Genomic DNA, 56,271 nt, shown 5'->3' on the forward strand with positions numbered 1-56,271 from the left:
TTATACTTTTCCGTTTGTTCAACGAGATACTGCATGGCGATCCAGGCGCCGGGTTCATCGGTATCCGCAAACAGCACCGCGAACTCATCTCCCCCGAAACGTACCAGCAGATCGGCCTCGCGGAACGAGGAACGCATCAGGGCGGCCATCGCTTTCAGAGCTTTGTCCCCCTCCTGATGTCCGAAGCGATCGTTAATGGTTTTGAAATGGTCCAGATCCAGCCAGCCAAGGGTTAAGGGTTCTGCCCGACGCTGCGAAACCGACAGTGCAAACTGCGCAAACTGGTTAAACCCGCGACGGTTAAACAGCCCCGTGAGTTCATCGGTTGTGGCCGCGCTAACGGCCGCAAATTCATCCTCTGCCAGCGCGCTGAGATCGGCCAGTACGGCGGCATCCGCCGCGGTAAACTCACGAGGCGCGTAATCAATGAGACACAACGATCCCACGCACGCCCCGTCACGTAAACGCAGCGGGAAACCGGCGTAAAAGCGCACGCCCGGATCTCCCACCACCTGCGGATTATCCGCAAAGCGTTCGTCCAGCAGCGTGTCACTCACCACCAGCGGCGCGTCACCCAGGATCGTATGACCACAAAACGAGAGATCGCGAGGCTGGGTGGCAGGTACCTGGCCGTCGGCAGACTTCACGATCGCGGCGTGGTCATCCACCAGCGTAATCATCGCCAGCGGCACCCTGAAAAAGCGTGTTGCCAGCCGCGTAAGACGATCAAACGCGGGGTAATTGTCGATCTCAAGCAGACCGGACTCGCGCAGAGCATTCATGCGCTCCGCTTCATTCACGGGAATTTGAGGTGCCTTCATAACGTCTCCTGACGCTGAGCATTAGTAAAAGCGTAGCTTAAACAGAGACATTGTCAGTTCAGGAGGCACGATTTACCTCTATGACCAGCCAATGATGGATTACGTTGACGATATACTGTTGTTGCTGCGCACTCAGCGGCACGCCCTGCGGGATAGCGTGCCACTTAGCCAGACAGCCCCGACAGCAGGTTGCCGTGGCATGCTGGGCGATAAAAACCGGATGGCCGCGCATTGGCGTCTGCTTACCGTCATTCACTGGGTGCGCAGGCGCCAGCCGCGCGGCGACAAAATCAGCAGCATGCTTATCGATAGTCTCCGCGCCCTTATCCCAGCAGTATTGCCGCTCTTTCGTCCCTAAATGAAATCGTGAACGGAACGTGGAGCGAGCCAGGCGCGCGAACAGAGGATCTAACGTGGACATCAGTATACGGACCGTCCAAGGCGTTTGGTCAGCTGTTCCAGCGCCGCCACGCCCGCCAGTGAATTTCCGGTCTCGTCCAGTTCCGGGCTCCAGACGGCAATCGCCATCTCGTGAGGGACAATCGCCACGACCCCACCGCCAACGCCGGATTTAGCCGGCAGCCCCACGCGCCAGGCAAACTCCCCGGCATTCTGATACATTCCGCTGGTTGCCATTAAGGCGTTGATCTGCCGGGCCTGCATCGGGGAGACAACGTCCTCGCCCAGATGCGGGGCATGGCCCTGATGCGCCAGAAACAGAAAAGTCTGCGCCAGTTCGACGCAGTTCATCTTCAGCGCGCAGTAATGAAAATAGTTTTGCAGCACCGTGGCGACGTCATTATGAAAGTTGCCGAAGGACTTCATCAGCCAGGCGATGGCGGCGTTACGTGCAGAGTGTTCAAACTCAGAGCGCGCTACCACCGGATCGTAGGCGATGTCCTGCACGCCGGAAAGCTGCCGCACAATCTGGAGCATCCGCTGGCGCGGCGCGCTCAGCCGGCTTTGCAGCATATCGCACACCACCAGCGCCCCGGCGTTAATAAACGGGTTACGCGGCTTACCCTGTTCGATTTCCAGCTGGAGAAGGGAGTTGAACGGCTGACCGGACGGATCTTTGCCCACCCGCTGCCAGATCTCCTGCTCGTCATACTGGCGCATGGCGGCAACGAGGCTAAGCACTTTTGAGATCGACTGAATCGAAAAGCGCTCAAGCGCGTCTCCCGCCTGAAAACGCTGACCGTCGACAGTACAAATGGCGATACCGAGCTTATTACCGCTGATCGAAGCCAGCGCGGGAATGTAATCGGCAACCTTACCCTGCCCCAGTAACGGACGAACCTGCGCCAGAATCTCGTCCAGCATCTCATTATGGATGACCGCAGCCACACTTTGCTCCTTGCCCTCAGGCTAAAACGGGCTGCGAGTATAACAGAGGCTGATACGTCACGTCAGGCAGGGAGACGAAAACGCGAGACGGCCTGCAACAAAAGATCGGACTGCTGATGCAGGCGCTCAGAGGCATTTGACGCTTCGCTAACCAGCATATCTGTCCGACGCGATACCTGATTCAGCGCCTGAAGCTGACGGGTCATCTGATGAATGCTGTCCCCCTGATTCAGGGTAGCCAGCGAAATATCATTCAGCAGGCTGCTCAGATTCGCCACCAGCCCGGTGACCTGTTGCAAATTCTCTTCCAGACGGTTTACCACCTGAGAACCTTCTTCAATGCCCTGTAGCGAGTGGTTAATCAGCGCCTGGATGGTTTGCGTAGAGTGACTGCTTTTTCTGGCCAACAGTCCCACTTCCCGGGCAACCACCGCAAATCCGCGCCCCTGCTCTCCTGCATGGGCGGCTTCAATGGCAGCATTGAGGGCCAGAATGTTGGTCTGAAACGCCACGCTGTCGATCATCGCGACGATCCCGCGCATCTCTGAGGATCGGTCGACGATCGTCTGCATCGAGCCATTCACCGCTGACATCATTTGCTCCCCACCAGCGGCAGCCTGTCGGGCTTCATCCGCGCGCGAGCGGGCGAGTTTAGCATAACCCGTGTTCCCCTCAACGTGGGTTTCGAGATCGGCGATGTGTGCGGTCACCTCCTCCAGCTCTTTGGCCTGTCGCGTAGACTGCTGATAAAGCTTCTGATTCCCCTGCGCAAGCGATCCGATATTTTCAACCATGGAGGTAGTGGCCTCGCTGACCTGGGTCACCAGTTGCTGGAGCCCGCGCTGCATGGCGGTAATACTGCCGCTGAGCTGGCTGATTTCACGGTTAAAGCGCACAACGTCAGGCGGCGTGCCTGACAAATCCCCTGCCGCAAGCTGGTTAATATGGATAATCAGACGGCGTAGCGGGGATATCACCCACTTCGCCATTCCGAACCAGACGGCAATGGCAATGGTCAGCAGCACCAGTGGCGCAAACAGGAACAGCCGTTGCAGACCTGAGAGTTGTTCCATGAGCGACTGACGCCCCTGTATCGTCTGCTTCTCACTCCGTTGCTGATAGCGTGCGAAATTGTCATTAAAATCGGTCTGAAACGCCTGGGCGGGTACGGCGAAAAAGAGGTCGATGCTGTTGGTTTTCACCAGCCCCTCCGCCTGCTCTCGGATGGCGTCGAAAAACAGCTGATAGCTGTTAACCAACCCCTCGTCTTTCGGCGGATTAAGCGCGAGCCAGGCCTGCCATGCCTGCTGTGACGCCGCCAGGGATTTTTGCGCCTCGTCCATCAGGCTATGCCAGCTTCCTTCCGAGCCGGTCTCCTTGTCCTGCATAAAGTACACGCCGGAGCGGTTGAGCAGATCGCTGGCCGCCAGCAGAGAAATACGGGCCTGATCCAGCCTGCTCTGCTGCTGCCAGGCCAGCTGATTGCGCTGTTCGTTACGCTGGGCTTCATTCAGGGAGGCGGTCAGCAGGAAGGAGGAAGAGAGTTGCAGGGCGGAGAAAAGGCCAATAATACAAAAGATGCCGGTCAGCAGGCCAAACTGACGAGGGATAAAGCGCGGCGCAAGACGACTAAAAATTTGCGTTAGGTTCATAATTTTCTTCTGTAACAATACGTTAGACGCGAGCGAGTCTACGAAACGAAAATGACAGAACCATTACGCAAAAATGACAGGAAACGTGAATTGCCGGGTAGCGGCCTGGCCTTACCCGGCAACAAGACTAGACGCGATCCTTCCACACCGTCTGCACATTACAGAACTCATGCAGGCCGAAATGAGAAAGCTCTCGCCCGAAGCCGCTCTTCTTCACCCCGCCAAACGCGACGCGCGCATCGCTGGCGCTGTAGCCGTTGATAAAGATCCCGCCGCACTCCAGCTCGCGCGCAAAGGTTTCAGCCAGCGCATCGTTCTCGGTAAAGACCGTCGCCGATAAGCCAAAATCGCTGTCGTTAGCCAGCTGCAATGCGTGCGCCGCATCGTTCGCAATGGTAATTGCCGCCACCGGACCAAACAGCTCCTGACGAAAGGCCGTCATCTGTGGGGTGACGCCGCCGAGTACGGTTGGGGCATAATAGTTACCGGTCCCGGACATCTTCTCTCCGCCCAGCAGCAGGGTCGCCCCTTCCGCCAGCGTAGCCTGCACCTGCTGATGCAGTTCATCGCGAAGATCAAATCGCGCCATCGGGCCAATATAGTTATCTTCCTCATCCGGTGCGCCCATCTCCAGCGCCTTGACCGCGTCAACAAAGCGTTGGGTAAAGGCGTCCGCCACGCCCGCTTCCACAATAAAGCGTTTTGCCGCCGCACAAACCTGCCCGGTATTCTGATAACGTCCGGCCACCGCCGCGTTGACGGCCAGATCCAGATCGGCATCGTTCAGAACGATAAACGGATCGGAACCGCCCAGCTCCAGCACGCATTTCTTCAGCGCCGCGCCCGCCTGCGCGCCAATTGCCGCACCAGCCCGAACGCTGCCGGTTACGGTCACCGCCGCGATACGACGATCGTTAATCGCCTGGCTGACGCCGTCATTCGTCGCGTTCACCCAGCCAAAGACCCCCTCCGGGAAACCGGCATCCGCGAATACCTTCCCGATCAGCTCCGCCGAGCCGAGCACATTAGGCGCATGTTTAAGCAGATAGCTGTTCCCTGCCAGCAGGATCGGCACCGCACCGCGCAGCACCTGCCAGAGCGGGAAGTTCCACGGCATCACCGCCAGAACGGGCCCAAGCGGACGGTACTCAATCACCGCATTTTCGACCTGGGTAGATTCCGGGTGCAGCATCGCCGGGCCGTGTTCAGCGTACCAGTCGCAAAGGCTGGCGGACTTAGCCACCTCCGCACGCGCCTGCATAATGGGCTTGCCCATCTCCCGGGAGATAGTCTGCGCCATCTCTTCCGCACGACTACGCAGCGCCGCACCCAGATCGCGAAGTTTTTGCGCCCGGTGCGCCACGCTTTCGCGTCGCCACTGACGAAAACCGGTATCCGCCTGCGCAATGGCACGCTCAACGTCATGGGACGTTGCCCACGGGTAAGCAGCCAGCGTTTCGCCGGTAGCCGGGTTGACAGAGTGGGCATGGGTAGCAGATGAATAGGTCATGATGTTCTCCACGTAATAACAGTTGATTGATTGTGGCCTACTCTGCTATTTCTTAAAAATGAATAATACTCACCACCTTATTCACAATACGAGAACGGTATGGACTTAACTCAGCTTGAGATGTTTAACGCCGTCGCACTGACCGGCAGCATTACCCAGGCGGCGCAGAAGGTACACCGGGTGCCGTCAAACCTCACCACCCGCATCCGACAGCTAGAAGCGGATCTCGGCGTGGAACTGTTTATTCGCGAGAATCAACGCCTGCGGCTTTCCCCCGCCGGGCACAATTTTTTGCGCTACAGCAAGCAGATCCTGGCGCTGGTTGACGAAGCGCGAATGGTCGTCGCCGGGGATGAACCGCAGGGATTATTCTCGCTCGGCGCGCTGGAAAGTACCGCCGCCGTACGCATTCCGGAAAGTCTGGCGCGGTTTAACCAGCGCTATCCGCGCATTCAGTTTGCGTTGTCCACCGGACCTTCCGGTACGATGATTGACGGCGTGCTTGAGGGGACGCTCAGCGCCGCCTTTGTCGACGGGCCGCTCTCGCACCCGGAACTAGAAGGGATGCCGGTTTACCGGGAAGAGATGATGCTGGTCACCCCTGCGGGTCACGCAGAAGTATCAAAAGCCACGCAGGTGAGCGGCAGCGACGTGTATGCCTTTCGCGCCAACTGTTCTTACCGGCGTCATCTGGAGAGCTGGTTCCATGCCGACCGCGTCACGCCGGGAAGGATCCATGAGATGGAGTCCTATCACGGGATGCTCGCCTGCGTGATTGCCGGGGCAGGCATTGCGCTGATGCCCCGCTCCATGCTGGAGAGCATGCCGGGCCATCATCAGGTGGCGGCGTGGCCGCTGGCGGAAAACTGGCGCTGGCTCACCACCTGGCTGGTGTGGCGACGCGGGGCGATGACCCGCCAGCTTGAGGCGTTTATCGCGCTGCTGAACGAGCGTCAGCCACCAGCGCCCAGTTGTTAATGATGAACGTAGTCCTGGAGTCGAAGGAAAATTTTTCCCTTCATATACAGCGTGGCCTGCCCGCCAATCAGCACGCGGTCGCCTTTCAGCTCGCAGCGCAGATCCCCGCCGCGCAAGGAGACCTGGCGGGCCGACATCTGCGTTTTACCAAGCTTTTCGCTCCAGTACGGGATCAGCATGCTGTGAGCTGATCCCGTCACCGGATCTTCCGGCACCCCTTCCCCCGGGCAGAAGAAGCGGCTGACGAAATCATACTCATCCCCCGGCGCCGTAACGCAGACCATTTTCCCGAGCGGGAGCATGGCCGCAATATCCGGCGTCAGCGCTTCCACCTGCCGCTGGCTGTCGAGCACCACCATGTAGTCACGCCCCACACGCACCTCGTCTGCTGCGTTAATGCCCAGCGCGCTGAACAGCACTGCGGGTGGAGTATCGACAACCTCGGTTGACCACGCCGGGAAATTAAGCGTCAGCCAGTCGCCGCTGCGTTGTACCGTCAGATCGCCGACAAAGCGCGTGGTGAAGGTGATTTCCGTATGCGGATAATCCAGGTATTCGAAAATAACGTGAGAAGCCGCGAGGGTTGCGTGGCCGCACAGGTTAATTTCATCCTGCGTGGTAAACCAGCGCAGTTCAAACCCGTTATCCGTTCGGACAAAGAACGCCGTCTCTGACTGATTATGCTGCTTCGCCATCTTCAGCAGCGTCTCATCCGGCAGCCACGCTTCCAGCGGACACACCGCCGCCGCATTGCCGCCGAACGCCCTGTCGCTGAAGGCATCTACCAGATAAAAATCAATTTCCTGCATCGTTGGTTCCTCTTAGATTTGTTCAGCGCAGAAATACTGTGCCCTTCAGATACAGTGCCGCCTGCCCGCCCATCCGCACGCGGTCGCCCTTGAGTTCGCAGCGTACGTCGCCACCACGGGCAGAAACCTGGCGGGCAAACATCTGTGTTTTGCCAAGCCGTTCACTCCAGTACGGGATCAGCATGGTGTGCGCGGAGCCGGTGACAGGATCTTCCGGCACGGCCACGCCTGGCGAGAAGAAACGGCTGACAAAGTCGTATTCCCCCTCGTCCCGGGCAGTGACGGCCACTTTATGCTCGCCCGGCGTCATGGCGGAGAAATCCGGATTAAGGGCTTCAACCTGCTCGCGGCTTTCCAGTACCAGCACCCAGGCGCGGCCTTTTCGCGCCTCGACGTAGTGGCTGATACCGAGTGCGGTGAGCATCTCCGGTGGCGGCGTCTGTGCCTGCGTCGGGCAGGCCGGGAAGTCCAGCGTCATCCAGTCACCTTCACGACTGACGGTCAGGCGACCAGAGGCGGTGTCAAAATGAAGGCGTGAGTCCGGATAATCCAGTTCGTGAAACAGTACATACGCCGCGGCAAGCGTCGCGTGACCACAGAGATTAACCTCGGTGAGCGTGGTGAACCAGCGCAACTCGATCCCCCCTTTGGTACACACAAAAAACGCGGTTTCTGACTGGTTATGCTGTTGTGCCATCCGCAGTAACGTCTCATCCGGTAGCCATGCGTCGAGCGGGCACACCACCGCCGGGTTGCCGCCAAAGGAGGACGCGCTGAACGCATCTACCAGATAAAAATCAATCTCCTGCATCGTGTTACCGCCTGTTTTTGTTGTGTTGTTCTTTATCTTCGATGAAAACAACCCCGTTCGCTACCGCTGCATGAAGGTAAATTTTGTGATTCACATCACATAACGGTTGAGTTTTCGCCGTTTAAGGCTTTAAGATCGTCTCCTCATCTTTCAGGCAACGAATCCCAGATATCTTTATGACAACACACACGGTTTCCCGCAGAGTCGCGTGGCTACGCGTGGTCACGCTCGCCATCGCCGCGTTTATTTTCAACACCACGGAATTTGTTCCGGTTGGGCTGTTGTCCGACATCGCCGCCAGCTTCCATATGGAAACGGCACAGGTTGGCATTATGCTGACCATCTATGCATGGGTGGTGGCGCTGATGTCGCTGCCGTTTATGCTGCTGACCAGCCAGATGGAACGTCGTAAGCTGCTGATTGGGCTGTTTGTGGTGTTCATTGCCAGCCATGTGCTGTCATTTATGGCATGGAACTTTACCGTGCTGGTCATCAGCCGCGTCGGCATCGCGTTTGCCCATGCCGTTTTCTGGTCGATCACCGCGTCCCTCGCCATTCGTCTGGCTCCGGCGGGAAAACGCGCCCAGGCGCTGAGCCTGATTGCCACCGGAACGGCGCTGGCGATGGTGTTAGGCCTGCCGATCGGGCGCATTGTGGGACAATACTTCGGCTGGCGCACCACCTTCTTTGCCATCGGCATGGGGGCGCTGATCACCCTGGTGTGTCTGATCAAACTGCTGCCAAAACTGCCCAGCGAACACTCCGGCTCGCTGAAAAGTCTGCCGCTGCTGATGCGTCGACCGGCGCTGATGAGCATCTATCTGCTGACCGTGATTGTGGTGACCGCCCATTACACGGCCTACAGCTATATTGAGCCGTTTGTTCAGGTTGTGGCGGGCTTTAGCGCTAACTTTGCCACCGTTCTGCTGCTGATCCTGGGCGGCGCGGGGATTATCGGCAGCATCCTGTTCGGGAAGCTGGGCAATAAGCACGCGTCTGCGCTGGTAAGCAGTGCGATTGGTCTGCTGCTGGCATGCCTGCTGTTACTGATGCCTGCGGCAGGCAGCGAGAGTCATCTGGCGATCCTCAGTCTGTTCTGGGGCGTGGCAATCATGATTATTGGTCTGGGAATGCAGGTCAAAGTGCTGGCGCTGGCCCCGGACGCCACGGACGTAGCGATGTCGCTCTTCTCCGGGATTTTTAATCTGGGGATTGGAGCCGGTGCGCTGGTGGGAAATCAGATCAGCCTGCATGTATCGATGTCGTCCATTGGTTATCTCGGGGCGATTCCGGCGCTGATCGCGCTGATCTGGTCGGTGCTTATCTTCCGTAAATGGCCGGTCGCGATGGAAGAACAGTCCAGCCACGGTTGACGTTTGTTATGCCGGGTGGCGGCTTCGCCTTACCCGGCCTACGAAGCATTAATATCCGTGTTCTTCATCACCGCCAAGATAACGGAATCTTTCATCTGTCATTTTGGTCTGACAATCATAGATACCGATTCTCGTTGCCAGAGGAGTGGTTGCAGAAGACGCATCGCTTATTTTGCCGCATTTTTTAGCTTTTTCATTGATCCACATGTTCTGCTCCTTTTTCATCGAAGCTTTGACGGAATCAGGAAGATACTTCCATAGTTCGTTTAACTGGCGATCGCTATCAGAATAATTACGCGCGGCAATATTTAATTTATTATTGAGTTCAGCCTTTTGAAGTTCATCTTTATTCATGGCGAGGGTAGCCATCGCCGCTATTGATTCAGAGATATAATCTTTATTATTGTATTCATATGAAACTGAAATATCTTTCCCATTATCCGCCATCGATAACGAGTAGGTAAACTTGTCCCATTGAACGCTATTGTTAAGCACCTTTCCACCATCGTTAATTATACGTCTCAGTCTGTCAGGGTAGGATGCAATGTAACCCATGATTTCAGAAGGCACAGTGAGCGTGACAGTCGCGCTACAGCTCCGCGCCTGCGCTTCGTCATCAGACGATTTTGTTGTGACATTTGCCATTACAATTGCGATTTCATTAGCTTTTGCAATGTAGTCCTTGAGCGGTTTACCGTAGAAATCCGAGGGGTTAGCGAGATAAGCTACCTGTAACTTACTGACTGCATCATCTCTTATTTTTGACTGAGCAGCAGAGATGGCATCATCGCGACCGCATTTGAAATCTGGCGTGGAATCAAACAACCCAGCATAGGCATTTAATGAAAAAAGCAGTGTACTCACTGCGATAAATGAATATTTTGCTCGCATGTCTATAACCCGAAAAGAAATGAATGCTGAACGTTACTTTAAGCGGTAATACACAGCAAGGCAGTGGATTATATTAATGCAGAAAAAATTCGATTTTCAGAATGTATTTATATTCATAAGAATTATATCCATTGCGAGTAGGCCGGGTAAGGCGAAGCCGCCACCCGGCAACGTTCTCAATGATACGTCTTAACAATCTCCAGCACGCCGTTAATAATAAACTGCACGCCCATACAGACCAGCAGGAAGCCCATCAGACGGGAGATAGCCTCAATCCCCCCCTTGCCCACCCAGCGCATAATCGCCCCGGAGCTGCGCAATGATCCCCAGACGATAATGGCGATAAGCGCAAAAATGATGGGCGGCGCAACGGTGATAACCCAGTGCGGAAATGTCGACCCATCACGCACCGTTGAGGCGGAACTGATGATCATCGCAATCGTCCCCGGCCCCGCCGTGCTCGGCATGGCTAACGGCACAAACGCGATGTTGGCGCTCGGTTCGCTTTCAAGCTCCTCCGATTTGCTTTTGGCTTCCGGGGATTCGTGCGCTTTGTGCGCCGGGAACAGCATCCGGAAACCAATAAAGGCCACAATCAGCCCGCCAGCAATACGCAGACCGGGAATCGAAATACCAAAGGTATTCATCACCAGTTGCCCGGCGTAATAAGCCACCATCATTATGGCAAAGACATAGACAGAGGCCATCATCGACTGCTGATTGCGCTCTGCGCTGTTCATGTTCCCCGCCAGCCCCAGAAAAAGCGCCACCGTCGTTAACGGGTTCGCCAGCGGCAGCAACACCACCAGTCCAAGCCCCACTGCTTTAATCAAATCCAACATAATGCACCGCAGTCCTTATCCTTATTCAACATCGCAATTATAGGGGCAAATCCTCGTCCGGAGCCATCCGACAGCGTAACCATAATTGTCTCGCGTAATTCATAACCCCAGATTATCTGTATGATTTAAAAGCGTACAGAATAAGTTCCTGAAGCGTTTTAGCATTTCGTGGCATCGGCCGATTCATTCAGTTGACTTATACTTGCCTGAGCAATAATATCTGCCGTGACTAAACTACTTGCCAGGGCAACCATTGTGAAAAGCACCAGTGACCTCTTTAACGACATAATCCCACTGGGTCGTCTTATTCATATGGTTAACCAGAAAAAAGATCGCCTGCTCAATGACTATCTGTCACCGCTGGATATCACCGCAACACAGTTCAAAGTGCTGTGTTCCATTCGCTGCGAAGTGTGTATCACGCCGGTTGAGCTGAAAAAGGTGCTCTCTGTCGATCTGGGTGCGTTAACCCGCATGCTGGATCGTCTCGTCTGTAAAGGATGGATAGAACGAAGCCCTAACCCGAATGACAAACGTGGCGTACTGGTGAAACTGACCAGCGATGGCGCGGCCATGTGTGAGCAATGTCATCAATTAGTAGGACAAACACTGCACCAGGAACTGACAAAAAACTTATCGGCAGATGAAGTGGCAACGCTTGAGCTCTTACTCAAGAAAATCCTGCCGTAAACAGAAAAAGAGGTATGACGATGTCCAGACGCAATACTGACGCTATCACCATTCATAGCATTTTGGACTGGATCGAAGATAACCTGGAATCTCCACTCTCTCTTGAGAAAGTGTCTGAGCGTTCAGGTTACTCAAAATGGCACCTGCAACGGATGTTTAAAAAAGAGACCGGCCATTCATTAGGACAATATATTCGCAGCCGCAAGCTGACGGAGATTGCCCAAAAACTGAAAGAAAGCAATGAGCCGATCCTCTATCTGGCGGAACGCTACGGATTTGAATCGCAACAGACCCTGACGCGTACGTTCAAGAACTACTTTGACGTGCCGCCTCATAAGTACCGTATTACCAGTATGCCGGGTGAATCCCGTTATCTGTATCCGCTAAAACATTGCAGTTAATCATCGCCTGTTAAGACGTAACCGAGGAAATCATGAAATTTATCGCCTCCGCCGCCCTCACCTTGCTGGTGCTGGTTTCCGGCCAGAGCTTCGCGGAGCAAACCCCCAATGCGGGGCAGCAAAATAATCGTGACACCATGATTATGCCGTCCACGCAAAACCAGTCGCCCTGGGACTTCAATCACATGGGCGCTGGCAGCGACAAATCCGACGAATTAGGCGTGCCGTATTACAACCACGACCTGTAATTCGTTTTTGCCCCGCTAATGCGGGGCTTTTTTCTGCCTTAACCCCGCACCTGCGTTGCCCGACGCACCCGCAAGCCAAAGACGTTGATATACAGCCCGGCCATAATCAGCCCTGCGCCACACAGTTGCAGCACGCTGAGCGTTTCATCCAGCAACAGTGCGGCGCTGGCAAGCCCGACCACCGGTACCAGCAGCGATAACGGCGCCACACGCCAGGTTTCATAGCGTCCGAGCAGCGATCCCCAGATACCATAGCCAATGATTGAGGCGACTAACGCCAGGTAGATCAGCGACAAAATGGTCGTCAGGTCGATCTCCACCAGGCTTTTCAACATCGCCTGCGGACCATCCAGAATAAACGACGCGGCCATAAACGGCACGATTGGGATCAATGCGCTCCAGACCACCAGCGATAAGACCGGCGGACGCGTCTCGTGCTGCATTATCAGTTTGTTAAAGATATTGCCGCACGCCCAGCTCAGCCCCGCCGCCAGGGTGAGCATAAAGCCTAGCAGCGCGACATGCTGACCGTTGAGGCTGCCTTCAATCAGCACCAGCACGCCAAAGACCGCAAGGCTAATGCCCGCCAGCTGCTTGCCCTGCAAGCGTTCGCCGAAGACAAATGCGCCGAGAATGATGGTAAAGAACGCCTGCACCTGAAGCACCAGCGAAGCCAGGCCCGCAGGCATACCGAATTTGATGGCGCAAAAAAGAAACGCAAACTGACCAAAGCTGATGGTAAGGCCGTAGCCCAGCAGCAGCTTAAGGGGAATTTTCGGGCGGGCAACGAACAGCAGCGCCGGGAAGGCCACCAGCAGGAAGCGCAACCCCGCCAGCATCAGTGGAGGCATGTTGTGCAACCCCATTTTGATAACCACAAAATTGAGTCCCCACACCACGACAACCAGCAACGCTAACAGCCCGTCTTTCCGCGTCATTTTCCGCCCCTGAATTATTAAAATTTTGTAAACACTTCAAGGTAACAGAAAAAATAGCCCCGCGAGAAGATCATTAATTCTGGTACTGGAGAGAAGCACCTGCGGATAAATTGGGTGCTATACAAGCTGCCGATCCCATGATAATCCTGTAATAACACAACAAAAAAAGCATAAGCATTTGTCGGGCAGGAAAATGAAACCATCAATCAGGCGCTCAACCGCAGCGCTGCTGGCATCGTCATTGTTATTAACAATTGGCCGCGGGGCAACGCTGCCCTTTATGACCATATATCTCACACGCGTGTACGATATGAGCGTGGAGAATATTGGCTATGCCCTTACCGTGGCGTTGACCATCGGCGTGGTGTTTAGCCTGGGGTTTGGCATCCTGGCGGATAAGTTCGACAAAAAACGCTATATGCTGATCGCTATCGTAGCCTTTATCGCCGGGTTTGTGGTGATTCCGCTGGTGAATAACGTGACGCTGGTGGTGCTGTTCTTTGCCCTGATTAACTGCGCCTATTCCGTCTTCTCAACGGTGCTGAAAGCATGGTTTGCCGACGTGCTGACCTCCAGCGAAAAGGCGCGCGTTTTCTCACTCAACTACAGTTTCCTGAACATTGGCTGGACGATCGGGCCGCCGATCGGCACCCTGCTGGTGATGTACAGCCTGCAACTGCCGTTCTGGCTGGCCGCCTTCTGCGCCGCACTGCCGCTCGGGTTTATCCATTTCTTTGTGCAGAAAAGCATAGCCTCAGACAGCCCTGAGGAGAAAATGCCGTGGCAGCCCTCGGTGCTGCTGAAAGACCGGGCGCTGTTCTGGTACACGCTCTCCGGCCTGCTGGCGTCGTATGTGGGTGGATCGTTCGCCACCTGCATTTCCCAGTATGTCCTCGCCGCACATGCGGACAGTGATTTCGCAGAAAAGGTGGTGGCCGTTGTGCTGCCCGTCAACGCGGCGGTGGTCGTCACCCTGCAATACGCGCTTGGACGTAAGATCACCGCCAGCAATATCCGTCCGCTAATGACCGCCGCGACGCTTTTTTTCATCCTCGGGCTGGGCGGGTTTATGCTTTCCGGCGAGAACCTGATTTACTGGGGGATCGCGGCGGCGATTTTCACCCTGGGTGAAATTATTTATGCACCGGGTGAATACATGCTGATCGACAATATCGCCCCGCCGGGCATGAAGGCGAGCTATTTCTCCGCCCAGGCGCTGGGCTGGCTCGGCGCGGCGGCGAACCCGATGATCACCGGGCTCATCCTGACCCATCTGCCGCACTGGTCATTATTTATCATTATGATGGCCGCCATCATTGCGGCCTGGCTGATGATATTGCGCGGGATGCGCGTGAAAAGTGAAGATAGCGTGTCGGGTGGCGCTGCGCTTACCCGACCGACAAAACCCTAATCGTAAGCCGGGTAAGGCGAAGCCGTCACCCGGCAAAACCAACACCCTAGTGGTGCAACATCTCCTCCACCACCTGCTCTTTGTACATCTCATTCGGGTAGTAGGTCGGCCAGTTATCCATCTCTTTCAGCAGCGCCTCGTGGGAGGTGTTGCCCATAAAGATATGGAAGTGTGAAGAGGCTTTCGGCCCGATGATATGGTCGCTGAACTGCACAAACTTAGGCGCCTGGCTCGCGTTATCCTTGCACTCAAACAGGTAGCGCACGCCTTTTTTTCCCGACGCATAGGTCAGAATTTTGTAGCCGCTGTAGTCGTAGCGGCAGCTGCTCACCGTTTTGCCGCGGTGGAATTCCATCACGTTGTTTTCAATGCCGATGGCGTCCACATCCGTCGCGTACCCCTTGCGGTAGTAGGCCTTCACCTCGGCAGCGGATTTTTCTCCCTTCTGCGCTTTCTTTTCGAAAACCGGATCCAGCGAACCATCAAGCAGGAACGGATAAACGGACTGCCAGGTCCCGTCCCAGTCAGACAGCGTCCTGTCCCTGACGTCTTTATCCTCAAAGACGCCGTTTGCCGCCTTCTGTTCCGCCTCTGTCATCTGATGACCGTGCGAATGGGCAAAAAGCGAGCCGCTTACCAGCAGCGTTCCCAGAGTCAGCGCAATTTTTGCAAGTTGTGCAGCCACAGCAAAATCCTCATTCCGTTTTATAAGAATGAGGATGTTATATTATAACATTTCAGATCGCAACCAGCCCGCGAACGCCCTCCTGCTCCATGTTCTCCCCGCGCCCCTGCTGGATGATGCTGCCGCGCGACATCACCAGATAGCTGTCGGCCAGCTCTGCCGCAAAATCATAAAACTGCTCCACCAGCAGGATGGCCATATCCCCCCGGTTCGCCAGGCTGCGGATCACCTGCCCAATCTCTTTAATCACCGACGGCTGAATACCTTCCGTGGGTTCATCCAGAATCAGTAACCGTGGACGGCTCGCCAGCGCGCGACCTATCGCCAGCTGCTGCTGCTGACCACCGGAAAGATCGCCTCCGCGTCGGTGCTTCATCTCCTTCAGCACCGGGAAAAGCTGCCAAATCTCCTCCGGTACGCTCCTTGCGTTTCCCGCGGAGAAGCGTGACAGCCCCATCAGCAGGTTTTCTTCTACGGTCAGACGCGGAAAAATCTCCCGCCCCTGCGGAACATAGGCCACGCCGGACTGCACCCGCTGGTGCGGTTTACTGTGAGTGATGCTCTTTCCCTCCCAGACGACCTCCCCGGCTTTCACCGGGATCAGCCCCATCAGGCACCTCAGCAGCGTGGTTTTGCCCACCCCGTTGCGCCCCAGCAGGCAGGTAACTTCCCCGACGACCGCCTCAAAGCTCACCCCGCGCAGAATATGACTTCCGCCGTAGTACTGATTCAGTTCGCTAACCTGTAACATCACCTCTCCTTAACGTCCCAGATAGACGTCAATTACCTGTTCATTGGCCTGTACCTCGCGAAGCGAACCTTCCGCCAGTACCCGCCCCTGATGCAGCACCGTGACGTGGTCGGCGATGGTCTCGACGAAACCCATATCGTGCTCAACCACCATCAGCGAATGCTTGCCTGCCAGGGTTCGGAATAGCTCGGCAGTGTATTCCGTCTCTGCGTCGGTCATACCGGCAGCGGGTTCGTCCAGCAGTAACAGATGCGGGTCCTGCACCAGCAGCATGCCGATCTCCAGAAACTGCTTCTGTCCGTGGGAAAGCAGCCCGGCACGGCGATCGCGCTCGCTGCCAAGCCGCAGCAAAACCAGCATCTCATCAATGCGGTCGCGCTGCTCGCCGCTGAGCGTGGCCCGCAGGCTCGCCCAGACGGACCTGTCGGCTTTCATGGCGATTTCGAGGTTTTCCCCTACGGTCAGCGCTTCAAACACGGTCGGCTTCTGGAACTTACGGCCAATGCCCTGACGGGCGATGGCCGCCGGTTCCAGGGCAGTCAGATCGATGGACTGATCGTAAATAGCTTTCCCGCTTTTTGGCCGGGTTTTGCCGGTAATCACGTCCATCAGCGTGGTTTTACCGGCGCCATTAGGGCCAATGATGCAGCGCAATTCTCCGACGCCGATGTTCAGCGAGAGATCGGTCAACGCCTGAAAACCGTCGAAACTGACGTTAATGGCCTCGAGCTGCAACACCGGATCGGTCTGCTCGCGGTAACGGTCGCCCGGTAGCTGGCGGGTAAAGAGTCCTTCAGAGGGCTGCATTAATTCTCTCCCTTACGAAACAGACCGAACACGCCGCGCGGTAAAAACAGCGTCACGGCGATGAAAATCAGCCCCAGAAACAGCTGCCAGTACTCCGGCATCGCCACGGTGAAAAAGCTCTTCGCACCGTTGACCAGCGCCGCGCCAATCACCGGGCCCACCAGAGTGCCGCGTCCACCCAGCGCTACCCAGATGGCCGCTTCAATCGAGTTGGTCGGCGACATTTCACCCGGGTTGATAATGCCCACCTGCGGAACGTACAGCGCTCCCGCCAGGCCACACAGCACGGCGGAAAGCGTCCAGACCAGCAGCTTGAAACCGCGCGGATCGTAGCCGCAGAACGTGAGACGGTTTTCCGCATCGCGCACCGCCGTTAAAATGCGGCCAAATTTACTCTTCGCCAGCGCGTAGCCTGTGCCCAGGGCCAGAAGCAGCAGCACGACCGTTGCGAGAAACAGCGCGATCCGCGTGGTGGTCGCCGTGACGGAAAACCCGAGCAGCGTGGTAAAGCCGGTAAAGCCGTTATTGCCGCCAAAGCCGGTTTCGTTGCGAAAGAACAGCAGCATGCCCGCGTAGGTCAGCGCCTGGGTCATGATGGAGAAATAGACCCCTTTGATCTTCGAGCGAAAAGCAAACCAGCCGAAGACCAGCGCCAGCAGGCCGGGGATCGTCACAATTAACACCAGAGCCCATGCAAAATGCTGCGTTCCCCACCAGAACCAGGGCAGCTCGCTCCACGAGAGAAACGACATAAACGCGGGCAGCCCGTCCCCGGCCGCCTGGCGCATCAGGTACATGCCCATCGCATAGCCGCCCAGGGCGAAGAATATTCCGTGCCCCAGTGAGAGCATACCGGCATAGCCCCAGACCAGATCGAGGGCCACGGCGACAACTGCGTAGCAGAGGATCTTGCCGATGAGCGTCAACATCCACGTAGAAACGGCCAGCGGATGCGTTGCGGGCAACAGCGCGAGAAAAGGCAGCACCAGCAGCGCCGCAACCAGCAGACTGCCGAAGATTTGCGTGGAGCGCGGTGCCCTGCGCGCCAGTGTTAAGGTCAATGGCTGGCTCATCAGTCTGTCACCCTCCCTTTAAGTGCGAATAACCCCTGCGGACGTTTCTGAATAAACAGAATGATCGCCACCAGAATCAGGATTTTGCCCAGCACGGCGCCCATCTGCGGTTCAAGAATTTTATTGAAGATCCCCAGACCAAAGGCCGCCGCGACGCTACCGGCCAGCTGGCCGACGCCGCCGAGCACCACCACCAGGAACGAATCAATGATGTATCCCTGGCCCAGCTCCGGTCCCACGTTCCCCAGTTGGGACAATGCCACGCCGCCCAGCCCGGCAATGCCGGACCCGAGGCCAAACGCCAGCATATCTACCCGTCCGGTGGGGACGCCGCAGCAGGCCGCCATGCTGCGGTTTTGCGTCACCGCCCGCACGTTCAGCCCCAGACGCGTTTTATTCAGAATGAGCCAGGTGAAGAACAGCACCATCAGCACAAACCCGAGCACCACAATGCGGTTCCACGGTAGCGTCAGGTTGGCGAAAACCTGCACCCCGCCGGACAGCCAGGCCGGGTTTGCGACCTCAAGGTTCTGGGCGCCAAAGGTCATGCGCACCAGCTGGATAAGCATCAGGCTGATCCCCCAGGTGGCGAGCAGGGTTTCCAGCGGGCGGCCATACAGATGGCGGATCACCGTGCGCTCCAGCACCATCCCGATACCTGCCGTCAGGCAAAACGCCACCGGCAGCGCCACCACCGGATAAAGCGCCAGCCACTGAGGCATCCACTGCGCCATAACCTGCTGCACCATCCAGGTGGCATACGCCCCGAGCATCAGCATTTCGCCGTGGGCCATGTTAATCACCCCCAGCAGACCATAGGTGATAGCCAGCCCGAGCGCGGCCAGCAAGAGTACCGATCCCAACGACAAGCCCATGAAGGCCTGCCCCAGCAGTTCGCCCCACATCAGCCGGTGCTGAATACCCTCCAGGCTCTCAGCGGCGGCGGCACGTACCCGTGCGTCCGGCTCGGTTTGCGCCCGGGTGAACGGCGTCAGCGTGGCCTGAACGTCCGGATCGTCAGACTGTCCCAACAGTTCAACCGCGTTGAGGCGCGTTTCCGCCTGCGGACTCGCCAGCTGAAGATTTGCCAGCGCCAGCCTCAGCGACTGCCGGGTGACGTCATCCGTTTCGCGGTTAGCCCGCTGTTGCAGAAACCCGAGCATATCCGGCTGGGCGTCACGCTGAAGTTGCCGCGCGGCATGACGCCTTTCGGTGACACTGTCACTGACAAGCTGATGCGTCGCCAGCGCCGTGACGGTTAACACGCGCAGCCGGTTGGTCAGCCGCACGGCTTTGGTCGTTCCTTCGGCGCTCTTTGCCGCGCCCAGGGCAACCATTTCGCCGTCGATGCGGGTAAAAGCCTTCTTCTGGCTGTCGGTGTAGAGGTTCTCCTGTTGCAGCGCTTTAAGCAGCGGCAAACGTGCAGGTTCCGGCGTGGCTGCCCAGCGGGTCAGCATAGCGATCTGCTGGCTGCGGCTAGCGGCAACGAAATCATCGGCATCCGATGCCTGCACCATCCCTGGCAGCAGTCCGGTAAGCCACACAATCGCAATAATTATGCGCATGGCGTTCATGACGTCTCTCCCTGGTGGTGGCTTAGTTGCTGGCGGTTTTCATCGGCTGGTCAGGTTTTTTGTCATTCCCGGCGATAAACGGGCTCCACGGCTGAGCGCGTACCGGCTGTTCGGTTTGCCAGACGACATTGAACTGGCCGTTGCCTTCGATTTCACCAATCATGACGGGCTTATGCAGGTGGTGGTTGGTGGCATCCATGGTCAGCGTAAAGCCGGACGGCGCGTTGAACGACTGGCTCGCCATTGCCGCGCGCACTTTGTCCACGTCGGTTGTCCCCGCTTTTTCAACCGCCTGCGCCCACATATGCAGGCCGACATAGGTCGCTTCCATCGGATCGTTGGTGACGACGGTATCGGCATTCGGCAGCTTATGGGCTTTCGCGTAGGCTTTGTAGGCCGCGACAAAGGTCTGGTTGGTCGGGTTATCGACGGATTCAAAGTAGTTCCACGCCGCCAGGTTACCCACCAGCGGTTTGGTATCAATGCCGCGCAGTTCCTCCTCGCCCACCGAGAACGCCACCACCGGCACGTCCGTGGCTTTCAGCCCCTGGTTCGCCAGCTCTTTATAGAAAGGCACGTTGGAATCACCGTTGATGGTGGAGACCACTGCCGTTTTACCGCCCGCGGAGAATTTCTTGATACTGGCGACGATGGTCTGGTAATCGCTATGACCAAACGGGGTGTAGACCTCTTCAATATCTTTATCTTCCACGCCTTTCGAGTGCAGGAAGGCGCGCAGGATCTTGTTCGTGGTGCGCGGGTAAACGTAGTCCGTTCCCAGCAGGAAGAAGCGTTTCGCGCTGCCGCCGTCCTCGCTCATCAGGTACTCCACCGCCGGGATCGCCTGCTGGTTAGGCGCCGCGCCGGTATAGAAGACGTTAGGTGACATCTCTTCACCTTCATACTGCACCGGATAGAACAGCAAACCGTTCAGCTCCTCAAAAACCGGCAGAACTGATTTACGCGATACGGAGGTCCAGCAGCCAAACACCACGGCGACCTTATCCTGGCTCAGAAGCTGGCGGGCCTTTTCGGCAAACAGCGGCCAGTTGGATGCCGGGTCAACCACCACCGGCTCCAGCTTTTTCCCGAGCACGCCGCCTTTGGCGTTGATTTCGTCGATGGTCATCAGGGCGACATCTTTCAGGGGCGTTTCTGAAATGGCCATCGTGCCGGAGAGTGAGTGCATGATCCCGACTTTAATGGTCTCTGCGGCCTGGACGCCAAAACTGACCCCCATGGCGACCACGGAGGCGGACAAGGCGAACGCTTTTATAAAGGTACGACGGTGCATATTTTCACTCCTGAAAAAGAAAGCTGTGCGAAGACGTCCGTTACCGCCCGGACGCAGAAAAAGTAACGTCAGTTTCAGGAGAGCAAAAAGGGTGCCAGGTTGCAGAGGCAGGATTTAAACGGGTTCGAAGAGAGGATCAACGGGAAACGACTCAGAATGGTACAGCGCTGCACTGTAATAATGCAGCGCTGTGAACGATGTTACCAGACGTCGCTGGCGATTTGCGTCACCAGGCGAACTTTATCCCACTGCTGGGCTTCGCTCAGGCTGTTACCCTCTTCCGTGGAGGCAAATCCGCACTGTGGGCTGAGGCAAATCTGCTCTTTCGCCACGTAGCGCGCGGCCTCTTCCAGACGCGCTTTCACCCCTTCCGGGTTCTCCAGTTCACCGTGCTTGGTGGTGATTAGCCCCAGAACCACCTGCTGTTTACCCGGGCGCACAAAACGCAGTGGCGCAAAGTCGCCGCTACGGTCGTTGTCGTACTCCAGGAAGAACGCGTCGACGTTCACCGTACCGAACAGCACCTCCGCCACCGGCTCATAGCCGCCTTCGGAAATCCAGGTTGAGCGGAAGTTGCCGCGGCAGACGTGTAGCCCAATGGTCAGATCGTCCGGTTTGCCCTCCAGCGCCTTATTCAGCACCCGGGCATAGGTTCGGGCAAGTTCGTCTGCATCATCACCGCGCTCGCGGATCTGCCGGCGCTGGTCTTCTGAACAAAGGTAGGCCCAGACGGTGTCATCCAGTTGCAGATAGCGGCAGCCTGCATCGTAAAAGGCCCGAATGGCATCGCGCCAGGTGGTCGCCAGATCGTCAAAGTAATCTTTCAGATCCGGGTAGACCGTGGCATCAATATCCTTGCGGCCACCGCGGAAGTGCAGCACGCTCGGGCTCGGAATAGTCATCTTCGGCTGTGCGTTACCGCTGATGCTTTTGAGGTAGCGGAAATCTTCCAGCATAGGATGATCGCCGAAGCCCAGTTTGCCCGTTACGCGCACGCCATGGGCTTTGGTCTGCACCCCGTTGAACTGAATGCCCTGCTGCGAATCATAACGCTCTACGCCCTGTAGCCCGTCAAAGAAGTCAAAGTGCCACCAGGCGCGGCGGAATTCACCGTCCGTTACCACATGCAGACCGCAGGCGCACTGCTGCTCGACAACATGGCGAATGGCCTCGTCCTCAACCGCGCGAAGCTGACCGGCATCGATCTCACCGCTGGCAAATTGCAGACGGGCCTGTTTAACAGAATCCGGGCGTAAAAAACTGCCGACTACATCGGCGCGGTACGGGGCATGGTGTCGCTGCATGGAAATCTCCTCTGTCTGTCGGCGTTAATTGCCCACAGTGATAATTCATCTCTTGAATCTTTAGACTTCTGGATGTCTAAACGTCCTGAAAAGATGTCATACCGGCTCTCCGCCGACAAACGAGAAAATTTCATCTGTGTTGAAATAAATTCATGTTCACAGGGCGGGTGATGAAGATCCTGCAAACGCGAACCGCTCATCTTCCCAGCCGGTCATGCCCCCGAGCATAATCTTGACCGGCAGACCCAGACGCGCCAGCTTCAGCGCCGCCCTGTCCGCCCCGTTGCAGTGCGGGCCTGCACAATAGACGACAAACAGCGTGCCCTCTGGCCACGCTTTCATCCGCTCGGCGGTGATCTGGCTCCAGGGTAAATGCAGCGCGCCGGGCAGATGCCGCCGGGCAAAATGTTCAGGTTTTCCGACAACGTGCAGCAGAACAAAGTCCTGCTCACCGCTGGATACCGCGTGATGGACATCGGCGCAGTCCGTCTCGACGCTCAGACGACGCAGGAAATGCCCCACGGCTTCCTGCGGCTCAGCAGCCGGAAATTCAGTAACATAGCTCATGAATCTTCCTCATTTGTGGTGTTTGTGTTAACACTACTTTATCCCTTAATTCAGCCCATGAATGCGTCCGCCTATGCCAGAAAACAGCAAAAAGATGACAAACTTAAGACATTCCTCGCCGCGCGCGGTCGTGCTGGCATATGACGGTTTATGTACCTTTGAGTTTGGCGTGGCGGTAGAGATCTTTGGCTTGCCGCGCCCGGAGATGGGCGAGGACTGGTATCAGTTCGCCGTGGCGAGCGTGGATGACGGCGAGCTCCGGGCAACGGGCGGGATCCGTATTCTGGCCGATGGCGATCTGCGTCTGCTGGAGACGGCGGATCTGGTTGTCGTACCCGGCTGGCGAGGGCTGGACGAACCCGTACCCGACGCGCTCTGCCAGGCGCTCCGCGCGGCGCATGCCCGCGGCTGCCAGCTACTCTCAATCTGTTCTGGCGTTTTCGTTCTGGCAGCCTCAGGCCTGCTTGACGGGCGGAAGGCAACCACCCACTGGCGCTATACGCAAGCTCTGAAAGCACGCTATCCCGCTATCACCGTGGTTGAGGATGTGCTGTACCAGGACGAAGGCGATATTCTCACTTCCGCAGGCAGCGCCGCGGGGATTGATCTGTGCCTGCACGTGGTGCGTCGGAATTACGGTATTGAAGCGGCAAACCGCGTGGCGCGTCGGCTGGTGATCCCGCCCCATCGGGACGGCTCGCAAACCCAGCAACTTAGCCGACCGGTGGCTCAGTTGCGGGAGAGCCAGCGCCTGGGCCAGCTGTTTGATTATCTTCACCAGCATCTGGCCGTTTCCCATACCGTCGAATCGCTGGCCCTGCGGGTGGGTATGAGTCAGCGCACTTTTCTGCGCCGTTTCCAGGACGCAACCGGAACAACGCCCGCGCGCTGGTTATTAACTGCGCGATTGCAGCGGGCAAAAGATTATCTCGAAAACAGTCGACTCAGCATCGACAATATTGCGGAACAAACCGGATTTGGACAAAGCGCCACGCTGCGCCACCATTTCCGGCAGCAATTTGCGCTTTCGCCCGCGCAATATCGCAAACAATTTTCACAGCCGGTACGATAAACGGGCAAAAAAAAACCGCCATAATCTGGCGGTAAATGCTTGCATGGATAGATTTGTATTTTGGTATCTACGCTCCGGTATTCCATACCGGGATGTGGATCATCTGCAATCTACCACTGTGAGCCTCAACGAAGCATAAACGAATCGATTAACCCGCTTTGGTATTAATTTGCAGATAACGCATCAGCCCCTGCTCTGCACTCTGGCGGGCATCATCATTAATCGCTTCGAGATAAAACGCACGAGAGACCCCATACGGCGCCTGCTCGGATGGATAAACGGCGAACTGGAAGGTTTTGCCCCTCGCCTTATTGGTACAGCCCAGCTCCCAGCGATCTTCACTTACCTGGGTGCTATTACATTCGACACGTCCGTAATCGCTGGTTAAATACGATCCGACACGGCTTTTTGCTGACTGAATATATTCTGGTTCTTCATTTGAATAGATGCTGGCCGCAGCACCCACCGCAACCACTACGCCCAGAAGTGATAGCACGATTATTTTTTTCATTTATTCGATCCAATCCTTAGCCAGAAAAATCTTATTGTAAATGATTTCCCAATAAATCTAGCTTCTCTTTGCATACCAGAAATGGGAGTTTACAACGGCGATATTGCTTTTAAGAATAGTCTTAAGTGAGTTTTATTGCGACCACAATTTTTGACAGTCTATTTTCTCAAATTTAAACAGTCGAATAATTACTCTATGAAATTATCCCTACGATGACCGTAGCGTATTTTCAGGGGATAAAGGATGTTCAGAAAAGAATTTTCGCTACTGCTGGTGATTAGCGCCCTGTTCTCAGGGCAGATTATGGCGGAGCACAAAGGGCATGAATTTGTGTATGTGAAAAACGCCGACCATCAGCTTCGTCATGAAGCTGACAGCGACGAGTTACGCAGCGCGGCTGAGGAGTCTGCGGAGGGGTTGCGCGAGCACCATGCCTGGCAGAAATCGCGCAAACCGGATACCCACTCTGCGGGTTAGCTGCCTTTACGCTTCGGCAGGGTCTTCATCAAATCGTCAGGGCTGACGGAGGCCACAATGCTTCCCGGAGGCGGCATTTTGAAGATGTGATTCTTCATCTTGCCGATAACGTGCATTTCACACGGACGGCAGTCAAACTTCAGCGTCAGCACTTCATCGCCATTCACCAGCTGCATCGGCGTCGCTTTCCAGCTTTTAATATTGCCTTTCGCCTGTTTCGGACAAAGGTTAAAGGCAAACCGCAGGCAGTGTTTGGTGATCATCACCGGCACATCGCCCTTCTCTTCATGCGCTTCATACGCGGCGTCAATCAGCTGCACGCCGTGACGATGGTAAAACGCACGCGCTTTGTGGTTGTAAACGTTCGCGAGGAACGAGAGATGCGTGTCCGGGTAGACCGGCGCAGGCACCGTTTCGGCCTTACGGCTGCCGCGCGGATAGTTTGCCAGCCGTGCTTCATCCAGCATCTCTGCCGTTTCACGGCGGAACTGGTTCAGCAGGCTGTTCGGCACGAACAGCGCGTCCGGCAGATTCACCTCAATATTGCGCGCGTAATAAATGGTCTGCCCCAGCTTCGCCACGCCATCCTTGAGGTTGCTAAGCGCTTTCTCCGCATTGTTCGCCACCTCGAACAGGCCGTCGAGCGTATGCGTCACGCTGATACCGTCTTCGCAGGTCATGGTCAGGATCAGCTGCTCTTCCCAGCCCCCCAGCGCGATATCCACCGCAATGCGGCGCTCGCTGGAGGTCTTGAGCAAGGCCTGCTGCCAGTTGTGATCCAGGTTACGGTTAAGCGCTGCATTAGGACGGGCTTTGTAGAGATCGGCAGGCATTTCGTTCGGCCAGACGCGATAGCGATTTTCGCCGGTTTTCTCCACCGTATTGGCGCGGAAACCCACTACTTCACGTTTGATCATCACGTTGAGACCATCGCCGTTCGCCAGCGGCTCTGTAACCTGAACGTCAAGATGATCTTTCGCCACTTTCAGCACTTCACCCACCGGTAAACCGATAAACTTCGGTGAATCGAACGCGCCAATATCCCCTTTACGGGCATTCACGAAATAGTCCGTGCTGCCGCGGTGGAAGGTCTTGTCCGTCGACGGAATAAAGAAATGCTCTGTACGACCGGCGGACGCGCGCGCCAGGTCACCGCGATCGTCGATGATGGCATCCAGCATCTGACGATAATGGGCGGTGATATTTTTCACGTAGCTCATGTCCTTGTAGCGCCCTTCAATTTTGAAGGAGCGTACACCGGCATCGATCAGCGCGCCGAGGTTGGCCGTCTGATCGTTATCTTTCATCGACAGCAGGTGTTTTTCGAATGCCACCACGCGGCCCTGATCGTCTTTCAGGGTATAAGGCAGACGGCAGGCCTGAGAGCAGTCGCCCCGGTTAGCGCTGCGCCCCGTCTGGGCGTGAGAGATATTACACTGCCCGGAATACGCCACACACAGCGCACCGTGGATAAAGAATTCAATGGTCGCGTCGGTCGCCTGGTGGATATCGCGGATCTGGTTCAGGTTCAGCTCGCGCGCCAGAACAATCTGCGTAAACCCGACGTCCGAAAGAAACTTCGCCTTCTCAACAGTGCGGATATCGCACTGGGTGCTGGCATGCAGCTCAATCGGCGGGATATCCAGTTCCATAACGCCCATATCCTGAACGATCAGGGCGTCAACGCCGGTCTGGTAGAGATCGGTAATAAGACGCTGCGCGGGCTCAAGCTCATCATCATGAAGAATGGTGTTCAGGGTCACGAACACCTTCGCCCCGAAACGGTGGGCGAACGGGACCAGCTCGGCAATGTCGCGCAGGCTGTTGCTGGCGTTATGACGGGCACCGAAGCCAGGGCCGCCAATGTAGACGGCATCTGCTCCGTGAAGAATGGCTTCACGGGCAATGGCGGCGTCGCGGGCCGGGCTTAGCAGTTCAAGATGATGGGAGTGCAGGCGCATACTTCGTCGTTATCCGTTATGGTCAAAATGGCGGCTATTGTAGTCAGAAGTCTGTGCCAGTGAAACCGTTTTGCGACGCTTTAGCGGGGATAATGGATCAGAGAGTGAAAATGCACCGTCCGGGCGCTGCTGTTGCGGTACGCGTGCGGTTTATCGCCGGCAAAACGCACGCCGGAATCAGCGTATAGCGTGCGCCAGACACCGTCAATCTGCATGTCCAGCTCACCGCTTATCACCACCACGTGCTCGATCACCCCGGCTTCGTGCGGCGTGGACTCACTCAGCGCGCCGGGCGAGAGAGTAATGGAGAAATGGTCGAACTTAAGCTGCTCATCCCAGGGGAAAAGCGGTTTCACCACCATCGCCTGCTGCTGCGGATCGAACACCGCCTGCGGTTCGCTTTCTGGAGTGATAAACGCCGAAAAAGGTACGTTCAGCCCGGTGGCAATTTTCCACAAGGTAGAGACCGTCGGGCTGGACTCATTGCGTTCGATTTGCCCAAGCATCGCTTTCGACACGCCCGTCTCTTCCGCCAGTTTCGACAGGCTCCAGCCCCGCGCCTGACGCAGCGCTTTCAGTGTGGTTGCCAGGTGTTGAGTGATATCCATAGTTCCTCCCGTTGCGGCAAAGCATACCACTTGTACGCTATAGCGCACAGTGATACCTTATCCCGGACGTTATAACGCACAACGGAGTTTCCATGCGATCGACTGCCTCTCTCTTTCCTGCCGTGCTGGCCGGTTTTGTTGCCGTGCTGGTGGGCTATGCCAGCTCTGCCGCCATTATCTGGCAGGCGGCTGCGGCGGCTGGCGCCAGTACACAGCAAATCGCCGGATGGATGACCGCGCTGGGGCTCGGGATGGGGATCAGCACGCTGGCATTGTCGTGGTGGTATAAAGCCCCGGTGCTGACCGCCTGGTCGACGCCCGGCGCGGCGCTGCTCGCCACCAGCCTGCAAGGCGTGACGCTGGCGGAAACCATCGGGGTATTTATATTCGCGAATGCGCTGATTCTGCTGTGCGGTGTCACCGGCCTGTTTGCCCGGTTGATGAAACTGATCCCGCACTCGCTTGCCGCCGCTATGCTGGCGGGCGTGCTGTTACAGTTTGGCCTGAAGGCATTTAGCAATCTTGAGGGACATATTTTTCTTTGCGGCAGTATGCTGGCCGCCTGGCTGGTGGCCAAAGCCGTCGCGCCCCGCTACGCCATTGTCGCCACGCTGCTGGTGGGCGTGTTCGTGGCCTGGGCCGGAGGTGACGTTGTCACGGACAGGATGACGTTATCGGTCATCATGCCGGAATTCATTGCCCCTGCGTTCACCATCACCAGCCTGATCAGTATCGGCTTACCCTTCTTCCTGGTGACCATGGCGTCGCAGAATGCGCCCGGCTTCGCCACCATGCAGGCATCGGGCTATCCGCTGGCGGTCTCACCGCTGATCGTTGCCACCGGCGGGCTGGCGCTGCTGTTATCCCCCTTCGGCGTTTATTCTATATGCATCGCCGCCATCACTGCCGCCATCTGCCAGAGCCCGGACGCCCATCCGGATGCCAGTAAACGCTGGCTGGCCGCGGCGGCGGCAGGCGGGTTTTATCTGCTGGCGGGGGTGTTCGGCGGGTCGATTTCCGGGCTGATGGCCGCCCTGCCGCTGAGCGGCATCCAGACGCTGGCCGGGCTGGCCCTGCTCGGCACTATCAGCGGCAGCTTGTATCAGGCACTGAACCATGAAGCAGAGCGCGACGCGGCGATCGTTACCTTCCTGATGACCGCCAGCGGCGTCACGCTCCTGGGAATTGGCTCCGCCTTCTGGGGCCTGGTGCTGGGTGGGATCTGTTACGCCGTCTTCTCACGCCTTCGCCGCGCGTAGCTGTGACGGCGTGATGCCGGTCATACTGCGAAAACGGTTACTGAAATGGCTGGCGGAGTTAAATCCGCAGGCCAGCGCGATGTCGGTGAGCGGCGTGGTCGTGTGCTGCACCAGCGCTTTGGCCTTCTCCATGCGGCGCTGCATGACATACTGATGCGGCGCCAGCCCCATCGACTGGCGGAACATCCGCGCAAAGTGATACTCACTGAGTGCGGCCTGGCCCGCCAGTTCCGCCAGCGTTAAGGGTTGCGCCAGGTTTTCCTCGATAAAGGCCAGCACGTTGCGCAGTACAAACGGCGATAACCCGCCGGTCACCACCGGCAGCTTCCACTGTACGCTGGAATAGTGCTGGACCAAATGCGTCAGCAATAAGGTCGACGCGGTGCTCAGGGTGAGCTGATTGGCGTTTTGCTGCCAGTCGCAGCCGAGCAAAAACTGGCGATAAAGGGCGGTGATTTTCGGATCGCTGCCGAAGATTTTTTCCTCGAGCGTCAGCGATAGCGGTCGTTTATCCCAGATTTTCTCCCCCACATCCCGCAGGTGTTCATCGGTGCAGTAAAGGTGCACGAACGACAGGTCGTCACGAATATCCCATGTGGATTCGCTCTCTTCCGGCATCAGACAAAAACGGTCCGGCCCGCCGCCATTTTTCCAGCCACCCGGCGTTTTTTGATAGCTTTCATAACCATCCGCCACGTACAGGCTAAGGGTGTGATGGTTGCTTTTCACGGTGATCGTGTCGTGCTTGTTGTACCACGCCGCCAGTTGAATGCCAGTATTGAGCGCGACGGTTTCCCGCAGCACTGCATTTTGTTGGCGTAACGTTTCAAAGGTGTCGTAAACGAGAGACATGGCCGTAAACAGGTGATTAATCAGACTGTCAGTCTAAGAAGTGTTGCAGCCTGTTACCAGCCATCGCGCGAGAAAAAAGCGCAAGAATTTGCAAGTCCGGCGCAAGACGATGAAAGCCGGGCCCCCCTTCTTTCGCCACACTGTTGTTTTTCGCGGTATGAGAAGAGAGACACCATGAACGCATTACTCTATGGGCTGGTCGTTGTGATCTGGGGCACGACCTGGATCGCCATTTTTTTGCAACAGGGGCCGGTTGCAGCGCCGGTCTCCATTTTCTGGCGCTTCGCCGTGGCCAGCGCCACGATGATGATCGTCCTGGTCGCCCTTCGCCGCCTGCGCAGGCTGGCGCTGCGGGATCATCTCTACTGCATGCTTCAGGGCTGCTGCGTTTTCTGTTTCAACTTCTGGTGCTTTTACACCGCCGCCGCCCATATCAATACCGGCCTTGAGTCGGTGATTTTCTCGATGGCCGTGCTGTATAACGCCATCAACAGCTTTATCTTCTTCGGCCAGCGCCCACCCGCACGCTTCTGGACGGCGGCAGCGCTGGGGCTTATCGGGATCATTACCCTTTTCTGGAACGATCTGCTCGCCAGCGGCTGGAGCGCGTCGTTGCTTACGGGCATCGGGCTTTCCGCCCTCGGCACCTACGGCTTCTCGCTGGGGAATATGATCAGCATGCGTCATCAGCGAAACGGGCTGGAAACTATGACCACCAACGCCTGGGCGATGCTGTATGGCACCGTCGTGATGGGCTTTATCGCCCTCTTCAGGGGCGATAGCTTTATGCCGGAATGGACGGTGAGCTATATGGGGGCGCTGCTCTATCTTGCGCTGTTTGGCTCGGTGATTGCCTTCGGCGCCTACTTTACGCTGGTAGGCCGCATTGGTCCCGGTAAAGCCGCGTACAGCACCCTGCTGTTCCCGCTGGTGGCGCTGTCGATTTCAACGGTGTACGAGGGTTACGTGTGGCATCTCAACGGGATCGTCGGCCTGCTGTTGATACTGGGGGGAAATATGGTGATGTTTACGAAGCCGGAAACCTGGTTCCGCCGCCTCCGGACGGCATAAAAAAACGGCCTGCGAAAATGCAGGCCGTTTTTATTATTTTGTTGTCTGATGGACATCAAACATGGTGGCATCCGTCGCCATGTCATCCACAACCTGCTTCAGGGTGCCGAAGCCCATCGGCGTATTCTCGTTCGCCAGCTCTTTCCCTTCACCCTTACGAACAACCTTAATCACCGGTTTGTTCGTGGCCGCATCGATTAACTCACCTTCGAAGAACAGATGCGTATCCATGGTGCGATGGCCCGTTGCCATCTGCGTACCCGCCACCAGCAGCGCCACAGGCACCACTTCATAGAACTGCAAACCTTCTTTGTCTGAGCTCACACCGGTAATGGCGCCGCGGAAGATCAGGCTATGTTTGCCCGGCGTCGTCACAATCGGCTTACGCTGACCAATCGCGGTTTTCAGTTTGGTATTGGTATAATTCAACAGCTCATCAAGCGTTTTTTGCCCAAGCTGAGTGGTCGGTTTTGGCGTCGGATAATAGGTTATCGGGGTCCAGATAATGCTGTCGTAATTCGCCTCATTATAGGACGGGTCAACCCAACGCAGGGTTGGCTTCCCGGTTGCAGATTTCATCTCCTGCAAGCCTGAGTAATCTTTTAAAAAGCCTGAATATTGATCGGGGGCTGCGACTTTGGACGCACAGCCTGAAAGGGCCAACAGACCAGAAAGCACTGCAACTTTAAAAAAAGTGTGAGTACGCATGATGGTATTCCATGTTATCTGCAAGTATGCACTTGAAGTTATAACAAAAAACCGGGCGATGTGTTGTGGCAAAAAATGACGAAGACAGCACAAATAGCGAAAAAACTGCCCGACCGAAACCGGGCAGTGAAATATTACTCCTTCAGGTCCACTTGCCAGAACAGGTGTTTGCCGAAGGGATCGATTTCATAGCCCGTGACCTCTTTACGGACTGGCTCAAAAATCGTCGAGTGGGCAATCATTACCGCCGGCATTTGATCGTGCATCATCTGCTGCGCCTGCTTGTACAGCGCCACGCGTTTATCGCGATCGGTTATCGATTTGGCTTCGGCAATCAGGTTATCAAACGGCTTATAGCACCATTTGGCCGAGTTCGACCCGCCGTTGGCGGACGTACAGGTAAACAGCGGGCCGAAGAAGTTATCCGGATCTCCCGTCGCCGTTGTCCAGCCCATCAGCGCGGCCTGATGCTCCCCGCCCTTCACGCGCTTCAGGTATTCGCCCCATTCGTAGGTCACGATTTTGGTCTGCACGCCCACTTTCGCCCAGTCCGCCTGGATCATCTCCGCCATACGCTTTGCGTTCGGGTTATACGGCCGCTGCACGGGCATGGCCCATAGATCGATGCTTACGCCGTTGGCAAATCCCGCCTCCTTTAGCAGCGCTTTCGCTTTTTCTGGATCGTAATCGTAGTCTTTCAGCTCGCTGTCGGCACTCCAGACGCCAGGCGGCAGCAGGTTTTTCGCCGCCGTGCCGGTGCCGTGGAACACCGCCTCAATGATGGCCGGTTTGTTAATCGCCATCGCCAGCGCCTGGCGCACTTTTACGTTATCCAGCGGCGGCTTTTGCGTGTTAAACGCCAGGAAACCGGTATTCAGACCGGCCTTGCTCATCAGGTTGATGTCTTTGTTAGCCTTCATACGCGGCAGGTCCGCCGGATTCGGGAACGGCATCACCTGGCACTCATTCTTCTCGACTTTGGCAAAACGCACCGAGGCGTCCGGCGTGATGGTGAACACCAGACGATCCAGCTTCGATTTTCCCTGCCAGTAGTCAGGGAAAGCGGTGAAGAGGATGCGGGAATCCTTCTGATATTGCGCCAGCTTAAACGGCCCGGTGCCAATCGGCTGCATATCGACCTTTTCTGGCGTGCCCGCTTTCAGCATGGCATCGGCATACTCCGCCGACAGAATGGAGGCAAAGTACCACGCCAGATCAGCGACAAACGGCGCTTCCGGATGCGCCAGGGTGAAGCGCACGGTGCGATCGTCAACTTTATCAATGGCGGTAATCAGGCTGCCGAACTCCAGACTTTCGAAGTTGGAATAACTGCCGTTGGAGACGTTATGGTAGGGATGATTCACATCTTTCTGGCGCATAAACGAGAAAATCACGTCGTCCGCGTTGAAGTCGCGCGTCGGCGTGAACAGCTTATTACTGTGGAATTTCACCCCTTTGCGCAGGTGGAAGGTGTAGATCTTGCCATCCTCGCTGACCTCCCAGCTTTCCGCCAGACTCGGCACCAGTTCGGTAGTGCCCGGTTTGAAATCGACCAGACGGTTATAAACCGGTACGGCGCTGGCGTCCACGCTGGTCCCCGACGTATAGAGCTGAGGATTGAAATTTTCCGGCGATCCTTCGGAGCAATACACCAGCGTTTTTGCCGCGACGGTGGAACTGACCGTCAGTGCAGCAAGCGCCAGCGTTATCATTGTGAATGTGCTTTTCATCATTTATTCCTGTCTTTTTAATTCGACGGCTAATTACTTCTTTTGCCATTTCATAAATAACATTAAAGTGATGGCGCAAACACATGAAAAATAAATACAGAAGGAAACACTATGGGCTCAGAACTCTCCAGACAATTAACCCAACGCTTTTTCCGCTATCTCGCCATCACCAGCCAGAGCGACCCGAAAGTCAAAACCCTGCCCTCCACCCCGGGTCAGCACGACATGGCGCGGGAGCTGGCGAAGGAGCTGAAAACGCTGGGGTTAGATGATATTGTGATAGATGAGTTCGCCACCGTTACCGCCGTGAAAAAAGGCAATGTTCCCGGCGCGCCGCGGATTGGTTTTATTACCCATATCGACACCGTCGACGTCGGTTTATCCCCGGATATTCATCCACAAATATTAACGTTTACGGGGAATGATCTCTGCCTGAATAAAGAGAAAGATATTTGGCTGCGCGTAAATGAGCACCCGGAAATTCTGGCTTATCCCGATGAGGAGATTATTTTCAGCGACGGAACCAGCGTATTAGGCGCAGATAATAAAGCGGCCGTCACCGTGGTCATGACGGTGCTGGAAAACCTCACCGCTGAACATAAGCATGGCGATATTGTGGTGGCGTTTGTACCCGATGAAGAGATTGGCCTGTGTGGCGCGAAAGCGCTGGATTTAAAGCGCTTCGACGTCGATTTTGCCTGGACCATCGACTGCTGCGAGCTGGGGGAGATTGTTTACGAGAACTTTAACGCGGCGGCGGCTGAAATTCGCTTTACCGGCGTCACGGCTCACCCGATGTCCGCCAAAGGGGTGCTGGTCAATCCGCTGCTGATGGCAACGGATTTCATCAGCCATTTCGATCGCCGGCAAACCCCGGAATGCACCGAGGGGCGCGAAGGTTATATCTGGTTTAACGGCATCCAGGCCGGGCAGAACGAAGCGATACTGAAAGCCAATATTCGTGATTTTGACAAAGATGGTTTCGCCGCCCGCAAGCAGCACATTGCCGATGTGGCGGCGCAAATAGCCGCGCAGCATCCCACGGCAAACGTGGAATACCGCATTGAGGATACCTACAGCAATATCAGCAATGCGATTGGCGAAGACCGCCGCGCGATCGACCTGATGTTCGAGGCGATGGAGTCGCTCGGCATCACCCCAAAACCGATCCCCATGCGCGGTGGCACGGACGGGGCGGCCCTGTCAGCCAAAGGCCTGCTCACCCCGAACTTCTTCACCGGCGCCCATAACTTCCACTCGAAGTTTGAGTTTTTACCGCTGTCGTCGTTCGAGGCCTCCTGTCGCACTGCCCTGCAACTCTGTCTGCTGGCCGCGCGTTAAGCGGGCTTGCGTGCGAGCAGAGTGGCGAAGCGTAGCTTGATACGGTTCCCGTTGGCATCGGTACGGTGGAGTTCCCCCACCTCTTCGTTGTACTTGATCAGCTCCCAGCCTTCGTAGTAGTTGCTCAGTTCACCGGTTTTGAAGGCAAACGGGAAGCCGACTGTGCACGGATAATCCTCCGTATCCATGGCAGCAACGATCAGGTTATAGCCGCCTGCTCTGGTGCAACGCTGCATATTGGCGATAAGACCAGGGATGGTATTCGCTTCGAGGAACATCAACACGACGGTGGAAAGAATAAAGTCGTATTCGCCGTCAAAGGTCAGGTTGTTCAGATCCTTAATCGCCGTTTCAAGATTCGCGATCCCTTCCGCCGCCTTAATGCGCTCGATGTTATCGATGCTCATCGGGTTTTTATCCCACGCCGTCACGTCATAGCCGTTGGCCGCGAGGTAGAGGCTGTTGCGGCCATTTCCGCAACCCAGATCGAGCGTTTTACCCGGCTTAACAATGTCCGCGCTGAGCAGCACCTCTGAGTGCGTGCGGGTCAGCCCATATTTCTCAGTAAAGTAGTTTTCATCGACAGTCATTATTTTTCCTCAGATTGCATAAGCAGTGCCTTATCAGCGCGCACCAGAAGTTTGCCCTGCATCAGCAAGATAAAAGTACGGACCAGCAGCATCGCGATGATGACGTTGGTGAAAATAAACAGGGGAACCGCGAGGGCATGAAAGAACCCTGACGGACTGCTCTGCCCCAGATGTAAACCGGTGGTCGCCAGCGCCGACACCCCGAACGAGAAGCTCCAGAACGACGCGTTGAACGGCTGCGACAGATACCACGGCATCAGACGCAGCATAAACAGGAGTTGCAACAGGCCATAGCCGAAAAGCATTTTGGCGAAGGTGTCCGCTTCGCCGCCGTTGACGCTAAACCAGGCGCTACAGGCCACCAGGGCAGGCGCAAGCTGGATACCGAGCGAGGTACGAAGGGCAGCGGGCAGTTCGCCCGCGCTGCGCAGGCGTTGCAAAATGACCGGCTCCAGGCTCAGCCAGGAAAAGACCCCGGCACCAAGGAACACCAGCCCCGCGTCGTGGAAGCCTAGCGCACCGCAGGCCATCGCGCTGATAAAATTGTTCGCTACCGTCGGCAGATACAGTCCCGGCGTCGTGGCTTCTTCCGGATGCTTGCCGCGCCACAGCCCGGCGCTTTGCCAGGCGGCATACGCAAGCTGGATCACCACGCCCACGCTAAACAACCCCAGCGCCAGCGGGCGATACCACGGCACAAAGCCGATGGCCACCAGCAGCGTTGTGGCAGGAAACAGGCTGACAAAACTGCTCATTACCGAATGCCGCATCTCGGCCAGCACGCTATGTGGAAACCGTACCGCACGGGTAAGAAACGCCACGCTCAGAAGGAACCAGATCGCCACCGCCAGCGCCACCAGGATCTCGCCCGGCCAGCGCGTCACCGGCCAGATGGTGCCGGCGTAACGCCAGGCGAACCCCATGCCTATGGTTCCGAGGACCATACCGAAATACCCGGCGGGCAAGTTAAGAACGCGTTGGTTTTGGTTATGCATTTTTTTTAAACTTTAAAATGTATTTTAAATGCCATTTTAAGGGGTTTCCTGAGCGGACGCCAGCACTTCGAAAAACCAAAACTTTGCTACGTTTATTGAAAGGCTTTTCAGGGATAACACGATGACAAAATATCGGCTTAGCAATGAAACGCGTCTCTGGCGCTGGCAGGACGGATCAACGCCGTGCACAACGCCTCTCAGACAAATTATTGCCGTGAAGGATTTTAACGATGTGACCAGCGGGACTAAAGGCGGTTGGGTTGAGGATGAACACGCGCTCGCCCAGGACGGGGATTGCTGGGTTTACGATGAAAACAGCGTGGTGTTTGCCGGGGCCAGGATATCCGGTAACGCCCGCCTCACCCAACCCTGCATCGTAAGCCATCGCGCACACGTTGGCGGCAACGGCTGGCTTGACGCGGCAGAGGTGAGTCACGGGGCGGTAATAAGTGACAACGTCACCATTCAGCACTCCACCGTACGCGGGGAATGCCGTATCGCGGATGATGCGCGGGTGCTGCATAACAGCCTGGTGATTGCAGCCAAAGGGCTGACACCCGACCGTGAGCAGATCCTGCAAATCTATGACAGAGCCACGGTCAGCCAGTCACGTATTGTGCATCAGGCGCAAATCTACGGCGATGCCATGGTGACCTGGGCCTTTGTTGAGCACCGCGCCGAGGTGTTCGATCGCGCCATTATTGAGGGCAACGCGCTGAATAACGTCTGGGTGTGCGACTGCGCCAAAGTGTACGGCAACGCCCGTCTGCTGGCCGGTCTGGAGGATGATGCCATCCCGACCGTGCGGTACAGTTCACAGGTCGCGGAAAACGCCCTCGTCGAAGGCAACTGCGTCATTAAACACCACGTATTAATAGGCGGCGAGGCGTGGTTACGCGGCGGGCCGATCCTGATTGATGACAAAGTGGTCATTCAGGGGCGGGCGCGTATCAGCGGCGATGTCCTGATTGAGCATCAGGTGGAAATAACGGACGATGCGGTTATCGAGGCGCTGGAGGGTGAAAGCATTCACGTCCGGGGAGCCAAAGTGATCAACGGCGACACGCGGATCACCCGGACGCCGCTGCTGGGGGCGCTATAGCGGGAAGATTCTGGCGTACAGGTTCACGTCATCGTAGCGACCGTTGAGCATTTCCGCTTCCCGCAAACAACCTTCCAGCGTGAAACCGTTGCGCTGCGCCACCCGGTTACTGCTCTGGTTATCCACGCGACACTTGATCACAAAACGGCGGATCTCGCCGCGCTCAACGTAATAGCGCATAAACGCCTGGAGCGCCTGAGAAAGAATACCCTGCCCCTGATGCGCCTCGTCAAGCCAGTAGCCGATATACCCGGCCTTATTCGCAGGCTCGATCGCGTTGAAGGAGAGCACGCCCACCAATTCGTCATTCATAAAAATCAGGAACATTTTGGCGTAACCGCGCTGGTGCAACATCTGGTTGCTCTGCACGTTGCGGCGCGTGTCCTCTTCGCTGCCGACATGCTGCGCCCAGTCAAAGGCGGTTTGCAGCCAGGTTTTGTTTTTGATTACGAGGTTATGCAGATCGGTGGTATAGCGCTCTTCGACGGCGCGAAGCTCGATTTCCTGGTTAACGGGGATGATTTCTGAAGACATGGTGCCTCTTAATTGCCGGGTGGCGCTAACGCTTACCCGGCCTACAAATGCGTCCGGAGCAGGCCGGGTCGCCACCCGGCACAAACCCAGTAGGACTAGCGCATGATCCGGTCGTCAACGTAGTTACGTTTGTCCGGCGCGGGCGGGAAGTACTGGTACAGCCAGGTCTCGCTGATGGCATCGCCCTGACACCGCAGGAACAGGCGCATATCCACCGGCTCGGTGGAGTCAGAGGTTGGATACCAGTCAAACAGAATGCGATATCCGTCGAACGGCTCGACGTAGAGGATCTCCACCTGCTTCGCTTCACCGCTGGACAGGGTGATCACCGGCTCAATGCCCTTCGGTGCGGCGGCCTTCAGATCGCCCCCGACGAAATCAATGGCAAAGCGACGGGCCCACACTTTCGGGTAATTTTCACCCGGCGCCCAGCCCTCCGGGAAGCCTCCCATACCGGTACGGGTGGCGTAGACGTTTGCCAGCGGGGAACGCACCGGCGGCTGCGCGCTCCAGTAGAGACGGTATTTGAAGTCCAGCTCATCACCCGCCTGCACCGGTTTCTCTGGCTGCCAGAAGCAGACCACGTTATCGAGCGTCTCGCCGGTTGTCGGGATCTCCATCAGGGCAATGGAACCTTTCCCCCAGTTGTTGCGCGGCTCGACCCACAGGCTTGGTCGCTTGTTATACCAGCCCATGACGTCCTGGTAATGGGAGAAGTCACGGTCAAGCTGCAACAAACCAAAGCCCTTCGGGTTTTTATCCAGGTAGGCGTTAAATTGCAGCTTTTGCGGGTTGTTCAGCGGCCGGCAGATCCACTCCCCGTTACCGCGCCACATCGCCAGGCGGTCTGAATCGTGGATCTGCGGATGAATGGTGTCGCACATGCGGCGTTCGTTGTTGCCGCAGCTAAACATGCTGGTCATTGGCGAGATGCCGAGCTGCTTGATGTCTTTGCGCGCATAGAGATGGTTTTCGACGTCCATGATCACCTGGCTCTTCTCACAGTGGATCACAAACTTATAGGCACCGGTAATGCTCGGGCTGTCCAGCAGCGCATAGACGGTAAAGGTGGTATCACCCGGCTTCACGGTTTCAAACCAGAAGGAGGTGAAATCCGGGAACTCTTCCGGGGTGTCGGTAAAGGTATCCACCGCCAGACCACGCGCAGAGAGGCCGTACTGGTAGGTATCATCCACCGCGCGGAAGTAGCTCGCGCCCAGGAACGAAACGATATCGCGTCGCGCCAGCTCCGGCGCTTTAAAGACGCGGAATCCGGCGAAGCCGAGGTCGCTCTGCCCTTCAAGCTGGCGGGTATCCACGCCCGTATCGCCGTAGCTGAACAGCTCAGGCCGGAAGTGGATCTCACGCGCCTGAGAGGTGGTTTGATCCAGCGAGAACATGCGCACGCGGCGGCGGAACCCCATCCCCATATGGAAGAACTGGGCGTCCAGCTGACGGCCTTCAATGTTATTCCACAACGACTGCTTCTCATCGTAACGGATGGCGTTGTACGCCTGCGGCGTCATGGTGGCCAGCGTTTCCGGCAGCGGACGCGGCGCACCGCCCCACGCGGTTTTCGCCAGATCGTGCGCCATGGATTGCAGAACAGAGAAGTCAAAGCGACGGCTCTGACCGTCGGCAATGTCGGAGTCAGCAGCATACGCCGCCTGGGAAAACAGAGAAGCAAGGCCAGAAGTGCCGCTCAGGGCAGCCATTGCCAGGGAACCTTTGAGAAAACGTCTGCGATTCATGCCTGAGAAAACGTCCTTATGGTCGTGTGAATGAGTTTCGCGCGCAGCGAAATGACGGCAAGAAAGAACGCACAGCCTAAACAAAAACGGTTAAGAATCCAATTGTTGGCGGGTGATTATCTGAACAAACCGAGAAATATTTTCTGTCGACCAGAACGGCCTGAAAAAGGGGTAAAGTTATGTATAAAAGTGTCCCGGCTGGACATCAACAGCCGGGACCAACGAGGCGGTTATTTTACGCTGACATCGATACCCGGGAAGTACTTATCAGCCAGTTTAGCGATCGTGCCGTCGGCACGTACTTTATCAATTGCGGCATCAAGCTGCTTTTTGGTGGCCTCATCCCCCTTACGCAGCCCAAAGCCGATCCCACTGCCGAGGATGGTGTCGTCCGACACCGGTTTGCCGATAAAGCCAAACCCTTTACCCTGCGGCTTACTGAGGAAACCTGCCTGCCCGGCCGCTGACATGACCAGCGAGGCATCGATGCGGCCATTCAGCAGATCTCCCCAGGCCATATTCTGATCTTTATAAGACACCACGGTGACACCGTGCTTTTCCCAGTGCTCTTTGGCGTAAGTTTCCTGAATTGAACCCTGAAGAACGCCGATGGTTTTGCCCTTCAGCCCTTCGGGGGTAGCCTCTACCGCAGAACCGGCTTTGCCCACCAGCTGTGAGGGAATGCGATAGATGGGCTGGGTGAAATCAATGCTTTTGCGACGCTGTTCGGTGATGTTCATCGCCGAGTTTATGGCGTCGAACTTTTTCGCCACCAGACCGGGGATCAACGCATCAAACGAGGTTTCAACCCAGCTGCACTTCAGCGCGGCGGCTTTACAGATGGCATTTCCCAGCTCTATGTCAAACCCTTCCAGCTCCCCTGACGCATTGCGGCTTTCAAACGGCGGATATTCCGCTTCCAGCCCGTATCGCAACTCGGTAGCGGCAAACGACGAGAATGAACACAACAGTCCCATGCCGACAACTAACGCGCGTAATTTCATCTCAAATTCCTTAACGTGGTGTAACCCGACAAAGGGCCTGGGCACCTGCCCTTAACGTCGCCTCATCTTTCGCAAAAGAGAGACGGATTAACTTATTGTCCGTGCCATCGGCATAAAACGCCGACAGCGGAATGGTGGCAACCCCGCATTCGACAATCAGCCTTTTCACCATCTCGCTGTCGCGCTCGTCGCTAAAGCCGCTGTAATCCGCCAGCAGGAAGAACGAACCGGCACTTGGTAGCAGCCTGAACGGTGAGTCGGCGAGCAAACTTTGCAGCAGATCGCGCTTGCGCTGATAAAACGCCGCCAGCGACAGCCAGGTTTGCGGATCGGTCATGTGTTCGGCAAACGCGTACTGCATCGGCGTATCGGCCGAGAACATTAAAAATTGATGGACTTTACATATCTCATCCATCAGCTCCGCGGGTGCCACACAATAACCCACGCGCCAGCCGGTGACGTGATAGGTTTTTCCGAAAGAAGAAATAATCACGCTGCGCTCCGCCAGCTGCGGGTGCGTCGCCATTCCGTGGTGCGGTTCGCCATCAAAAACGACGTGCTCGTACACTTCGTCAGACAAAATGATGATGTCGGTGTGGCGCGTCAGCGCTGCCAGCTGGTGCAGATCGGCGGCTGAAAACACCTGCCCGCTCGGGTTGTGCGGCGTATTGACGATGATCATCCGCGTGCGCGGGGTAATAGCCGCCCGTACTTCATCCCAGTTCACGGCAAAATCCGGTACCGTCAGCTTAATGGCGATCGGCATCGCCCCTTGCAGACGCACAATCGGCGCATAGCTGTCAAAGGAAGGCTCGAAATAGATCACCTCATCCCCAGGATGAACCAGCCCGCTGATGGCTGAGTAAAGCCCTTCGCTGGCGCTGGCGGTCACCAGTACCTCACTCGCCGGGTCATAGCGCGTGCCATAGAGCGTGGCAATTTTGTCCGCAATGCGCTCCCTGAGCGGTTGCAGCCCGGTCATGGAGGCGTACTGGTTATGCCCTGCCTCCATGGCGCGGGTCACGCCGGTGATAAGTTTTGGGTCGCAGGAAAAATTCGGCGCACCCTGAGAAAGGTTGATGGCGTTATGCCGGGCTGAAAGCTGGCCGATAACGGTAAAAATGGTGGTTCCTACATCGGGCAATTTGGATCGTGTCTGCACCGGCGTTTTCAAAGTCATCCTCTGTCCCTTCTCGTGGTGAATGCATAACTATTCAAACAACAACTTCATTGCCGGGACAATCGAATTGTTGTCATAATAGCCATGACAAAAACGCATAGCTAAGGTGAGATATGTCGCGTCGTTCATTTCCGCTCAATGCCGTAGAGACGTTCATCGTGACCGCGCGTCACCTGAATCTTACCCATGCTGCCAGGGAGCTTTGTCTGACGCAGGGGGCGGTAAGCCGCAAAATCGCCTCGCTGGAAAGCTGGTTCGGCTTCCCGCTGTTCGAGCGCCATGCGCGCGGCCTGCGTCTCTCCTCTCAGGGAAGCGCCCTGCTGCCGGAGCTGCAATCTGCGTTTGAGCACCTGCTGAACGTTGCTGAACAGGCGCGAACGCACCAGACCGTTATTCGTCTGAAAGCGCCTACCTGCGCGATGCGCTGGCTGGTGCCGCGTCTGCTACAGGTGGAGCACGAACAGCCGGAACTCCAGATTGCGCTGACCACCACCACCGATCATAACGTCAATTTCAAAACCGAATCCTGTGACGCGGCGATTGTGTTTGGGACACACATGAGCGCCGGCGATCTGCTGTTCGAAGAGGCCTTAACCCCGGTGATGAGCCCGGTACGGGCCGGTTCTGCGCTGGAAACTCTCACCTTCCTTCACCCCACGCGGGACAAAACGGACTGGACGCTGTGGCTGGCGAAACAGCCGGGTCCGCCGCCAGCTATGCTCAAAAATCAACACTTCGAAACCATGGATCTGGCCATTACCGCCGCCATTCAGGGGCTGGGCATCGCCATCGCGGATGAAACACTGGTGGAGGAGGACGTGCGCGCCGGACGGCTGATGCGGCCTTTTGACACAAGCATAAAGACGGGGGCGAGCTACCGGCTGGTATTACGCGACGCACCCGGCCCGGAAAACGGACTGGATGCGTTTCGCGCCTGTTTGCTCAGTCGAGGCTGACGTGGTGTTTCATCACCCGTTTGAAGAGGCTCATACGGGCACGCATGAAGCGGTTTTCAAGCCGAAAACCTGCATGTTTATTCACACCAATACGTAACAGCACGTCCCGCCCTTTCCGGCAGGCGGGCCAGCGCGTGGGCCCTGCCAGGCTATCGCGTGCCCCCGCATCCCGGGCGAAGCTCACCCAGTAGTCCGCCACCTGAGCGGCGAAGGCCAGATCGCGTTCATTTACATACTGCCGCGAGGGTTCCACCTGTCCAAGGGTATCGAACACGTAGGGCACTTCGTTGCCGTGCCAGGCGCCGTTGATGTACGTCGCGTGCTCCGCTTCAGCCACATAATCAAACCAGTATCGCCAGCACAGGCCGCCCGCCCGCTGCTGCGCCTGCATCACCACGTATCCCATGGTAGTGAAGGCCATGTCGCGGCATACCTGCCTGCCAAGTTCCTCATCGCCCTTCACGCCAGGATAAAGCAGCTTAATCAGCCCCAGGCCAAAGCGCCGCTCGCGGCGAAGCTTCTGGATCTGCCCGGCCAGATCGACCCCGAACACCGACATCACGCTGGCTTCGTCGCTGTTTGACCCAATCATCACCGGTACAGGATGCTGGCGGGCCGCGAAGAAAACGTCGAGCATGGCCTCAGGCAAAACGCAATCCCCCACGATGGGCGCAGGGGCGATATTCAGCGGCGAGGTCAGCGGCCAGAACGCCTCAGGCGGGATCGCGCGAAGCTGTTCAGCGGTGGCATTTTGCAGGCCGAAATGGGCGGCAATCGCTTCGCCTTTGTGCATGGCCTGCCCGCGTGGGGTGTCGGGCAGCGTGTACCCGCTTTGCACAATGGCTTTATGGAACAGTCCTCGCGCAAGCGGAGAGGCCATCAGCGACAGCACGCTGCGCGCGCCGGCCGACTCGCCAAATACGGTGATGTTCTCAGGATCGCCGCCGAACGCGGCGATGTTATCGCGCACCCATTCCAGGGCCTGGATCTGATCGAGCAGCGCAAAGTTATGCACCACGCGCTCTTCTTCCCCCTCCAGCGCCGGATGGGCAAAAAAGCCGAGGTGTCCGAGACGGTAATTGATCGTCACCACCACCGTGCCGCGCTTCGCCAGCGCCCTGCCGTTATACGGAGGCAGCCCGCCAGCGCCGAGGGTAAATCCTCCGCCGTGCAGCCAGACCATCACCGGAAGCGGATCGGCGCGTGCGACTGGCGACCAGACGTTAAGGTACAGGCAGTCTTCAGAGAACTGGCCGGGATCGCCGCCACCCAGCTCCTGACAGCTTTCGCTGCTCTGCCAGCTGGAGGCGGAGAACGCCGTCGCCGGACGTACGCCATCCCAGCGCGCGGGAGGACGCGGGGAGCGCCACCGCCACTGGCCTACGGGCGGTGCCGCATAGGGAATGCCGCACCACACGTGAGTATCGCCTTCAGTAAAACCAATCAGTGCGCCCTGGCGCGTTTCAACCACAGGGGCGGAGGGATTTTCCATACCAACCTTCTTTTTCCATCACACCCTTGCAGAGTAACGGTTTCAGAGCAAACCGCAACGCTGTTTGCTGCGCGCTTCCGCCTCCTCGTAAAGCGAAAACTCGTCGTAAACCGCACAGCCGAGCGCGGCTTCGAAAGCATTGCGGCTGGCATTGCCATGGCTGCGCGCCTGCGTTTCATTGCCAAGATTCGACTGGAAGATCCCCGCCGCACTGACGGGCAGAAAATCCTCGTAGGTGATGGGCTGTGCCACAACCCAGCCGCGTTCGATCAGCGGCTGCGGATCGTCGCCGGGACGAAATGCGTGGCGATGCGCCTCACCTGTCGGGGTCAGACGGTAGCGGAAATAAGCCAGCCGCTGACGGCGCAGGAACATTTCGCTGTCCGGGAAGGCGCTGAAGATCTCGCGCAGGTGAAGCTGGTGGGTCAGGTTGTCTTTGCCGGTCCCGGCCTGGTTTAACAGACTGTCGTACAGCTCGCGCCCTTTCGGCGTAAGGGCCACGCCGCGCTGCTCAATCTCACCGAAACGCGCGGTATGGGTGCCCTTGTGTTCTCCCGCGAAAAGCACCGGCTCCTCCAGCGCCTTAAAGCTGGTCTGGCGCAGGAGGATCGGCACCTCGCGGCGCGGCGGGCCTTCAATCAGAATTTTCGGCTCAATGCCGTACTTCGGCATTAGCTCCTGCACCCGGTCGATATCCAGCGTGCGCGGCGTGAGATGGTTGATATGGCACCCCGGGAAACAGACCACGTCGGCAATCAGGCGATGTTCGTTGCTCAGCGCCAGATAGGTTTCCTGATCGACCGTCGCATGGCGATGCCAGCGGAAGGTTTCCAGGGCTTCCTGCACAAATTCGCGCGCCTGTGCCTCAGTAAAGTGTCCCTGCGCATCATGCAGGTCGATCAGTTCCAGGCAGCGCGGCGTAAAGATGTTGCGCCGGGAGAGGATCTCCGCCGCCCTTTCGCGCAGCGCAACGTTTTCAATCAGCTCAAGGCGCAGCAGCGAGGTAAAAATGCGAAACGGATTACGGCAGAGCGCCGCATCGTCTGTCGGACGAAACGCCGTCGAGTGGACGGGCACGCCCGCCTGGGAGAGATCGTAATAGCTGACCGGGTACATGCCCATAATGGCGAAGATCCGGCGCAGGGTGGAAAGCTCCTGCGCGGTGCCAACGCGGATCGCACCGTGACGTTCAACATTCAGGCGCGCCAGTTCGTCTGCGTTTGCCAGTTGTTCATGTAAAAGTGGGTTATTTTCCAGAACCGCCAGGTTAACGTCCGCCACCAGTTCCAGCAAGGTGCCGTACTGCGGAACTTCCTGCTGGTACATCGCCGACATAGCCTGCGAAAAGTGTTCCCGAATATCATCAGCCGTGATGGTGTTCGCCATGATGTCATGCCTCCAGTGAATACTACCTGGAGTGTAGAGAAGCCCGTTCCTTTCGTTGGGAAGAATTTACGAATTGTGATCCAGGCAGACCAGTGGTCAAAGCGTGGGCATTTTCGAAAAACGGTTGTAACTCAAATAGATCAAATGTTAAAAATATTTTGCTATCAGGTTATCAAATTCAAACATCTTAACTTGTCACCCGCGTCGCTCTGTTTTTAACATCGCCTATGGAAAAAAATGGTCTGTTCAGTCAGCGCATACGCTTGCGCCATTTGCATACTTTTGTGGCCGTCGCTCAACAGGGAACGCTGGGGCGAGCGGCTGAAACCCTTAACCTCAGTCAGCCTGCACTATCCAAAACGCTGAACGAACTGGAACAGCTTACCGGAACCCGCCTGTTCGATCGCGGCCGTCTGGGCGCTCAGCTTACTCTCGTGGGTGAACAGTTCCTGACGCATGCCGTTAAAGTTCTCGATGCCCTCAATACCGCCGGTCAGGCGCTCAACCGTAAAGAGGAGTCGGCCAGCGACATCGTGCGCGTGGGCGCGCTGCCAACGGCGGCGCTGGGAATACTGCCTGCGGCGATCGGCCAGTTCCACCGTCAGCAAAAGCACGCCACGCTTCAGGTCGCGACCATGAATAATACCATGCTGCTGGCGGGCCTGAAGTCAGGCGAGCTGGATCTGGGCATTGGGCGGATGTCCGATCCGGAACTGATGAGCGGCCTGAATTACGAGCTGCTGTTCCTGGAATCGCTGAAGCTGGTCGTGCGTCCGAATCATCCCCTGTTGCAGGACACCGTGACCCTGAGCCGCGTGATGGAGTGGCCGGTGGTGGTCTCACCAAAAGGAACCGTTCCGCGTCAGAATGCGGAAGCGTTGCTGCAAATGCAGGGCTGCACGCTGCCTTCCGGGTGTATTGAAACGCTTTCGGCGTCGCTGTCGCGCCAGCTTACGGTGGATTACGACTACGTGTGGTTTGTGCCGTCCGGCGCGGTGAAGGACGATCTGCGACGCGGTGTGCTTACGGCGCTGCCGGTAACATCGCCCGGCGCGGGAGAACCGATTGGGATCCTGACGCGGGTAGATGCCCCGCTCTCTGAAGGCGCCCAAACGCTGTTAAGCGCCATTCGTAAATCAATGCCTCTCTGACCCTAAACGCAGAACCCGCCGCGAAGGCGGGTCTGTCTTACTCAGAACGTTTCCCAGTTATCACCTGAGACGGCCGCCGCCGGTGTTAAAGGCGCGGATTTCGCTGCGGTTGCAGGGGCTGTAGTCCGTCCAGCCCCTGCCCCGATGAGACGAAACGCGCCAACGGCCTCCGTCAGACGTGCGCCCTGCTCTTCCAGCGAGGCCGCCGCCGCAGAAGCTTCTTCCACCAGCGAGGCATTCTGCTGCGTCACCTTATCCATCTCGGAGATCGCCTGGCTCACCTGAACAATGCCGCGGCTCTGCTCATCGGACGCCGCTGCAATCTCCAGCATAATATCGGTGACGCGTTTAACCGCCTCGACGATCTCATTCATGGTATTGCCCGCCGCAACCACTTCCCCGGAACCCTGATCGATAAGCGACACAGATTCATTAATCAGGCTTTCAATCTCTTTCGCCGCATTCGCGCTGCGGCTTGCCAGGGTGCGGACTTCACTCGCCACGACCGCAAAGCCGCGTCCCTGTTCACCCGCACGCGCCGCCTCGACCGCCGCGTTGAGCGCCAGAATATTGGTCTGGAACGCGATACTGTTAATCACGGCGGTAATTTCAGAGATCTTCTTCGAGCTGGTGGAAATATTACCCATGGTTTTCACCACGCCGGAGACCATCTGCCCCCCCGCGGCTGGCCTTACCGGAGGCATCTTCTGCCAGTTTACTCGCATGATGCGCGTTATCGGCGTTCTGTTTCACCGTCGCGGTGAGCTGCTCCATGCTGGCCGCCGTCTGTTCAATCGCCGCCGCCTGCTGCTCGGTACGGGAAGAGAGATCGGTGTTACCCGCGGAGATCTCGCTGGTTCCACGGTAGATCTCCTCCGCCCCTTGCCGCACGGTGCCCACGGTTGTCACCAGCGCGTGCTGCATCGTTTGCAGATCGCGCGTCAGGCGGCCAATTTCGCTGCGTCCGGTCGGTTCGTCCGGCATGGTCAAATCGCCTTTTGCGATATTTTCGATACGCGTAGCGGCTCGCTGGAGCGGGTTTATCACCGTACGGCGCAGCACCACAAAGGTGATCACCGCCAGCGCCAGCGCCAGGCCAAACGCGCCGAACATAAACATCAGCCCCAGCCGGGTGCGGGTGTGAGCCTGTGCCGTCAGCGCGTTGGCGCGTTCGGTGCGGATTTTTATCGCCTTCAGCAGCACCGCGTTATAGGCATCGTCCAGCGGACGCGCGGTCTCATTTTCGTGGTTAATAATGGCTTCAAACATGCCATTTTTGGCATATTTCAGCATCGGCTGCATACCGGCGATGTAGGCGTCATAGCGGGCTTTCAGATCGCCATCCAGCGCTTCATCAGCCGGGGTACGAACGGTGCGCTTCATATAGGCGGCAAATCCATCCTGCGACTGCCTGATGCGGATCTCAGCCTCAGCGATGTTTTGTTTCATCGCCTCCATCTCCGCGATACGGCTGGCCGCACCCGCGTGGATCATGTTGATACGGGCGGTGCGTAAATGGTTGGAACTGTTTGACAGACCGGTGCGCACCTGGATTTCTGCCGTGACATCCTGCTGATCGTTATCGGCCTGGAGCAGGAAATAGCCTGCCAGACCTGAGCTCAATGCAAACAGGAGAATAATGCCACCGAGAATGGAGGAAAACAGCGGAACCAGCCGGATGTGATGCAAAAAACTCAGCTTAGGCTGCGCCTGCATCGATGTTGTGTTGTCCATGACCGTCGACTCTCTTATAGGTAAGATGCGTAATAACACGCCTGTAAAAGAGTCATCGGCACGCCAGGGAATTAAATTACGTCTAAAAGCGCCGGACAGGTCACACTTTAGAGAAGATCAGGGAAGAAATGCCAGCGGAAAAAACCGCTGGCAGAATAATCAGTTGTCGCCGAAATGGATAACGGTACGAATGGACTTTCCTTCGTGCATCAGATCGAAGGCTTCGTTGATCTGCTCCAGCGGCAGGCGGTGCGTAATGAACGGGTCAAGCTGAATTTTACCGACCATCGCATCTTCAACCATGCCCGGCAGCTGAGTACGGCCTTTTACGCCGCCAAATGCCGACCCGCGCCATACGCGCCCTGTCACCAGCTGGAAGGGACGGGTTTTGATCTCCTGACCCGCACCGGCCACACCGATAATGATGCTCTCGCCCCAGCCTTTGTGGCAGCACTCCAGCGCTGAGCGCATTACGTTGACGTTGCCGATACATTCGAAGCTAAAGTCCACGCCGCCATCGGTCAGCTCAACGATCACATCCTGAACCGGTTTGTCGTAGTCTTTCGGGTTGATGAAGTCGGTCGCCCCCATCTCGCCTGCGAGCTTAAATTTCTCCGGGTTGGTATCCACAGCAATGATACGCCCAGCTTTCGCCTGTACCGCGCCCTGGATAACCGCCAGACCGATCCCGCCCAGGCCGAACACCGCCACGGTGTCACCCTCTTTCACTTTCGCCGTGTTATGCACCGCGCCGATACCGGTGGTGACACCGCAGCCGAGCAGACAGACTTTATCCAGCGGGGCCTGCGGATTCACTTTCGCCAGTGAGATCTCGGCGCACACCGTGTATTCGCTGAAGGTGCTGGTACCCATGTAGTGATAAATGGGCTCGCCGTTATAGGAGAAACGGGTGGTGCCGTCCGGCATAAGTCCTTTGCCCTGCGTGGCGCGCACGGCCTGGCAGAGGTTAGTTTTGCCGGATTTGCAGAACTTACACTCGCCGCACTCTGCGGTGTAGAGCGGGATCACATGGTCGCCGGGCTTCAGGCTGGTGACGCCTTCACCCACTTCCACCACCACACCGCCCCCTTCGTGGCCGAGCACCGCCGGGAATACGCCTTCCGGATCGTCACCGGACAGGGTAAACGCATCGGTATGGCAAACGCCGGTGTGGGTAATTTTGATCAGCACTTCGCCTTTCTTCGGCGGAGCAACATCAATTTCAACGATTTTCAGCGGCTGGCCTGGGCCGAACGCGACAGCTGCGCGAGATTTCATGATGTCTTTCCCTTGTTGTGAGGTGTGTGGGTTTATTTTAGATAAGAGCGCAGTAAATGGCCGACTTCCGCCATCCGCACTGCCCGCTGATCCGGGGTGGTCTCCCCCGTCACCAGCTCATCTTTGAGGTGAATTTCGACCATTTCCCCCATCAGACCATTGGCAGCGCCGCGCACGGCGGCAATTTGCTGCAAAATGGCGAGACAGGGATCGCCCGATTCCAGGGCGCGTTCAAGGGCATCAACCTGGCCCCGAATGCGGCGGACGCGGGTCATAATACGTTTTTTATCTTCGGGTGAATGCGGCATACGCCCTCCTGATACTATAGGGGGGTATTGTATCTGTTAATACGATTTTATGTAAACATGAAGTTTAGTGTGGGTTTTGAGTAGAGCCGTAGGAAATGTGAAAAATCAGCGTCTGGAGTTAATATTGGTGACTCGCTGATATACCAGAAGTGGGCAATCAGGTGCGTCATGAGCGAAAAGTAGATTGGATAAATCCATGGCAGACATGCACTGTCCCTTTAAAATTAACGTGTTGGTTGTTCTTGTTATTAAGTGTAATGCAAGTGTGGTACAGATGAAGTCATACAACGTCATTCTCCCTTAAAAATCCTACTTTTAAAGACTTGTGCAAGCACACCACCCCCCACTAAAGAATGTAGGTGTCATAAGAATACGAAAAAGAATAGACTAATACATGTTGGATATATTTATCTTTGATAACATTTAGCCTGTAGTAAAAAAATAAGTCGGATACAGCATGTTCGGACAGAAAACATTGCTGAAACTGGTTCGGATCCGGTTTATCTAATAGAATTTCTCTACACTTTGATAAATATTACTATCACAATTGGGTTTTACAAATTGAATTCGGATCACAACGTTTCATCATTAAGGAATGACTAAGTATGAAAAGAATTGTTCTCGCCTCTTTGGTTGTAGCTTTTTCGTTATCTGCTAACGCAAATCAATTAAGCATTGATGACCAAATTAATAATGCTTGCGCTAAGGCCTTAAGCGGTGACAAAGAACCTTTGGGTGACTTCCCGCCAGATAGTTATGCTGCAACAGTCAGTCCGAAAGTTAAAGATGCTTACAACGAAGTTTTAAAATCTCGGTCCTCTATTGTAAACGATCAGAGTTTACAGAATGCAACCAGTTGCGCCAACCTTGTTAGAGATAAACTGAAATCAAAAGGTGAGTACAAAGAAGAAAAATAATTGCCAGGGTGGAGAAACAGCATTTTTTGTGGAACTGAACGCTTTCTCTATCAGAGTACGTTCTTAAGAAAATATCGACAAGATAGTTCCGCAGCTGTGTTTTCCACCTCTCGCTGGTCCCTCAATACCCTAACATCCCGTTGCCAGAAGGCACCCTCTGTAATGACAGCGCCCGCCTAAACAGCACAGACGAGTCTGACGATATTTACGCTTTCGTCTCGTCGTGACCAACCCTATTTAGCTCAAAATGTTAAAAATCCGCACTTATATGGCACAATGTGAACAGAAATAACATTCTCGTCACCTAACATACTCGCTACAAACAAAATGGTGGTGTTAATGATTGTACTAAAGAGCTTTTTATTCTTCGTTGGCGCAGCAGCCGCTTGCGCACTTATTGTACTGTGTCTTTGGGTTGATATGCGGTTTGTCGGCCATGATATTCCGGAATTATCACTGACCGAAATTATGCAGGAAACGGTATTAGCGACTATTGTCTTTCTCCATTTTCGTCTGGCGAAAATGGACGAATCCATGCGTTACTGTAATATTCTGGTGGGCGGATTTTTCCTGACAATGCTAATTCGTGAACTGGACGCGCTTTTTGATCTCATTTCTCATGGGAGTTGGGTGTGGTTCGCGCTGATTACCGCTCTGCTGGCGTTAATTCGCCCCGTTATGCATTTTCGCGCTACCCTGGAACAGCTGGCAAAATATACCCAATCCCCCTGGTACGGCATTCTGTTGAGCGGCCTGCTGGCTGTACTGGTCTTCTCCCGCCTCTTTGGAATGCAGGTGCTGTGGCACGACATCCTGGAGCATGGCTATATGCGTGTCGTGAAAAACGCCGTGGAGGAAGGTTCGGAATCATTCGGCTATATGCTGTGCCTGGCCGCATCCCTTGGCTATTACGTTACCTTTCACACTCACGCACGACAGAAACAGTCTCTTCGCGCTGCGTAGAGAAAGATGGCGAGGGAAATATTTATCAACGACATTTTTTGGACGTTATGGTGGTCATGTAAGAAAGACATGTCCTAAAAAGGGGCAATCTGCCGTCGGTTTCAGCGAATTCTCGCTCACTCCTGCAATCAGCGTCTATCCTTAGACTACCAACAAAAGGAGGCTGGAATGTCTGATTTCGACACTGATAAAAATGCACAGTACGCTGGCGATAAAGCCAAAAACAAACTTGATGAATTATCCGGCTCTGCGCAGCAGCAGTTTGGTGAATTCGTTGATTCCCCTAAACACCAGGTGAAAGGTGCAGCGAAAAAATATGCTGCCCAGGCCAGTGATGCCGTCTCGGATGTCACTGAAGCCGTCAGAAACAATCCCTTAACGGGCTTAATCGCTGCGGGTGCGGTAGGTATCGTTCTGGGACTTCTGCTGGGACGTAAATAATTTCAGGCCCTTCGGGGCCTTTCCTTTTCCCCTCTTTCCTGCTCTTCCCCCCCCCTATTGTTGATAGTTTTCCTGACAAAAACACGATCCATGTGAAAAGTTGTACAATTTTAATGTACAGATTTGATCGAATAGTATAAATTCAATGCCACTGATGTTACAAAATTGTTTGTTAACGGTGGAAAATTATGCGTCGCAACCATGCTCCCTCTACAGCAGAAAGCGCTATCACCTTGTATTTTAACAAGGATAATGTCCCAACACAGCAGGAAACCCTTGGTGCTATCGTCAGTGAGATCATCAAAGAAAATGTACAACTGAGCAGAATGACAATCTGTACAAAGCTGTTGCGCAGAATTGAAGAGTCAACGTCTGACGTTGAGAAAGCGCACTATAACGGTCTGATAGCCCTCTTCTTCGAGCGTTAACCTGAACACTGTTTTTTTAACTTACTAAGTTAGTCATGCTGAGTGAGAATAGAGCTCCTGAATGCGATGACTAACCCCATGCTACAGCCTGCTGCGTGTAGCAGAGTGAGATTGAAGCTATGCATAGAACTAAATTTGAACGACTTAAGGATGACCTTATCGGTGAGGCCGTATTATCCATACTGAAAGAGAACGGACCTATTACCTTTGCGTCTCTTGCTAATCGCCTGCGGGCGATGGCTAACGTTGAATCAAATGATGAACGCAAAAATGCATTGATTGCCGCTGAAGATGAAGTACGCCAGCGTCTAACCGGCGTATCGCACGATCGGGGAAGAGTGATGGGCGATTATGATATTGGGCGCATGCGCTCTCTCTTTACTCACAACACGCTTCTGACCCCAGACAAGAAACACTAATTTTAACCGAAACGGTGACCACCATGAGTAAAGCGATTATGCAGCAAACGTATAATTTTGAAGCCCTGCACGATAAAGAACTGGCGGAACATTTTCTTAATGCTGGAAAGCATCTCAGTGGTGAGGTTGAAGTGTTGGGCTCGGCAATACGCTGTATTATGCTGACCGGTGACAATCTCTCAAATAAAGAGATTATCCTGCAACTGATTCACGCCCTCGAAATTACCGAGGAGCCCGAAGCCTGCGATGTCATTCGAAACACGCTTGAAATTGTTGTCGGTTTTACGCGCGATGATATCTGATAACAGATTATTGCCCTGGTGAGTGACTGTTTTTGCTGGTGGTCGAAGAGTTAAGTCTGTCGTACCACCAGTATAGTGAAGCCATTAACTAAATAGCCGTAACATTCGATCCAGCTCATCTTCTTTAACCGCCCGGGAAAGATAATATCCCTGGAAGCGCTTAACCCCTAATGCGACAAGTTTTTCAAATTTTTCTTCGCTATCGACGCCTTCCGCAACGCATTCCCTTCCCGTCATGTCGCTGTATATCTGTATCGCTTTAATAATGCTATTGTCATTGTCGTTAGCAACAAAGTGCTCAACTATATCACGGTCAAGCTTCAGTCCATCAACATTAATCTGTCGGATGGGTAACATAGCGTAATTTCTGGAAAAGCAATCATCCAGAAACAGCCGGCATCCCTCGGCGCGTAAACGCTGGAGAGTGACAGGAATATTTGGATCCTTTGTTACATCAATGGTTTCAGCTAATTCGAAGACAAGTTTCCCGGCCCACTGCGGTTTCAGTAACATTTCAACGGCTTTTTTCGCCATTCCCGGCAGCGCGTTCCCGGCAGCCAGTTGAGGAGGAATATTAACCGAAAAATAATATTTTCCATTGTATCTGTTGATACCTGATACGGCCGCGTGAATGACTAACGCCGTCAGCTTGAGCCAAATTTCGCCATTTTTTATCCCATCCAGAAATTGGCCTGGTTTCAGGACCTGACCGTTTTTATGCCAGCGCAGCAGAATTTCAAAGCCCACTCCTTTTTTATCGCCATCGGTAATAATTTGATAAGCCGCAAAGATTTCCCGCTTATGTAACGCCTGCAATATATTTATTTCTACTTCCGAAAACCCCTGCGTTTTGTTCTTTACTGCACAGACCTCATCCCTTAAGACACGTGCATCGCTAAACCACACTCTGATAAGATATAATTTACCCAACCCCACTTTACGATGAGTATAAATGGTTTTATCTGACAAACCTAACCTCGCTGACTGCTCTTTTATCGAAATACCCCGATAAAAATTCAGCAATACGGTTAACTCACGTTTTGTTAAACCATGCAGGCTTTCCTTACCTTCCTTCTCAGGTCCTTCACGCAATAAACGTGACGAATCGGCATGCACATCAGAAATACTCTCTACACAATTCATTACCTCTGAAATATTCGCCACCCTGATCCTCGACAACGATTTGGTATTATTAACGAGACTTTTCAGCGTGGCATAAAGCCATCTCTCTGGTATTGCACCATACAGGGTCACGCTACAAATAACCGGCAGTGCATTCAGAACCGAGACCAACCGTTTCAGGCTTTCAAGAAAGGCAGCGACGTCGCGACCAGGAAAAACAGAAACTTCAGGCTGTTGATTTTGCATCATTTTTTGCACATCACCTGAGCAAACTTCATCCTCTTCAAAATGGAGCCGCGTGGCGTTTACGCCACGAGACTTCAGAAGCAGGCTATACCCCTCGAAGGTGAAACCGCAGGCTGAAATAACGAATCGTTGCTTGTAGCAAGTACCTTGCATAAAAGGTAAGTTTTGAGACATAACCTGCTCCTGAGAATGTAAATATCATTCCCAAATGTGATTAAAGCCAATATTCTTTGTCGCATTGAATAATTTTACCGCACCCCATTTGGTTAATAAACCGTTATCAATGTTATGCACGGGAACATCTTTGCGTTAATCAACCCACTCATCCATATGCAGCATAAATATTACTTTCTTTTCATATAACGACAGTAAATATGCACTTCACAAGGTATAATGAAAATTCCGAAAAAGAAGACCAGACACTTCATCTTATCGGCCCAGACAAAAAGAGAAAATGCTATGGATAATCACATTTCATCCAGGGCTTTGCTACATCGAAGGGATGTTATTAAAAACAACCCGCGATTTGGTGAAGCTATAACAGAGCACTACAGAATTAATGATGCCATTTATAAAAAACAACCCTTGTTCTACAAAACGATGCTTCAGGAATCACGCTTCAACATAATACTGTCAATGTGTTGTTTTGTTTTTGGTAATCAGGCTGAGTCAGTTTCAGAGATAAAGGCACTGTGTACCCGCTATAATATCGCCAGTCCTAACAGTGTTATCGCGATCATCACCATACTTAAGACCACCGGGCGAATTAAGACCTGGCGCTGTACCGAAGATCGCCGAAAAACAAAAATCGCGCCAACGGAAAAAGGACTGGATGAGCTGAAACGCTATATGTCCGGGGCGTTTACGCCTGTTAGCATTCTTTTTCCGACATTCAATATAAATGCTAACCTTCTGGACAATGATATTCTGAGGCACAACTTTTTCCGGCGCGCCGCAGAGTACCTTTTCCGCGGATTAACATTCAGGAAAGTGCTTCCGGAGGTGGGTTTATTTATTGATAAGGATGGTGGCCGAATGATTATGCTCTATCTCTATTTGCAGGCCATCAAAAACAAAACAGCACATGGTGCCATAATAGCGTATTCAGCCAGCACGCTGGCAAAAGAATTTTTCGTTTCGCGTATTCATGTTAAACGGATTATCAAATCGGCGCAGGAGGCAGGTTATCTTAAAGATCGCGGCGATGGCCGGATGTCAATTTACCCGGCCTTTATCGAGCTGGTCGAAAATTATGCCGGATTATATTTTGCGTATGTCACACATTACATCAACGTGGTACCAAAAGAACGACGCCATGCTGTCAACATGACGCCTACACTCTGATCTGACGGGCGTTCGGTTTGCTGAACGCCTTTTTTATCGCTCGCGCAGCGCCTCTTTTGCCTTATTCAATGGTTTCAGCAGATAATCAATGACGGATTTACTGCCGGTTTTGATATCAACCGTGGCTATCATGCCCGGGAACACCGGGAATTCCTTGCCCTGCCTGTTGGTCAGATGGTTACTGTCAGTACGAATATAAACGCGATAATAATAAACATCCCGTTTCACCTCGTCCTGAAGGGTATCCGGGGAAATCATCGT

At 55.4% G+C, this 56,271-nt stretch carries 57 protein-coding genes and 1 pseudogene (2 of these 58 only partly in view); 21 read left to right on the top strand and 37 right to left on the bottom strand.

What is annotated here, in order from left to right; translation table 11 throughout:
- The 5 genes from SK62_RS10340 to sad form a co-directional block, all read right to left on the bottom strand.
- A protein-coding gene (locus SK62_RS10340; RefSeq protein WP_023296617.1) for a sensor domain-containing diguanylate cyclase crosses the window boundary here: on the bottom strand, positions 1-821 show its 5' portion. 145 nt of this gene lie to the left of the window's left edge; only the first 821 of its 966 coding nucleotides appear in the window; it begins with the start codon at positions 819-821; its stop codon lies beyond the left edge, outside the window.
- Positions 822-879: 58 nt separating this feature from the next.
- A complete protein-coding gene (locus SK62_RS10345; protein WP_003857163.1) occupies positions 880-1,242 on the bottom strand; it encodes a DUF4186 domain-containing protein in 363 nt (120 codons plus the stop codon).
- Complete coding sequence (gene glsB / locus SK62_RS10350) at positions 1,242-2,168, bottom strand: glutaminase B (RefSeq protein WP_003857165.1); 927 nt, start codon at positions 2,166-2,168, stop codon at positions 1,242-1,244. Before glsB ends, SK62_RS10345 begins: the two co-directional genes overlap by 1 nt.
- A gap of 62 nt (positions 2,169-2,230) precedes the next feature.
- Positions 2,231-3,820: a methyl-accepting chemotaxis protein gene (locus tag SK62_RS10355; RefSeq protein ID WP_047719560.1), complete on the bottom strand. Its 1,590-nt coding sequence runs from the start codon at positions 3,818-3,820 to the stop codon at positions 2,231-2,233.
- Positions 3,821-3,947: 127 nt separating this feature from the next.
- Positions 3,948-5,330, bottom strand: coding sequence for a succinate-semialdehyde dehydrogenase (gene sad, locus SK62_RS10360; protein ID WP_047719561.1), 1,383 nt, complete (start codon positions 5,328-5,330; stop codon positions 3,948-3,950).
- Positions 5,331-5,429: 99 nt separating this feature from the next.
- Here sad and SK62_RS10365 point away from each other — a divergent pair, with 99 nt between their 5' ends.
- Positions 5,430-6,308, top strand: a complete 879-nt coding sequence (locus tag SK62_RS10365; protein WP_017382364.1) for a putrescine utilization regulator PtrR — start codon at positions 5,430-5,432, stop codon at positions 6,306-6,308.
- On the opposite strand, the gene SK62_RS10370 is transcribed toward SK62_RS10365, so the two are convergent.
- Together SK62_RS10370 and SK62_RS10375 are read right to left on the bottom strand one after the other, a co-directional pair.
- Positions 6,305-7,117 carry a PhzF family phenazine biosynthesis protein gene (locus SK62_RS10370; RefSeq protein WP_032619672.1) on the bottom strand — a complete coding sequence of 271 codons (813 nt, stop codon included), beginning with the start codon at positions 7,115-7,117 and terminating at the stop codon, positions 6,305-6,307. The genes SK62_RS10365 and SK62_RS10370 overlap by 4 nt on opposite strands.
- 22 nt (positions 7,118-7,139) lie before the next feature.
- The gene (locus tag SK62_RS10375) at positions 7,140-7,928 is read right to left on the bottom strand and encodes a PhzF family phenazine biosynthesis protein (RefSeq protein ID WP_017693433.1); all 789 of its coding nucleotides are present in this window, start codon (positions 7,926-7,928) and stop codon (positions 7,140-7,142) included.
- A 176-nt stretch (positions 7,929-8,104) separates the two neighbouring features.
- On the opposite strand from SK62_RS10375, the gene SK62_RS10380 reads away from it, so the two are divergent.
- On the top strand, positions 8,105-9,301 hold the full coding sequence (locus SK62_RS10380) for a sugar transporter (RefSeq protein WP_047719562.1): 1,197 nt from the start codon (positions 8,105-8,107) through the stop codon (positions 9,299-9,301).
- Between the two features lie 48 nt (positions 9,302-9,349).
- On the opposite strand, the gene SK62_RS10385 is transcribed toward SK62_RS10380, so the two are convergent.
- Together SK62_RS10385 and SK62_RS10390 are read right to left on the bottom strand one after the other, a co-directional pair.
- On the bottom strand, positions 9,350-10,192 hold the full coding sequence (locus SK62_RS10385; RefSeq protein WP_015570536.1) for a lysozyme inhibitor LprI family protein: 843 nt from the start codon (positions 10,190-10,192) through the stop codon (positions 9,350-9,352).
- Between the two features lie 176 nt (positions 10,193-10,368).
- Complete coding sequence (locus SK62_RS10390; RefSeq protein ID WP_003857180.1) at positions 10,369-11,034, bottom strand: MarC family NAAT transporter; 666 nt, start codon at positions 11,032-11,034, stop codon at positions 10,369-10,371.
- A gap of 255 nt (positions 11,035-11,289) precedes the next feature.
- Between SK62_RS10390 and marR the strand changes: the two genes are divergently transcribed.
- The 3 genes from marR to marB are packed head-to-tail and all read left to right on the top strand — an operon-like array spanning position 11,290 to position 12,373.
- Positions 11,290-11,724 (top strand): multiple antibiotic resistance transcriptional regulator MarR, encoded by a 435-nt coding sequence (gene marR / locus SK62_RS10395; RefSeq protein WP_017383983.1) that lies wholly within the window; start codon positions 11,290-11,292, stop codon positions 11,722-11,724.
- Between the two features lie 20 nt (positions 11,725-11,744).
- Positions 11,745-12,125, top strand: coding sequence for an MDR efflux pump AcrAB transcriptional activator MarA (gene marA / locus SK62_RS10400; protein ID WP_001303241.1), 381 nt, complete (start codon positions 11,745-11,747; stop codon positions 12,123-12,125).
- Between the two features lie 32 nt (positions 12,126-12,157).
- On the top strand, positions 12,158-12,373 hold the full coding sequence (gene marB, locus SK62_RS10405) for a multiple antibiotic resistance protein MarB (RefSeq protein WP_015570538.1): 216 nt from the start codon (positions 12,158-12,160) through the stop codon (positions 12,371-12,373).
- Positions 12,374-12,411: 38 nt separating this feature from the next.
- On the opposite strand, the gene eamA is transcribed toward marB, so the two are convergent.
- Positions 12,412-13,311, bottom strand: coding sequence for an O-acetylserine/cysteine exporter (eamA, locus tag SK62_RS10410; RefSeq protein WP_017383984.1), 900 nt, complete (start codon positions 13,309-13,311; stop codon positions 12,412-12,414).
- A 193-nt stretch (positions 13,312-13,504) separates the two neighbouring features.
- Between eamA and ydeE the strand changes: the two genes are divergently transcribed.
- Positions 13,505-14,722: an efflux MFS transporter YdeE gene (gene ydeE, locus SK62_RS10415; RefSeq protein WP_047719563.1), complete on the top strand. Its 1,218-nt coding sequence runs from the start codon at positions 13,505-13,507 to the stop codon at positions 14,720-14,722.
- A gap of 46 nt (positions 14,723-14,768) precedes the next feature.
- Here the strand turns inward: ydeE and zinT are convergent, their stop codons facing one another.
- The 8 genes from zinT to SK62_RS10455 all read right to left on the bottom strand — a co-directional run bounded on the left by zinT (position 14,769) and on the right by SK62_RS10455 (position 22,777).
- On the bottom strand, positions 14,769-15,407 hold the full coding sequence (zinT, locus tag SK62_RS10420) for a metal-binding protein ZinT (protein WP_017383986.1): 639 nt from the start codon (positions 15,405-15,407) through the stop codon (positions 14,769-14,771).
- A 52-nt stretch (positions 15,408-15,459) separates the two neighbouring features.
- Entirely contained in the window at positions 15,460-16,158 is a 699-nt protein-coding gene (urtE, locus tag SK62_RS10425; protein ID WP_048249528.1) for an urea ABC transporter ATP-binding subunit UrtE, read from the bottom strand.
- 9 nt (positions 16,159-16,167) lie between these two features.
- Entirely contained in the window at positions 16,168-16,965 is a 798-nt protein-coding gene (urtD, locus tag SK62_RS10430) for an urea ABC transporter ATP-binding protein UrtD (RefSeq protein ID WP_015570541.1), read from the bottom strand.
- Entirely contained in the window at positions 16,965-18,038 is a 1,074-nt protein-coding gene (gene urtC / locus SK62_RS10435) for an urea ABC transporter permease subunit UrtC (RefSeq protein WP_015570542.1), read from the bottom strand. The genes urtD and urtC overlap by 1 nt, the downstream gene beginning before the upstream one ends.
- The gene (gene urtB / locus SK62_RS10440) at positions 18,038-19,612 is read right to left on the bottom strand and encodes an urea ABC transporter permease subunit UrtB (protein WP_047719565.1); all 1,575 of its coding nucleotides are present in this window, start codon (positions 19,610-19,612) and stop codon (positions 18,038-18,040) included. Before urtB ends, urtC begins: the two co-directional genes overlap by 1 nt.
- 22 nt (positions 19,613-19,634) lie before the next feature.
- Positions 19,635-20,906, bottom strand: a complete 1,272-nt coding sequence (urtA, locus tag SK62_RS10445) for an urea ABC transporter substrate-binding protein (RefSeq protein ID WP_045141514.1) — start codon at positions 20,904-20,906, stop codon at positions 19,635-19,637.
- Positions 20,907-21,106: 200 nt separating this feature from the next.
- Positions 21,107-22,210: a cobalamin-independent methionine synthase II family protein gene (locus tag SK62_RS10450; RefSeq protein WP_015570545.1), complete on the bottom strand. Its 1,104-nt coding sequence runs from the start codon at positions 22,208-22,210 to the stop codon at positions 21,107-21,109.
- A 156-nt stretch (positions 22,211-22,366) separates the two neighbouring features.
- Entirely contained in the window at positions 22,367-22,777 is a 411-nt protein-coding gene (locus SK62_RS10455; RefSeq protein ID WP_023300088.1) for a rhodanese-like domain-containing protein, read from the bottom strand.
- 73 nt (positions 22,778-22,850) lie between these two features.
- Here SK62_RS10455 and ftrA point away from each other — a divergent pair, with 73 nt between their 5' ends.
- Positions 22,851-23,849 (top strand): transcriptional regulator FtrA, encoded by a 999-nt coding sequence (ftrA, locus tag SK62_RS10460; protein ID WP_047719566.1) that lies wholly within the window; start codon positions 22,851-22,853, stop codon positions 23,847-23,849.
- A 148-nt stretch (positions 23,850-23,997) separates the two neighbouring features.
- Here ftrA and SK62_RS10465 read toward each other — a convergent pair whose 3' ends face one another.
- The gene (locus SK62_RS10465) at positions 23,998-24,360 is read right to left on the bottom strand and encodes a hypothetical protein (RefSeq protein WP_015570547.1); all 363 of its coding nucleotides are present in this window, start codon (positions 24,358-24,360) and stop codon (positions 23,998-24,000) included.
- Positions 24,361-24,603: 243 nt separating this feature from the next.
- Here SK62_RS10465 and SK62_RS10470 point away from each other — a divergent pair, with 243 nt between their 5' ends.
- Entirely contained in the window at positions 24,604-24,837 is a 234-nt protein-coding gene (locus SK62_RS10470) for a DUF2554 family protein (protein ID WP_015570548.1), read from the top strand.
- On the opposite strand, the gene SK62_RS10475 is transcribed toward SK62_RS10470, so the two are convergent.
- Together SK62_RS10475 and SK62_RS10480 are read right to left on the bottom strand one after the other, a co-directional pair.
- Entirely contained in the window at positions 24,834-26,798 is a 1,965-nt protein-coding gene (locus SK62_RS10475) for a peptidase U32 family protein (protein ID WP_047719567.1), read from the bottom strand. The genes SK62_RS10470 and SK62_RS10475 overlap by 4 nt on opposite strands.
- 80 nt (positions 26,799-26,878) lie before the next feature.
- Positions 26,879-27,406: a helix-turn-helix domain-containing protein gene (locus SK62_RS10480; protein ID WP_015570550.1), complete on the bottom strand. Its 528-nt coding sequence runs from the start codon at positions 27,404-27,406 to the stop codon at positions 26,879-26,881.
- Between the two features lie 92 nt (positions 27,407-27,498).
- On the opposite strand from SK62_RS10480, the gene SK62_RS10485 reads away from it, so the two are divergent.
- Positions 27,499-28,665 carry a benzoate/H(+) symporter BenE family transporter gene (locus SK62_RS10485; RefSeq protein ID WP_047719568.1) on the top strand — a complete coding sequence of 389 codons (1,167 nt, stop codon included), beginning with the start codon at positions 27,499-27,501 and terminating at the stop codon, positions 28,663-28,665.
- On the opposite strand, the gene SK62_RS10490 is transcribed toward SK62_RS10485, so the two are convergent.
- On the bottom strand, positions 28,645-29,517 hold the full coding sequence (locus SK62_RS10490) for a helix-turn-helix domain-containing protein (RefSeq protein ID WP_006810606.1): 873 nt from the start codon (positions 29,515-29,517) through the stop codon (positions 28,645-28,647). The two genes, SK62_RS10485 and SK62_RS10490, sit on opposite strands and share 21 nt — an antisense overlap.
- A gap of 174 nt (positions 29,518-29,691) precedes the next feature.
- Here SK62_RS10490 and SK62_RS10495 point away from each other — a divergent pair, with 174 nt between their 5' ends.
- A complete protein-coding gene (locus SK62_RS10495; protein WP_047719569.1) occupies positions 29,692-30,588 on the top strand; it encodes a DMT family transporter in 897 nt (298 codons plus the stop codon).
- A gap of 33 nt (positions 30,589-30,621) precedes the next feature.
- Here SK62_RS10495 and SK62_RS10500 read toward each other — a convergent pair whose 3' ends face one another.
- Both SK62_RS10500 and SK62_RS10505 read right to left on the bottom strand, forming a co-directional pair.
- Positions 30,622-31,296, bottom strand: a complete 675-nt coding sequence (locus SK62_RS10500; RefSeq protein WP_015570552.1) for a DUF3313 domain-containing protein — start codon at positions 31,294-31,296, stop codon at positions 30,622-30,624.
- 134 nt (positions 31,297-31,430) lie between these two features.
- On the bottom strand, positions 31,431-33,026 hold the full coding sequence (locus SK62_RS10505; protein WP_047719570.1) for an ABC transporter substrate-binding protein: 1,596 nt from the start codon (positions 33,024-33,026) through the stop codon (positions 31,431-31,433).
- A 111-nt stretch (positions 33,027-33,137) separates the two neighbouring features.
- Between SK62_RS10505 and pepT the strand changes: the two genes are divergently transcribed.
- On the top strand, positions 33,138-34,367 hold the full coding sequence (gene pepT, locus SK62_RS10510; protein ID WP_045906708.1) for a peptidase T: 1,230 nt from the start codon (positions 33,138-33,140) through the stop codon (positions 34,365-34,367).
- Here pepT and tehB read toward each other — a convergent pair.
- Positions 34,364-34,957: a tellurite resistance methyltransferase TehB gene (tehB, locus tag SK62_RS10515; protein WP_047719571.1), complete on the bottom strand. Its 594-nt coding sequence runs from the start codon at positions 34,955-34,957 to the stop codon at positions 34,364-34,366. The genes pepT and tehB overlap by 4 nt on opposite strands.
- A complete protein-coding gene (gene tehA, locus SK62_RS10520; protein WP_047719572.1) occupies positions 34,957-35,952 on the bottom strand; it encodes a dicarboxylate transporter/tellurite-resistance protein TehA in 996 nt (331 codons plus the stop codon). Before tehA ends, tehB begins: the two co-directional genes overlap by 1 nt.
- Positions 35,953-36,073: 121 nt before the next feature.
- On the opposite strand from tehA, the gene ydcK reads away from it, so the two are divergent.
- Positions 36,074-37,054: a YdcK family protein gene (gene ydcK, locus SK62_RS10525; protein ID WP_047719573.1), complete on the top strand. Its 981-nt coding sequence runs from the start codon at positions 36,074-36,076 to the stop codon at positions 37,052-37,054.
- Here ydcK and rimL read toward each other — a convergent pair.
- The 4 genes from rimL to SK62_RS10545 form a co-directional block, all read right to left on the bottom strand.
- The gene (rimL, locus tag SK62_RS10530) at positions 37,049-37,588 is read right to left on the bottom strand and encodes a 50S ribosomal protein L7/L12-serine acetyltransferase (protein ID WP_032653529.1); all 540 of its coding nucleotides are present in this window, start codon (positions 37,586-37,588) and stop codon (positions 37,049-37,051) included. The genes ydcK and rimL overlap by 6 nt on opposite strands.
- A gap of 95 nt (positions 37,589-37,683) precedes the next feature.
- Positions 37,684-39,339, bottom strand: coding sequence for a glucan biosynthesis protein D (locus SK62_RS10535; protein ID WP_017384001.1), 1,656 nt, complete (start codon positions 39,337-39,339; stop codon positions 37,684-37,686).
- A gap of 230 nt (positions 39,340-39,569) precedes the next feature.
- Positions 39,570-40,343, bottom strand: coding sequence for an ABC transporter substrate-binding protein (locus tag SK62_RS10540; RefSeq protein ID WP_015570559.1), 774 nt, complete (start codon positions 40,341-40,343; stop codon positions 39,570-39,572).
- Between the two features lie 10 nt (positions 40,344-40,353).
- Positions 40,354-41,523, bottom strand: a complete 1,170-nt coding sequence (locus SK62_RS10545) for a pyridoxal phosphate-dependent aminotransferase (protein WP_047719574.1) — start codon at positions 41,521-41,523, stop codon at positions 40,354-40,356.
- Between the two features lie 113 nt (positions 41,524-41,636).
- On the opposite strand from SK62_RS10545, the gene SK62_RS10550 reads away from it, so the two are divergent.
- Positions 41,637-42,479, top strand: a complete 843-nt coding sequence (locus SK62_RS10550) for a LysR family transcriptional regulator (RefSeq protein ID WP_047719575.1) — start codon at positions 41,637-41,639, stop codon at positions 42,477-42,479.
- Here the strand turns inward: SK62_RS10550 and SK62_RS10555 are convergent.
- On the bottom strand, positions 42,466-43,971 hold the full coding sequence (locus tag SK62_RS10555) for a carboxylesterase/lipase family protein (protein ID WP_017384004.1): 1,506 nt from the start codon (positions 43,969-43,971) through the stop codon (positions 42,466-42,468). The two genes, SK62_RS10550 and SK62_RS10555, sit on opposite strands and share 14 nt — an antisense overlap.
- Before the next feature lie 42 nt (positions 43,972-44,013).
- Complete coding sequence (locus SK62_RS10560) at positions 44,014-45,357, bottom strand: 2-oxoadipate dioxygenase/decarboxylase HglS (RefSeq protein WP_017384005.1); 1,344 nt, start codon at positions 45,355-45,357, stop codon at positions 44,014-44,016.
- A gap of 227 nt (positions 45,358-45,584) precedes the next feature.
- On the opposite strand from SK62_RS10560, the gene SK62_RS10565 reads away from it, so the two are divergent.
- Positions 45,585-46,508, top strand: a complete 924-nt coding sequence (locus SK62_RS10565) for a LysR substrate-binding domain-containing protein (RefSeq protein ID WP_015570563.1) — start codon at positions 45,585-45,587, stop codon at positions 46,506-46,508.
- A 41-nt stretch (positions 46,509-46,549) separates the two neighbouring features.
- Here SK62_RS10565 and SK62_RS10570 read toward each other — a convergent pair.
- From SK62_RS10570 to SK62_RS10580, 3 genes and pseudogenes are all read right to left on the bottom strand, one after another.
- A pseudogene (locus SK62_RS10570) lies at positions 46,550-48,242 on the bottom strand (methyl-accepting chemotaxis protein).
- A 159-nt stretch (positions 48,243-48,401) separates the two neighbouring features.
- Positions 48,402-49,520, bottom strand: coding sequence for an S-(hydroxymethyl)glutathione dehydrogenase/class III alcohol dehydrogenase (locus SK62_RS10575; protein ID WP_017693450.1), 1,119 nt, complete (start codon positions 49,518-49,520; stop codon positions 48,402-48,404).
- Positions 49,521-49,552: 32 nt separating this feature from the next.
- Positions 49,553-49,828, bottom strand: coding sequence for a metal/formaldehyde-sensitive transcriptional repressor (locus SK62_RS10580; protein WP_032104106.1), 276 nt, complete (start codon positions 49,826-49,828; stop codon positions 49,553-49,555).
- Between the two features lie 605 nt (positions 49,829-50,433).
- On the opposite strand from SK62_RS10580, the gene SK62_RS10585 reads away from it, so the two are divergent.
- The 6 genes from SK62_RS10585 (at position 50,434) to SK62_RS10610 (ending at position 53,298) form a co-directional block, all read left to right on the top strand.
- A complete protein-coding gene (locus tag SK62_RS10585; RefSeq protein WP_047719576.1) occupies positions 50,434-50,745 on the top strand; it encodes a hypothetical protein in 312 nt (103 codons plus the stop codon).
- 339 nt (positions 50,746-51,084) lie between these two features.
- Entirely contained in the window at positions 51,085-51,708 is a 624-nt protein-coding gene (locus SK62_RS10590; protein ID WP_017384009.1) for a hypothetical protein, read from the top strand.
- Positions 51,709-51,876: 168 nt separating this feature from the next.
- Positions 51,877-52,149, top strand: a complete 273-nt coding sequence (locus SK62_RS10595) for an ElaB/YgaM/YqjD family protein (RefSeq protein ID WP_003857263.1) — start codon at positions 51,877-51,879, stop codon at positions 52,147-52,149.
- Between the two features lie 188 nt (positions 52,150-52,337).
- Positions 52,338-52,577, top strand: a complete 240-nt coding sequence (gene ycgZ / locus SK62_RS10600; RefSeq protein ID WP_003857265.1) for a regulatory protein YcgZ — start codon at positions 52,338-52,340, stop codon at positions 52,575-52,577.
- A gap of 119 nt (positions 52,578-52,696) precedes the next feature.
- On the top strand, positions 52,697-52,996 hold the full coding sequence (locus tag SK62_RS10605) for a hypothetical protein (protein WP_047719577.1): 300 nt from the start codon (positions 52,697-52,699) through the stop codon (positions 52,994-52,996).
- A 23-nt stretch (positions 52,997-53,019) separates the two neighbouring features.
- Positions 53,020-53,298: a biofilm development regulator YmgB/AriR family protein gene (locus tag SK62_RS10610; protein WP_017384011.1), complete on the top strand. Its 279-nt coding sequence runs from the start codon at positions 53,020-53,022 to the stop codon at positions 53,296-53,298.
- Between the two features lie 84 nt (positions 53,299-53,382).
- Here the strand turns inward: SK62_RS10610 and SK62_RS10615 are convergent, their stop codons facing one another.
- Positions 53,383-54,840 carry an EAL domain-containing protein gene (locus tag SK62_RS10615; protein ID WP_048249533.1) on the bottom strand — a complete coding sequence of 486 codons (1,458 nt, stop codon included), beginning with the start codon at positions 54,838-54,840 and terminating at the stop codon, positions 53,383-53,385.
- Between the two features lie 285 nt (positions 54,841-55,125).
- Between SK62_RS10615 and SK62_RS10620 the strand changes: the two genes are divergently transcribed.
- Positions 55,126-56,010 (top strand): hypothetical protein, encoded by an 885-nt coding sequence (locus tag SK62_RS10620; protein WP_023303707.1) that lies wholly within the window; start codon positions 55,126-55,128, stop codon positions 56,008-56,010.
- Positions 56,011-56,043: 33 nt separating this feature from the next.
- On the opposite strand, the gene SK62_RS10625 is transcribed toward SK62_RS10620, so the two are convergent.
- A protein-coding gene (locus tag SK62_RS10625; RefSeq protein ID WP_032619700.1) for an HlyD family type I secretion periplasmic adaptor subunit crosses the window boundary here: on the bottom strand, positions 56,044-56,271 show its end. Its footprint extends 948 nt past the window's final position; only the last 228 of its 1,176 coding nucleotides appear in the window; its start codon lies off the right edge, out of view — the gene reads right to left on this strand; it ends in the stop codon at positions 56,044-56,046.

Origin of the sequence: Enterobacter sp. BIDMC109 (genome assembly GCF_001037885.1) — a bacterium.
Classification (GTDB): domain Bacteria; phylum Pseudomonadota; class Gammaproteobacteria; order Enterobacterales; family Enterobacteriaceae; genus Enterobacter; species Enterobacter hormaechei_C.

Excerpts from the sequence above, each read along its gene's own strand:
- SK62_RS10380 (WP_047719562.1), top strand. The coding sequence starts at position 8,105 with ATGACAACACACACGGTTTCCCGCAGAGTCGCGTGGCTACGCGTGGTC.
- ydcK (WP_047719573.1), top strand. The coding sequence starts at position 36,074 with ATGACAAAATATCGGCTTAGCAATGAAACGCGTCTCTGGCGCTGGCAG.
- SK62_RS10535 (WP_017384001.1), bottom strand. The coding sequence starts at position 39,339 with ATGAATCGCAGACGTTTTCTCAAAGGTTCCCTGGCAATGGCTGCCCTG.
- SK62_RS10450 (WP_015570545.1), bottom strand. The coding sequence starts at position 22,210 with ATGCAGCGACACCATGCCCCGTACCGCGCCGATGTAGTCGGCAGTTTT.
- SK62_RS10475 (WP_047719567.1), bottom strand. The coding sequence starts at position 26,798 with ATGCGCCTGCACTCCCATCATCTTGAACTGCTAAGCCCGGCCCGCGAC.
- SK62_RS10620 (WP_023303707.1), top strand. The coding sequence starts at position 55,126 with ATGGATAATCACATTTCATCCAGGGCTTTGCTACATCGAAGGGATGTT.
- urtD (WP_015570541.1), bottom strand. The coding sequence starts at position 16,965 with ATGCAGCCCTCTGAAGGACTCTTTACCCGCCAGCTACCGGGCGACCGT.
- SK62_RS10580 (WP_032104106.1), bottom strand. The coding sequence starts at position 49,828 with ATGCCGCATTCACCCGAAGATAAAAAACGTATTATGACCCGCGTCCGC.
- SK62_RS10480 (WP_015570550.1), bottom strand. The coding sequence starts at position 27,406 with ATGGATATCACTCAACACCTGGCAACCACACTGAAAGCGCTGCGTCAG.
- SK62_RS10500 (WP_015570552.1), bottom strand. The coding sequence starts at position 31,296 with ATGCGTACTCACACTTTTTTTAAAGTTGCAGTGCTTTCTGGTCTGTTG.
- SK62_RS10605 (WP_047719577.1), top strand. The coding sequence starts at position 52,697 with ATGCATAGAACTAAATTTGAACGACTTAAGGATGACCTTATCGGTGAG.
- eamA (WP_017383984.1), bottom strand. The coding sequence starts at position 13,311 with ATGACGCGGAAAGACGGGCTGTTAGCGTTGCTGGTTGTCGTGGTGTGG.
- marB (WP_015570538.1), top strand. The coding sequence starts at position 12,158 with ATGAAATTTATCGCCTCCGCCGCCCTCACCTTGCTGGTGCTGGTTTCC.
- SK62_RS10555 (WP_017384004.1), bottom strand. The coding sequence starts at position 43,971 with ATGGAAAATCCCTCCGCCCCTGTGGTTGAAACGCGCCAGGGCGCACTG.
- ydeE (WP_047719563.1), top strand. The coding sequence starts at position 13,505 with ATGAAACCATCAATCAGGCGCTCAACCGCAGCGCTGCTGGCATCGTCA.
- SK62_RS10390 (WP_003857180.1), bottom strand. The coding sequence starts at position 11,034 with ATGTTGGATTTGATTAAAGCAGTGGGGCTTGGACTGGTGGTGTTGCTG.
- SK62_RS10490 (WP_006810606.1), bottom strand. The coding sequence starts at position 29,517 with ATGTCTCTCGTTTACGACACCTTTGAAACGTTACGCCAACAAAATGCA.
- sad (WP_047719561.1), bottom strand. The coding sequence starts at position 5,330 with ATGACCTATTCATCTGCTACCCATGCCCACTCTGTCAACCCGGCTACC.
- SK62_RS10545 (WP_047719574.1), bottom strand. The coding sequence starts at position 41,523 with ATGACTTTGAAAACGCCGGTGCAGACACGATCCAAATTGCCCGATGTA.
- urtA (WP_045141514.1), bottom strand. The coding sequence starts at position 20,906 with ATGCACCGTCGTACCTTTATAAAAGCGTTCGCCTTGTCCGCCTCCGTG.
- SK62_RS10540 (WP_015570559.1), bottom strand. The coding sequence starts at position 40,343 with ATGAAATTACGCGCGTTAGTTGTCGGCATGGGACTGTTGTGTTCATTC.
- tehB (WP_047719571.1), bottom strand. The coding sequence starts at position 34,957 with ATGACTGTCGATGAAAACTACTTTACTGAGAAATATGGGCTGACCCGC.
- SK62_RS10495 (WP_047719569.1), top strand. The coding sequence starts at position 29,692 with ATGAACGCATTACTCTATGGGCTGGTCGTTGTGATCTGGGGCACGACC.
- SK62_RS10455 (WP_023300088.1), bottom strand. The coding sequence starts at position 22,777 with ATGAGCTATGTTACTGAATTTCCGGCTGCTGAGCCGCAGGAAGCCGTG.
- SK62_RS10585 (WP_047719576.1), top strand. The coding sequence starts at position 50,434 with ATGAAAAGAATTGTTCTCGCCTCTTTGGTTGTAGCTTTTTCGTTATCT.
- SK62_RS10345 (WP_003857163.1), bottom strand. The coding sequence starts at position 1,242 with ATGTCCACGTTAGATCCTCTGTTCGCGCGCCTGGCTCGCTCCACGTTC.
- SK62_RS10485 (WP_047719568.1), top strand. The coding sequence starts at position 27,499 with ATGCGATCGACTGCCTCTCTCTTTCCTGCCGTGCTGGCCGGTTTTGTT.
- SK62_RS10470 (WP_015570548.1), top strand. The coding sequence starts at position 24,604 with ATGTTCAGAAAAGAATTTTCGCTACTGCTGGTGATTAGCGCCCTGTTC.
- SK62_RS10595 (WP_003857263.1), top strand. The coding sequence starts at position 51,877 with ATGTCTGATTTCGACACTGATAAAAATGCACAGTACGCTGGCGATAAA.
- SK62_RS10575 (WP_017693450.1), bottom strand. The coding sequence starts at position 49,520 with ATGAAATCTCGCGCAGCTGTCGCGTTCGGCCCAGGCCAGCCGCTGAAA.
- tehA (WP_047719572.1), bottom strand. The coding sequence starts at position 35,952 with ATGCATAACCAAAACCAACGCGTTCTTAACTTGCCCGCCGGGTATTTC.
- pepT (WP_045906708.1), top strand. The coding sequence starts at position 33,138 with ATGGGCTCAGAACTCTCCAGACAATTAACCCAACGCTTTTTCCGCTAT.
- SK62_RS10590 (WP_017384009.1), top strand. The coding sequence starts at position 51,085 with ATGATTGTACTAAAGAGCTTTTTATTCTTCGTTGGCGCAGCAGCCGCT.
- SK62_RS10560 (WP_017384005.1), bottom strand. The coding sequence starts at position 45,357 with ATGGCGAACACCATCACGGCTGATGATATTCGGGAACACTTTTCGCAG.
- marA (WP_001303241.1), top strand. The coding sequence starts at position 11,745 with ATGTCCAGACGCAATACTGACGCTATCACCATTCATAGCATTTTGGAC.
- ycgZ (WP_003857265.1), top strand. The coding sequence starts at position 52,338 with ATGCGTCGCAACCATGCTCCCTCTACAGCAGAAAGCGCTATCACCTTG.
- SK62_RS10465 (WP_015570547.1), bottom strand. The coding sequence starts at position 24,360 with ATGAAAAAAATAATCGTGCTATCACTTCTGGGCGTAGTGGTTGCGGTG.
- SK62_RS10565 (WP_015570563.1), top strand. The coding sequence starts at position 45,585 with ATGGAAAAAAATGGTCTGTTCAGTCAGCGCATACGCTTGCGCCATTTG.
- SK62_RS10370 (WP_032619672.1), bottom strand. The coding sequence starts at position 7,117 with ATGCAGGAAATTGATTTTTATCTGGTAGATGCCTTCAGCGACAGGGCG.
- SK62_RS10505 (WP_047719570.1), bottom strand. The coding sequence starts at position 33,026 with ATGAAAAGCACATTCACAATGATAACGCTGGCGCTTGCTGCACTGACG.
- SK62_RS10365 (WP_017382364.1), top strand. The coding sequence starts at position 5,430 with ATGGACTTAACTCAGCTTGAGATGTTTAACGCCGTCGCACTGACCGGC.
- SK62_RS10385 (WP_015570536.1), bottom strand. The coding sequence starts at position 10,192 with ATGCGAGCAAAATATTCATTTATCGCAGTGAGTACACTGCTTTTTTCA.
- urtE (WP_048249528.1), bottom strand. The coding sequence starts at position 16,158 with ATGTTACAGGTTAGCGAACTGAATCAGTACTACGGCGGAAGTCATATT.
- SK62_RS10550 (WP_047719575.1), top strand. The coding sequence starts at position 41,637 with ATGTCGCGTCGTTCATTTCCGCTCAATGCCGTAGAGACGTTCATCGTG.
- SK62_RS10615 (WP_048249533.1), bottom strand. The coding sequence starts at position 54,840 with ATGTCTCAAAACTTACCTTTTATGCAAGGTACTTGCTACAAGCAACGA.
- urtC (WP_015570542.1), bottom strand. The coding sequence starts at position 18,038 with ATGAGCCAGCCATTGACCTTAACACTGGCGCGCAGGGCACCGCGCTCC.
- urtB (WP_047719565.1), bottom strand. The coding sequence starts at position 19,612 with ATGAACGCCATGCGCATAATTATTGCGATTGTGTGGCTTACCGGACTG.
- SK62_RS10610 (WP_017384011.1), top strand. The coding sequence starts at position 53,020 with ATGAGTAAAGCGATTATGCAGCAAACGTATAATTTTGAAGCCCTGCAC.
- SK62_RS10355 (WP_047719560.1), bottom strand. The coding sequence starts at position 3,820 with ATGAACCTAACGCAAATTTTTAGTCGTCTTGCGCCGCGCTTTATCCCT.
- ftrA (WP_047719566.1), top strand. The coding sequence starts at position 22,851 with ATGCCAGAAAACAGCAAAAAGATGACAAACTTAAGACATTCCTCGCCG.
- rimL (WP_032653529.1), bottom strand. The coding sequence starts at position 37,588 with ATGTCTTCAGAAATCATCCCCGTTAACCAGGAAATCGAGCTTCGCGCC.
- SK62_RS10375 (WP_017693433.1), bottom strand. The coding sequence starts at position 7,928 with ATGCAGGAGATTGATTTTTATCTGGTAGATGCGTTCAGCGCGTCCTCC.